The sequence below is a fragment of the Mycobacterium sp. genome, assembly GCF_044223235.1.
Lineage (GTDB): Bacteria > Actinomycetota > Actinomycetes > Mycobacteriales > Mycobacteriaceae > Mycobacterium.
In genome coordinates this window covers 461,374-517,580 of the sequence record NZ_JBGAME010000001.1, presented here as the reverse complement: position 1 = coordinate 517,580, position 56,207 = coordinate 461,374, and the positions used below count along the sequence as shown (strand labels likewise).

The window sequence follows — 56,207 nt, the reverse complement described above, 5'->3', positions numbered from 1 at the left end:
GCAGCACCTCCAGACCCGTCATGTCGGGCAGGTAGACGTCGAGCAGGATCAGGTCGGGCCGCAGGTCCTGGGCCGCGGTCAGCGCATCGGCGCCGGTGCGCGCGACGCCGACGGCGCGGAAGCCCTCGACGGCGTCGACGAATCGGCGGTGGATCTCGGCGACCATGAAATCGTCGTCGACGACGAGCACGTCACGCATGGGCGGCCGCCGTCCCGGCCGGGACCGCGCCCGGCCCGGTGTGTGGCAGCCGCACCACGAACAGGGCGCCGCCGGTCGGACCGTCGGTGATGTCGACGGTGCCGCCGTGTTGTGCGGTGACCAGCCGAACCAGCGCAAGGCCGATGCCGCGGCCGCCGGACACGTCGGGTTTGGAGGTCACCCCCCGCGCGAAGATCGCCTCCCGAAGGTGGTGCGGCACACCGGGACCGGAGTCGGCGACGGAAAGGACCAGTCCCGCGTCGTCGTTGATGCGCACGGTCACCCGGGCCTGGCCCGCGCCCACCGATACGTCCACGGCGTTGTCGATCAGGTTGCCGAGCACGGTGATCACGTCGGTCGCGACGGCCGGGCCGAGTGCGCTCAGCCGCGACTCGGGCGCGATCGCGAGGGTCACCCCGCTCTCGGCCGCCAGTGTCGTCTTGGCGATCAGCAGCGCCGATACCGCGGGATCGGAGATGCGTTGTGTCACAGCGTCACTGATCTCGGCGCGGCGGCGGGTCAGGGCGCCGATCAGATCGCGCACGGCGTCGAACTCGCCCAGCTGCACCAACCCGGAGATGGTGTGCAGCTGGTTGGCGAACTCGTGGGTCTGGGCGCGCAGGGTGTCGGTGACACTCTTGTGCGACGACAATTGGCCCTGCAGCGCCGCCAGTTCGGTGCTGTCGCGCATCGTGGTGACCGTACCGATGCGCTGGCCCTGACTCGTCGCCGGGCGACGGCTCAGCGCCAGCACCCGGGTGCGGGTCGCGATGACCACGTCGCGGCCGTCCTCGCCCGACAGCAGGAACTCCACGACCGCCGGGTCGAGGCCGACGCGGTCGGCCCGCCTGCCCACCGCGGCGGGGGAGACTTCGAGCAGTTCGTGGGCGCTGTCGTTGAGCAACGTGATGTCCCCTTCGTTGTTGACCGCGACGACGCCTTCACGGATGCTGTGCAGCAACGCTTCCCGGTGGTCGGCGAGGCTGGCGATCTCGGCGATCTCCAGGCCGCGGGTGTGGCGTTTGATCCGGCGCGACAGCAGCCAGGACGTGAGCAGACCCAGTGCGGCGCCAAGCCCGAGATAGAACAGCAGGCGTTCCCCCGCACCGGCGAGCAACTCCCACACCGACGGATAACCCTCGCCGACCGACACGATGGCCAGCGTGGCGCCATCGGTGCCCAGGATCGGTACCTGCCCGATCAGGCTGTGCTCCCCGTCGACGTCGCCGTCACCGAACCATGCGCGGCCCTCGTCGGCGGTGCTGGCGCGCAGATCGACGCGCTGGCCGATCCGGGAGGGGTCCGATGATGCGCGCACCACACCTTGCGGGTCGAGGATCTCCGCGAAGTCGGCGCCCGAGAGCGCGACCGCCCGGTCCACGTCGGGCGCGAGCACCCGCCAGGCGTAGGGGTCGGCGTAACGGTCGCGGATGATCGGGGTGGACGCCATGTTCTCCGCCACCGCGATCAGCCGCTGCCCGCGGACCTCGCGGAACTCGCGGGTGGACTGCGCCACTGAGACCGCCGCAACGGCGATCAGCACCACACCCACCACCAGCAGCTGGAACAGCAGGAACTGGCCGGCCAGGCTACGCAGCCGTAGCAGCCGTACCGCCGGTGACCACCACGAGGTCATTTTCGAGTCATGTCCGCATCGTGTTCAAAACGACCAATACTTCCTTTGCGTACTAATCAGTGACCTAGCTCACGCTCTGGGTTCAGTATTGCTGAGCATCACAAATCTGTGAGTGGGAGTGTGACGTGACAACGACAGTGACAAAACCTCTAATTCGACACCGACGATACAAACTGGTCAGCGGCTTGGTGATGGCCGTCATCGCGGCGCTGCTGCTGACCTCGTGCGGGGTGACTCGCAATGACAACACGGGGCTACACCGGCTGCGAATGATGGTGCCCAACAGCCCCGGCGGCGGATACGACCTCACCGCGCGTACCGCGATCAAGATCATGGAAGACGAGGGCATCACCGGCCGCGTCGAGGTCTTCAACGTCATCGGTGCCGGCGGCACGGTCGCCATGGCCCGGCTGATGAACGAGCGGGGCAACGGCGACCTGATGATGATGATGGGCCTCGGCGTGGTCGGGGCCACCTTCACCAACGGGTCCAAGGCGAGGGCGTCCGACGCCACCGCACTGGCCCGCATGGTGCAGGAGCAGGAAGGCATCCTGGTTCCCGGGGATTCCCCGTTCAAGACGGTCGACGACTTCGTGGCGGCATGGAAGGCCGATCCCTCGAAGGTGACCATCGGCGGCGGATCGTCACCGGGCGGCCCGGACCACCTGTTCCCGATGGAGACCGCACGAGCGGCCGGGGTCAACCCGTCCGAGGTCAACTACGTCTCCTACGACGGCGGCGGTGATCTGCTGACCGCGCTGCTCGGTAAGAAGATCGCGGCGGGCACCTCGGGGCTCGGCGAGTACGTCGACCAGATCGAGGCGGGCCAGGTCCGCGTGCTGGCCGTGTCCGGAGACGAGCGGGTGGAGGGCGTCGACGCGCCCACCCTGACCGAGGCCGGCATCGACCTGACGTTCACCAACTGGCGGGGCATCATCGCCCCGCCCGGCATTGCGGAGGAAGACCGCGCAGCGATGGTGCAGATCCTCGAGAAGCTCCACGCCACGGACGCCTGGAAGGAGGCGCTGGTGAAGAACGGCTGGACCGACGCGTTCATGACCGGACCGGAATTCGAGCAGTTCCTGAAAGAGCAGGACAACCGCGTCGAGACGACGCTGACCGATTTGGGCCTGGTGTGAGCGCCCCGGCCCCAACGGCCGAGGTGAAGGCTCGGCCCGACTACGCGCAATTCGTCGTCTGCGTCGTGATGGTGCTCGTCGGCGCTTTCGTGATCTTCGACGCGGTGACCATGCCCGGCGGCTATGCGAAGGTGGATCCCGTTGGGCCACGGATGTTCCCGATCGTCATCGGGGTCGGACTGCTGCTCATGTCGGTCGTGATGGCGGTGGCGATCCTGCGCGGGTCGCGGGGCGAACCCGAGGGCGGCGAGGACATCGACCTGGACGAACCGAGCGACTGGCGAACCGTCATGCTGCTCGTCGCGTTGTTCGTCGCCGTCATCATCGGTGTCCAGCCGCTCGGCTGGGCCATCATGGGGGCGGTGCTGTTCGCCGGTGCCGCGACGATTCTGGGTAGCAAGCACTACGTCCGCAACGTCGCGATCGGCGCGTTGCTGGCCGTGGGCAGCTTCTACGCGTTCTACTCCGGGCTCGGAATCCCGTTGCCCGCAGGCATTCTGGACGGGATTCTGTAATGGGTAACTTCGAATGGCTACTTCAGGGGTTCGCCGAAGCTGCCACCCCGATGAACCTGCTCTACGCGGTGATCGGTGTGCTGCTCGGCACCGCGGTGGGTGTGCTGCCCGGCATCGGGCCGGCGATGACGGTGGCGCTGCTGCTGCCGATCACCTACAACGTCAGCCCCAGCGCGGCGTTCATTATGTTCGCGGGCATCTTCTACGGCGGTATGTACGGTGGGTCGACGACGTCGATCCTGCTCAACACGCCGGGGGAATCGTCCTCGGTGATCACGGCCATCGAGGGCAACAGGATGGCCAAGGCGGGCCGAGCCGCACAGGCGTTGGCCACGGCGGCAATTGGGTCGTTCGTGGCAGGTGCCATCGGCACCATGCTGCTGGCGGCGTTCGCCCCCGCGGTGTCGCGGTTCGCGGTCACCCTGGGCGCGCCGTCCTACCTGGCGATCATGCTGTTCGCGCTGGTGGCCGTCACCGCGGTGCTCGGTGCTTCCAAGATGCGCGGGCTGACCTCACTGCTGCTCGGCCTGGCGATCGGCCTGGTCGGCATCGACTCGTTGACCGGTCAGCCGCGCGCCACCTTCGGGTTGCCGCAGCTGTCCGACGGCATCGACATCGTGGTGATCGCGGTCGCGATCTTCGCGCTCGGTGAGGCGCTGTGGGTCGCGGCCCATCTGCGCAGGCGTCCGACCGACGTCATTCCGGTCGGGCGGCCGTGGATGAGCAAGTCGGACTGGAGCCGGTCGTGGAAGCCGTGGCTGCGCGGCACCGCTTACGGCTTTCCGTTCGGGGCGCTGCCCGCCGGTGGCGCCGAGCTGCCGACGTTCCTGTCCTATGTGACCGAGCGCAAGCTGTCCAAGCATCCCGAGGAGTTCGGCAAGGGCGCCATCGAGGGTGTGGCGGGGCCAGAGGCCGCCAACAACGCCTCGGCGGCGGGCACCCTGGTGCCGATGCTGTCGCTGGGTCTGCCCACCAACGCCACCGCGGCGGTGATGCTGACCGCGTTCGTGTCCTATGGCATCCAGCCCGGCCCGACGCTGTTCGACAAGGAACCGCTGCTGATCTGGACGCTGATCGCGAGCCTGTTCATCGGCAACTTCCTGCTGCTGGTGCTCAACCTGCCGCTGGCGCCGCTGTGGGCCAAGCTGCTGCGCACCCCGCGGCCGTATCTCTACGCAGGCATCCTGTTCTTCGCGACACTGGGTGCGCTCGCCGTCAACATCGCCCCGCTGGATCTGGCACTGCTGTTGGTGTTCGGTCTGCTCGGCCTGATGATGCGCCGGTTCGGGCTGCCGATCCTGCCGCTGATCATCGGTGTGATCCTCGGCCCGCGTATCGAGCGTCAGCTGCGGCAGAGCCTGCAGCTCGGCGGCGGTGACTGGGGCAGCCTTTTCACCGAGCCGGTGGCGATCGTCACCTACATCGCCATGGCGCTGCTGATAGCGTTGCCGTTGATCCTGAAGCTCTTCCACCGGCCGGAGCCCGACATCATCCACGCGGCTCCGGAGGACTTCCCACCGCTCGACCACGAGGGACATGTCATCGGCGGCAACGGTGCCGCGCCGGCGGATGTCAGCGTTGGAGACAATGCGCCGGAAGAAACGAGAAAGCCATGATCGTCGTCGGATACACCGCCGACCGCTTTGGGCACGCCGCGCTCGATCACGCGATCGACGAGGCCAAGCTGCGGGAGACCAGCCTGCTGGTGATCAACTCCACCGAGGGCAATTCCTACGTCGACAACCGGTTCGCCGGTGCAGGCGAGGTCTACGACGTGGAGACCAGGCTGGCGGCGTGCGGGGTGGAGTTCGAACTCGCACAGCCCGTGGGTGTCGGCGCCGCCGACCAGCTGCTGGCGGCAATGGACCGCCCGGATGCCGATCTGCTGGTCATCGGCATCCGGCACCGCAACCCGGTGGGCAAGCTGCTGATGGGCAGCGTCGCTCAGCACGTGCTCCTGGAGTGCCCGAAGCCGGTGCTGGCGGTCAAACCCCCCGACTGATCCCACGCCACACACCGCGAAAGTGCGTCCAGATCGGGTTCTCGAACGAATTCACGATCTGGACGCACACTCGATTGCTGGGCGGCTCAGCGTGAGATCAGTTGCAGCCAGCGACGCATCACCAGATCCGCGAGGTTCCGGGTCTGCTGTTCGACGGCGTTGATCTCCTCGACGAGCGCATCGACGGCGTCCGCACCCAGCGTCGTCTCCAGGGCCGATCGGTATTCGTCGATCCGCAGCCACTGCAGGGCCAGCGCCGAGTCAGTCTCGGCGCGGCTCCGAAGCGAGCCTGGACGTACTCATCGGCCAACACGCTACCCGCGCGCACATTGCCGCCGAAGCGAGCGCTGCGCGGCGGCGGGCGTCAGCGCTTCACACCGATCCCGACCCGACTGGTCAGTCAATCGGGGCGCACGACCTCGTCCGCCGGAGTCGACCGCGCGGTTCACTGCCGCGTCCGGCGGGCACCGCGCACGGCGGTCGGCGTCGTGCCGAACCAGCGTTTGCAGGATCGGGTGAACACACTCTGTTCGGCGTACCCGAGCTGGCGGCTGACCTGGTCCAGGCTGAGGTCGGTGTCGAGCAGTAGGCGGTGGGCGGTGTCGCGTCGCGCCTGGTCGACCAGCTCGGCGAAGGTCGTGTGCTCGGCGGCCAGCCGGCGCTGCAGCGTCTTGGGATGAATGCCGAGGTGGAGGGCGATGTCGTCGCGGGTCACCACCCCGGCGGGCAACAGCTGGCGTACCAGGCTGCGCGCCAGATTGGTGGTGGACGGCGTGTGTTCGCCGACGGTGTCGGTGAGGTAGTCGACGGCGGTCCGGTGGGCGAGGCGGTCGGCGGGCAGGGGCCGTTGGAGATCCGCTGCGCGCAGGACGAATCCCGCGACGGGTTCGCAGAAGGTGGGCGCACAACCGAAATACTGCAGGTAGTCGTCGGCCGGGGTCGACGCCCGGTGCGGCAGATTCACGGAGACGGGTCGGTACGTGGTGCCGAGGAACAGGTGCAGCACCCGAAGGGTCACCCCCAGCGAGAGTTCGATCGCCTGGGTTTGCGGCGGAGCCGGGTCGAGCAGGTACTCGAATTCGAAGCGGCGCAGGTCGGGGTCGAGGTGCGGGGTCATCCGTGCGCTGATCGCCGGGCAGTACGCGGCCATGAACTTGTCGAAGATGACGAACGCATCGGCAACGGTGTCGGCGTTGCGTGCGGCCAGCCCGACCGCTCCGAGGATCTCGATGTCCTGCCGGCGCGCCAGCCGCCTGCCGAAGTCGGGCGCTTTCAGTGTGGCGGCGGCGGTTTCGAGCATGCGGGCCCCGCTGGGCAGCGAGATGAACCGATCGTGCCTGCCGACGTCGTCGTGCGGGATGCGGGCTTCCGATACCAGCGCGTCGCTGTCGCCGCCGAGTTCGGCGACGAGTTGGTGAAAGCCGGTCAACGCCGTTCCCCGGATGACCGACATGTCCCCGACTGTCAATTATCTCTCCCCGAATGTCAAGACGAACGGTGGTCGGTTGCTGCACAGTGAATGGCCGGGTCGGTTGTCTGCCGAGAAAGGGGCGGTGTTGTCTGACGGGCTGGGTGATCAGGTAGTCGCAGCGGTGCTGCCCGGTGGGGGCGTGTTGCCGTTCCCGCCGGTTCCCTCGGCCAGCATCGCGGGCCGCACGATGCAGGAATCGACGTACACGCCGCGCGCCATCCCGCGCAGGCTTCACGACGACACCCCGAACATCGTCATCGTGCTGATCGACGATGCCGGGCCGGGTCTGCCGTCGACGCTGGGCGGCGAGGTGACCACCGCGACGATGGACCGGATCCTTGCAGAAGGTGTGTCCTACAACCGCTTTCACACCACCGCCATGTGTTCGCCGACGCGGGCGTCGCTGCTGACGGGGCGCAACCACCATGAGATCGGCAACGGTCAGATCGCCGAACTCGCCAACGACTGGGACGGTTACGCGGGCAAGATCCCGCGCTCGAGCGCGACGGTGGCCGAGGTGCTCAAGCAGTACGGATACGCCACCTCGGCGTTCGGCAAGTGGCACAACACTCCGGCCGAGGAGACCACCGCCGCCGGGCCGTTCGAGAACTGGCCCACCGGTTTGGGTTTCGAATACTTCTACGGGTTCCTGGCCGGTGAGGCATCACAGTACGAGCCGCATCTGGTGCGCAACACCACCGTGGTCCGCCCACCCAAGACGCCGGAGCAGGGCTATCACCTCTCCGAGGACCTGGCGGACGACGCGATCTCGTGGCTGCGCCAGCACAAGGCGTTCAACGCCGACAAGCCCTTCTTCATGTACTGGGCCAGCGGCTGTCTGCACGGACCGCACCACATCATGAAGGAATGGGCCGACAAGTACGCCGGTAAGTTCGACGACGGCTGGGACGCCTACCGGGAGCGGGTGTTCGACCGTGCCAAGGAGAAGGGCTGGATTCCCGCCGACTGCGAACTCACCGAGCGTGACGAGTTGCTGGCCGCGTGGGACGACATCCCCGAGGACGAGAAGCCGTTCCAGCGCCGCCTGATGGAGGTCGCCGCCGGCTACGCCGAACACGTCGACGTGCAGGTGGGTCGCATCGCCGACGAACTGGACCGCCTCGGCTACGCCGACAACACCCTGTTCCTCTACATCTGGGGCGACAACGGGTCGTCGGGTGAGGGCCAGAACGGTACGATCGCCGAACTGTTGGCGCAGAACGGGATCCCCACCACCGTCCGCCAGCACATCGATGCGCTCGACGAACTCGGCGGCCTGGACGTGCTGGGGTCCCCGATGGTGGACAACCAGTACCACGCGGCCTGGGCGTGGGCCGGCTCCACCCCGTACAAGGGCATGAAGCTGCTGGCCTCGCACCTGGGCGGCACCCGAAACCCCATGGTGGTGCGGTGGCCGGCGAAGGTCGCCCCGGATCCGACACCGCGGTCGGTGTTTCTGCACTGCACCGACGTCGTACCGACGATCTACGAGATCGTCGGAATCGAGCCGCCGCGCACGGTCTACGGCGAGCAGCAGATCCCGATCGCCGGGGCGAGCTTCGCGCGCACCCTGGTCGACGCGAACGCGCCGGGCGGGAAGAAGACGCAGTACTTCGAGATCATGGGCAGCCGGTCGATCTATGACGACGGCTGGCTGGCCTGCGCCCGCGGGCCGCGTCTGCCGTGGGTGCCCGGCCTGCCCGGGGGTATCGCCACCTGGACGCCCGACGCCGACGTCTGGGAGCTGTACAACCTGGACGAGGACTGGTCGCAGGCCAACGATCTGGCGGCGCAGCTGCCCGAGAAGCTCGCCCAGCTGCGCGAGTTGTTCGCCATCGAGGCCGCCCGCAATTCGGTGCTGCCGATCGGCGGCGGCCTGTGGGTGCCGGCCCTTCACCCCGAACTGCGCATCGCGCCGCCGTACCGCGAGTGGGAGTTCTCCGGCGACATGGTGCGGATGCCCGAATTCTGCGCGCCGGCGCTGGGCAACAAGAACAACACCGTCACCATCGAGGCCGACATCCCCGCCGACGCCAATGGGGTGCTGTACGCGCTCGGCGGCGCGGCGGGCGGGCTGACGTGCTACTTCGACGACGGGCACCTGGTCTACGAGTACAACCTGTTCATCCTGTCGCGCACGGTGATCCGATCAGCGGACAAGGTCGCGCCGGGGGCGGCGACGATCACGGTGACCACGCAGTACGCCGAGCCGCGCCCGGCGGGGCCGCTGGACATCACGGTGACGCGCGACGGCGAGCCGATCGCATCCGGTCAGGTGCCGATCAGCGCGCCGCTGCTGTTCACCGCCAACGACTGCCTCGACATCGGCACCTGCCTGGGCTCGCCGGTATCGCGGGACTACTACCACCGCGCCCCGTTCCCGTTCGAGGGTCACATCCGCCGCGTCCACATGGCCTACACCTGACGGATCAGTCCGGCAGGCAGACGGTGCCGTCGACCTCGCAGACGGGGTAGCTGCGCACCGACATCCCCGTCCCGGACATCTCGGTGCCCGTGGTGAGGTCGAAGGCGTAGTTGTGCAGCGGGCACACCACCTGCGCGTCGTCGGTCAGCCCGTCGGCGAGCGGGCCGCCCTTGTGCGGGCAGATCGCGTCCAGTGCCCGCAGCGATCCGTCCCGCAGCCGGTACACGGCGATCTGGGTACCGTCGACGGCGTACGTGCGCCCCTCACCGACGGGGATGTCGCCGGCGGGGCCGAGTTCGACGCTCATCGGCGGCCAGCGATTTCGGCGCGCTTTCCGACGCTGCGCGCACGAATCCGCGCCCAAATCGCGGTCATCGCACAGGCACCTGGGGGAGCACCGTCAGCGGCAGCGACGTCCGGAACTGTCCCTCGCTCACCGGTTCACGTCCGTCCAGCCACGGATCCCGGTAGGCGTCAACGGATTTCTGCATCCGTTCGTCCAATCCCGCGGCCAGGCCCTCGACGTCGTCCACCACCACCGCGCGGATCTTGTCGATCCCCACCCGCGGCACCCACTTGTAGGTTCGCTCAAGCCAGTTCGCGTTCTCGCGGTAGTACTGCAGGAATCGCCCGGTCAACGTGATCACGGTCTGCGGATCGTCGACGGTGGCCAGCAGGTCACCCTTGCGGATGTGCGCACCGGCGGCCCCGCCCACGTAGATCTCCCAGCGGCCGCCGTCGACCGCGACCACCCCGAGGTCCTTGCACAGCGACTCGGCGCAGTTGCGCGGACAGCCCGTGACCGCGAGCTTCATCTTCGCCGGGCTGGCCAGGCCCTGGTAGCGCTCCTCCAGCGCGATGCCCAGTCCCGTCGAGTCGCCGACACCGAAGCGGCAGAAGTCGCTTCCCACACAGGTTTTCACCGTTCGGAAGCTCTTGCCGTAGGCATAGCCCGACGGCATGTCCAGATCCGCCCACACCCCGGGCAGGTCCTCCTTGCGCACCCCGAGCAGGTCGATGCGTTGGCCCCCGGTGCATTTGATCATCGGGATCTCATACTTCTCGGCGACGTCGGCGATCCTGCGCAGCTGCGCGACGCTGGTCACTCCGCCCTTCATCTGCGGCACCACCGAGAACGTGCCGTCGCGCTGAATGTTGGCGTGCACCCGGTCGTTGATGAATCGGGCGTCACGTTCGTCGACGAACTCGTCGGCCCACATCATCTCCAGCAGCGATGCCAGCCCCATCTTCGAACTCGCGTCCGGCTTGCCGTCCGGCGCCAGCGCCGCGAACACCGACGACACCGAATGCAGCTGCAGCTCACGGATTGTCGCCATGAGCGTGGGCTTGTCGTACGGGATGCCCGGAACGTACCAGGATGCCGACGGGTCCTCGGTCATCGCGCCGCCCGCGGCCCACTCCACCACCTGGGCCACCAACTCCTTGCACGACCCGCAGCCCTTACCGGCCTTGGTCTTCGCCATCACACCGCTCAGCGATGTCTCGCCGCCCTGAACACAGGCGACCAGCGCGCCCTTGGACACCCCGTTGCAGTTGCACACCTGCGCGTCGTCGGCGAGTTCGGAGACTCCGACACCGATGTCGGGGGTGCCGATGTCGAACATCAGTGACACCCGCTCGTCGGGCAGCGGCAGGCCGCTGTCGAATGCCTGGGTCAGGAACGACACCTTCGACACGTCACCCACCAGCGTGGCGCCGACCAGCTTGCCGTCGCGGATCACGATCGTCTTGTACACACCGTGTTTGGGCTCGCTGTACTGGACGAACTCGTCGTCCTCGTGTTCGGGCGCCTTGACGCCCATCGCCGCGACGTCGACACCGGCCACCTTGAGTTTGGTGGCGGTGCGCGAGCCGTGGTAGGCCGCCGAGCGGTCGGCGCCGGTGATGTGGTCGGCCAGCACGGCCGCCTGCTCCCACAGCGGGGCCACCAGCCCGTACACCTGGCCGCGGTGCTGGGCGCACTCGCCGACGACATAGACGCGGTCGTCGTCGACGGAGCGCATGTGGTCGTCGGTGACGATCGCGCGTTCGACGGTGAGTCCGGCGCGTTGCGCCAGACCGACATTGGGCCGGATACCGGTGGCGATCACCAGCATGTCGCAGTCGACGGTGGACCCGTCGGCGAACCCGATGCCGCGCAACCGCCCGTCGTCCTCGGTGAACACCTCCGTGGTCCGCTTGGACGTGAGCACCTCGATGCCGAGATCCTCGACGGAACGGCGCAGGATGGCTCCCGCGGTGTCGTCGAGCTGGGCGTTCATCAGCGTCGGACCGGAATGCACCACGGCCGCGGCCAGGCCGCGATTCTGTAGGCCCCGTGCGGCTTCCAGGCCGAGCAGACCGCCGCCGATGACGACGGCCTTGCTCCGGTTGTCGGCTTCGGCGATCATCGCGGCGGTGTCGTCAAGCGTGCGGAATCCGAACACCCCGTCGGCCAGCGTCTTGTTGTCGGCCCACAGCCCGGCCATCGGCGGGAAGAACGCGCGGCTTCCGGTGGCGATGATCAGGTAGTCGTAGCGCATCGTCGTGCCGTCGTCGGCGTGTACAAGCCGCGCGTAGCGGTCCAGCCGCACCACGCGCACACCGGCGCGCAGATCCACCCCGTTGTCGGCGTACCAGTCGAGTTCGTTGAGGTAGATGTCGGTCGTATCATCGATCCCGGCAAGCACATTCGACAACATGATGCGGTTGTAGTTGCCGTACGGCTCGTCCCCGAACACGGTGATTTGGAAAAGCTCAGCATTACTTCGGCGGTCTTGTCGCGCCAGGATCTCCTCCACGGCGCGCATACCTGCCATGCCGTTGCCGATGACGACCAGTTGCGGTCGGCTCATTCGACCTCCACCAGGCCCAGGTCGACGATCACGGTGCCCTTGCTGCCGTCCGGTGCGGCGATGAACATTTCGAGCACGGTGTCGGCAAGCAGGTCCTCGACCACCCGCAGCGAAACGTGGGTGGCACCCCTGGCGGCAATAGGGAAGTAGCGCATGGGTTTTCCGTCACGATAGAGCACCACCGTGACCATCTGCTTGGCCGAGTTGCCACCGCGGAAGTACACCGGCTGGGCGATCGACCCGGCGGGCACCACATAGCGCAGCGAATCGTCGAGCAGGACGGGTTTGTCATAACCGCTGCCTTCGAAATCGAAGGCACCTTGGAGAAATGTGGGGCTACTTCCGTCCGTCATGCAATTGCTCGCCTTCTGAAGCGCTCGATGAGCGGGGCTGGTTTGCACGAAGCTAGAAGCCTTCTGTTTCCAGCGCATTTCGGGCGTGCTTCGGCAATGGGTCCCAGTTCTCACCTGGAATTCTTCTCACGGTGGCGTGACCTGCGATGTGAGGCGCTTTTGACAATGCGGTCACGAAGGGGCAATCGAAGCGGAATCCCCTGGTCGTAAACCTGTTGTCACGTACTTCGCCGATCGATACCGGAGGCCGCCCATGCCCACCTTGTCCTTGTCCCGTAACCGGGACACCGAACGATCCCGCAGCCGGGATATCGAACACTCCCGCAGGCGGGATATCGAGCACTGGGACGCCGAGGACGTCGCGGCCTGGGAGGCAGGTGGCAAGCAGATCGCCAAGCGCAACCTGATCTGGTCCATCGTCGCCGAGCACGTCGGGTTCTCGGTGTGGTCGATCTGGTCGGTGATGGTGCTGTTCATGCCGCAGGACGTCTACCACATCGACGCCGCGGGCAAGTTCTTCCTGGTCGCGGTGCCGACGCTGGTCGGTGCGTTCATGCGCATCCCTTACACCATCGCCCCCGCCCGGTTCGGTGGCCGCAACTGGACCATCGTCAGCGCACTGCTGCTGCTGATCCCGCTGGTGCTGACGCTGATCTTCATGAACCGGCCGAGTACGTCGTACACCACGTTCATGGTGATCGCGGCGTTCGCCGGCCTCGGCGGCGGCAACTTCGCCTCGTCGATGACCAACATCAATGCCTTCTACCCCCAGCGTCTCAAGGGCTGGGCGCTTGGCCTCAACGCCGGCGGCGGCAACATCGGCGTGCCGGTGATCCAGCTGATCGGCCTGCTGGTGATCGCCACCGTCGGCAACACCCGGCCCGAGATCGTCTGCGCCATCTACCTGGTCGCCGTCGCCCTGGCCGCGCTGGGCGCCGCGCTGTACATGGACAACCTGCGTAACCAGAAGTCCAACCTCGGCGCGCTCGGTGAGGCACTGCGCTTCCGGCACTCCTGGGTGATGAGCTTCCTCTACATCGGCACCTTCGGTTCGTTCATCGGCTTCTCGTTCGCCTTCGGCCAGGTGCTGCAGATCAACTTCCTCGCGGGCGGCGACACCCCGGCGCAGGCCTCGCTGCACGCCGCGCAGATCGCGTTCATCGGCCCGCTGCTCGGATCGCTGGCGCGCCCGGTGGGCGGCAAGCTGGCCGACCGGATCGGCGGCGGCAAGCTCACGCTGTACACCTTTGTGGCGATGATCTTCGCTGCCGGAATCCTGGTCACTGCCGGCACGATCGACGACGGCACGGCGGGTGCGGCCACCGGCAGCCAGATGGTGGCCTTTGTGGCCGGCTTCATCCTGCTGTTCATCCTGTCCGGCATCGGCAACGGCTCCACCTACAAGATGATCCCGTCGATCTTCGAGGCCAAGGCCCAGAGTCGCGACGAGCTGTCCGCCCAGGAGAAGTCGCAGTGGTCGCGCAGCATGTCGGGTGCGCTGATCGGCTTCGCCGGTGCGGTCGGGGCCCTGGGCGGAGTGTTCATCAACATCGTGCTGCGGGCCTCCTACGTCAGCGACGCGAAGTCGGCCACCATGGCGTTCTGGGTGTTCCTCGGCTTCTACGTGGTGTGCGCGTTCGTCACCTGGTTCGTGTTCCTGCGGCTGCACGAGCACCGCGCACACACCGGTGAGCACATCGGCCGGATGTCTGCGCCCGTGGGGGCAGCGGCGAGTTGACGAGTCGGCCCGCCACAGCCCGCACCGCATGCTCCTACTGCGGTGTGGGCTGTGGCATCACGGTGCAGACGACGGACGGCCCGTCCGGACGTCCGGTCATCGCGCGAGTCAGCGGAGATAAGCTGCACCCCACCAACTTTGGCAGGCTGTGTACCAAAGGCGCGACGCACGCTGAGATGATGCGTGCCGTCGACGGCCGGCTCGCGACGGCTCTGGTGCGTCCGGGTCGCGACGACGAACTCACGCCCGTCCCCGTCGACGACGCGATCGCCGAGGCGGTCGGCCGGTTGCGGGCCATCATCGACGAGCACGGGCCGGATGCGGTCGCGCTCTACGTGTCGGGCCAGATGTCCATCGAGGCCCAGTATCTGGCCACCAAACTGGCCAAGGGCTACCTGCGCACCGTGCACATCGAGTCGAACTCGCGGCTGTGCATGGCCAGTGCGGGCACCGGCTTCAAGCAGTCGCTCGGCGCCGACGGCCCGCCCGGCTCCTACACCGACTTCGACTGCACCGACCTGTTCTTCGTCATCGGCTCGAATATGGCCGACTGCCACCCCATCCTGTATCTGCGGATGGTGGACCGGCTCAAGGCCGGCGCCAAACTGATCGTCGTCGACCCGCGCCGCACCACCACCGCCGACCGGGCCGACCTGTACCTGCCGATCAGGCCGGGGACCGATCTCGCGCTGCTCAACGGGATCCTGCACCTGCTGGTCCAAAGCGGCGACATCGACGCCGAGTTCATCGCCGAACACACCGATGGCTGGGACGCGATGCCCGCGTTCCTCGCCGAATACCCACCCGAGCGAGTCGCCGAGATCACGGGCCTGCCCGAGGCCGACATCCGCACCGCCGCACGGATGATCGCCGAGGCGGGGGAGTGGATGAGCTGCTGGACCATGGGACTCAACCAGAGCACCCACGGCACCTGGAACACCAACGCCCTCTGCAATCTGCACCTGGCCACCGGCGCGATCTGCCGGCCTGGCAGCGGCCCGATGTCGCTGACCGGCCAGCCCAACGCCATGGGTGGGCGCGAAATGGGTTACATGGGGCCGGGACTGCCCGGCCAGCGTGCGGTGCTTTCGGCGTCCGACCGTGACTTCGTCGAGACGCAATGGGGGCTGGAGCCGGGCACCATCCGCTCCGACGTCGGCCCTGGCACCATCGAGATGTTCCGGCAGATGGCCGACGGGGCGGTCAAGGCATGCTGGATCATCTGCACCAATCCCGTTGCCACCGTGGCCAACCGCAAGACCGTCATCACCGGGCTGGAGGCCGCCGAACTCGTCATCACCCAGGACGCCTACCGCGACACCGCCACCAACCGCTACGCCGACATCGTGCTTCCGGCCACCCTGTGGTCGGAATCCGATGCGGTGATGGTGAATTCGGAGCGGAACCTCACGCTGCTGAACGCGACGACCCCGCCCGTGGGCGACGCGCGTCCGGACTGGGAGCTGATCTGCCAGGTCGCCGAACACCTCGGATTCGGTGCAGCCTTCAGCTACAAGTCCAGCGAGGAGATCTTCGACGAGATCCGCATGTTCTGGAACCCCCAGACGGGCTATGACCTGCGCGGGGCCAGCTACGACCGGCTGCGGCAGACGCCGCTGCAGTGGCCATGCCCGCCCGAGGACGCACCCGGCGGAGCCGCCGATCGCCACCCGATCCGCTACCTCAACGACGGCGTCAGCCAGACGCTGTTCGTCGACGACGACGGTCACCGTCCGCGGCTGGCCTTTGCCACCCCGTCGAGGCGGGCGGTGTTTCACCCGCGTCCGCACATGGAGCCCGCCGAGCTGCCCGACGACGACTTCCCGATGGTCCTCAACACCGGCCGCCTGCAGCACCAGTGGCACACCATGACCAAGACGGGCAAGGTGGACAAGCTCAACAAGCTCAACAGTGGCCCGTTCGTCGAGGTCCACCCCGTCGACGCCGCCGGGCTAGAGATCGGCGACGGCCAGCCGATCGAGCTGACCTCCCGGCGGGGGCGGGCCGTGCTACCGGCAGTGGTGACCGACCGGATTCGGCCAGGCAGTGTGTGGGTACCGTTCCACTGGAATGACGAACATGGCGAATACGTCACGATCAACGCGCTGACCAGCGACGCGGTCGACGCCGCATCGCTGCAACCGGAGTTCAAGGTGTGCGCGGTGCACCTTCGCCCGATCGGCCCGGCTCCGACGTCGGCGCATCCGCTCGCCGCGGAACTCGGGCTGGCCCAGACTCGCCGGCCCGAGCTGACCGGTGACGAAAAGCTCTATATCGCGGCGTTTCTCAGTTCACTGACCGACACTCCCGCCGGTGTTCCTGTGCTGCCGGATTCCGCGCCGGTGACGGCGGCGGTGCGGCTGTGGGTGAACGGTTCACTGGCGGGACGCTATTCGCGGGCGCCCGCGGAGACACCGGACCCGGACGGGCCGCAGCCGCTGGTGATGTGGGCCTCCCAGACCGGCAACGCCGAGGATTTCGCGGGCAGGCTCGCGGGTCAGCTCGGCGGTGCCCGGCTGATGAACATGGACGATGTCGAGCTGACGGACCTGGCGGCGTCTCAGGAAGTGCTGGTGGTGACGAGCACGTTCGGCGACGGCGGGCCACCGGACAACGGCGCGGACTTCTGGAGCCGCCTGGAATCCTCCGACGCACCCGCGCTGGACGGGGTGCGGTATGCGGTGCTCGGTATCGGCGACCGGTCCTACGACAACTTCTGCGGCCACGCCAAATCGCTCGACGGCCGGCTGGCGGCCCTCGGCGCCACCAAGCTGCTCGACCGCACCGAATGCGAGGCGTACGACGACGAGCCGATGTCGCAGTGGGCGCAGAAAGTCGCCGGGCTGCTGAGCAGTCCGGCGGAGGCGTCGCCGAACGGTGGCATCGTCACCGCAGAACCGAAGCCGTCGGCCGCGCCCGAACTGTTCACCCGCGCCGCGCCCGTCGCCGCGCCGCTGAGCCGCAACACGGCGCTGACCCCGGCGGGATCGGCAAAAGAGGTGCGCCAGTTCGGTTTCGACATCTCGCAGTACGACGTCACGTACTCCGCGGGTGACTCGTTGGGGGTGTATGCCGCCAACGATCCGGCGGCGGTCGAGGCGTGGCTGGCCGCGACCGGCCTGAGCGCGGAACGCGTCGTGGGCCTCGACGGGGCCGAGGGCACGCTGGGGGAGGCGTTGCGCAGCCACTACGACTTCTGCCGCGTCACACCGACCCTGCTGAACTTCATTGCGGAGCGTTCTCCCGCGGCCGCATCGATCCTCAAGGGCCCCAAGGACCGGCTGCAGAAGTGGCTGGTCAATCGCAACGGGCTGGATCTGGTTCGGGAGTTCGGGGTGCGCGCGAACCCCGAGCAGTGGCAGGAGGCTCTGGTCCGGCTGACCCCGCGCAACTACTCGATCTCGTCGAGCCCGCTGGTCAGCCCGCACGAGGTGCAGCTGACGGTGTCGGTGGTGCGTTACCGCGGGTCCGACGGTGGTGCCCGCGGAGGGGTGTGCTCGACGTTCCTGGCCGACCGCGCCGCCGCACCGGTGCGGGTGTTCCTGCAGCGCTCACCGCATTTCCGCCCGCCGCAGGACTCGTCCACGCCGATGATCATGGTGGGGCCCGGCACCGGGGTGGCCCCGTTCCGCGGGTTCCTGCAGGAGCGTCGCGCGCTGGGCCACACCGGACGCAACTGGCTGTTCTTCGGCGACCAGCACCGTGCCGAGAATTTCTACTACCGCGACGATCTGACGGACATGGTCGACGACGGCTTCCTCAACCGCCTCGATCTGGCCTTCTCCCGCGATCAACCGCAGCGGGTGTACGTCCAGCACAAGATGCTCGACTATGGGGCCGACGTGTGGCGCTGGCTGGAGGACGGGGCGCACTTCTACGTGTGCGGCGACGCGTCGCGGATGGCCAAGGACGTCGACGCCGCACTCGGGACGATCATCAAGACCCACGGCGGGATGTCCGATGACGCCGCCAACGACTACAAGCGCGCGCTCATCGCCGACAAGCGCTACGTCCGCGACGTCTACTAGCACCCCGTTTCACCCGCGAGTGTCCCCCGCTTGCCGAGAATCGGGACGGTGACAGGAACCCCCGGCATCGCAGACTCCACACTGCGCCACCGTGAGTTGGACCGCTTTGTCCAGCAGCGGCCGCGCGGCGCCGCGGCGCTCGCCCGCGCCCGCACCCGGATGCCCAACGGAGTCCCGATGGCGTGGATGTCCCAGTTGTACACGCATCCACCGGTTTTCGTGACATCCGGGTCGCGGGTCGCGCTTTACCGACGTCGACACGAACACCTACATCGACTTCAACCTCGCCGATACCAGCATGTTCACCGGGTACGGCGTCACCGTCCTGACCGACAATGTGGCCAAACGCATGGCAGACGGCCTCGACAACCGGGGGATCTGGGACGCGATCGACTCGGCGGGGCCCGCGGTGGGGATCCAGACCTCCACCGCGGAGGTCGAGCGCTATCTCGAGGCGCTCAACGACTTCCCGAGCGAGCTGACGGCGTAGCCGGTCTCACAGGACGTAGCGCGGATCCGACGGTGTATCCGTAGGGCGGTGCACCCGTCCGTCGGTGTTGTACGTCAGGAAACCGCGTTCACCGTCCTCGCGATTCGGGGGGAGACCGAGGTTGAACAGGGTTTCCTTCGGGGAGTCGTACCACTCGCCGAGCTTCAGAATCCGCTTGGTCTCTTCGGCGGTGGCGATCGGTCGGCCGAGTTCGTCTGCGATGCTGACCATCTTGCGGACCATCTCAACGGTGGTGAACCGCTGTCCCTTGACCGGTCCCCAGAGGTTGTCCTCGATGCCCGCCCGCACGTGCTGGCCCAGCGCGATACACATCGTCGAAATGGGCCAGACCAGACGGAAGACCGACTGATAGGTGAACGACGACCCCTGGGGTGCGCGACGGATCAGCTCCATCAGGTCGAACGGGTTGGACCCGGCCGTCCCGCCGCCGACCATGCTGTAGAACCCGTTGACCGGACCCATGTACAGACCTTTGCGGATCAGGCGCTCGACGATCTCGAGGGAGTGCACATGGGCCATCGCGAAATAGGCCTGAATCTTCCTCTCGCGCAGGCGCTTCAGATGCTCGATGTAGAACTCGGGAGTTGCATCGGCGACCATCTGGGAGTACTGCCACATGACGTGGGGGTCGGCCATGTGCGTGCCCGCGACATCGTCGAGCGTCGCCAGTGCGGTGATGTCGAAGAGCGACGAGCCGATCGCGACGGTGATCTGGTCGGGTTTGGGGTCGATCTCGGCCAGCATGTGGCGGGTGTCGTAACTCTGCCATTTCGCCACCGAATCCCCTTCGGGGGAAAAGGAGATCGAACCGCCGACCTGTAACACCATGTCGGGCACCGCTTCCCGCAGCCGGCCGATCTGGGCGCCATACTCCTCGATGTTCTTCGAGATCTTGCCCGTCTTGGGATCGCGGACATGCACGTGCAGCATCCGGGCCCCGGCCTCGTAACAGTCGACGGCCTTCTGCACCTGCTCGTCCCAGGTGACGGGTATCTCGCCGGGGAAATCCGAGGGAATCCACGCCGGTCCGTACGGCGCGGCGGTGATGATCAGCGGCGGCTGGTTCTCGGGCAGCAGCGATCGGTCGGTGAAGTACATCGGGTCTCCTCGGTGGTGGGGGCGTGGACGGGGTTATCGGATCTGGGCGAGTTCGTCGGCGATGATCGGGATTGCCAGGTTGCAGCAGGCCTGGACCACACCGTCGCGCCAGGACCGCACACTCATCGGATGGCACGCTCGGGCCCAGGACGGATCCCATTGCTCGAGAACCGGCAGGGCCGGACCCACAACCCCGGCCGATGAGGCGATCCAGCATCGAGTGAAGCCACGGTTGGCGATTCTGCGGCCCGGCACCGTCGACCGCTTGACATTTCGCGACGCATGATCGAGATTTCCCGCCGTGCACGCCATCCGGGCGACCTGCCTGCTGCAGTTCCGCGACCTGGTCACCGAACTCGGCGCGGATCCCGACTATGTCCTGACGGCTGCGGGACTGCGGCCCGAGGATGCCGGGCGATACGACCGTTTCATTCCGCTGCGCGGTGCCGTGCGAGCCGTCGAACTCGCCGCCGACCTCACCGCGGCGCGCGACTTCGGTCGGCGCCTGGCCGCCCGGCGTGGGATCGAGACGATCGGTCCGGTGGGTGTGGCCGCGCAGACTGCGCCGTCCCTCGCCGACGCGTTCACGATCTTCGCCACGTACATCAGCGCCCACAGCCCAGGACTGCAGGTGCGCCTGAACCCATCCGCCGACGGCGCCACCGAATTCTTCGAGTTCAAGATTCTCCTCGACCCGCCGCCGCGCCAGCGCCAGGCGATCGAGCAGTCGCTCGGTGCCTCTTTGCAGATCCTGCGTGAAATCCTCGGCGCCGACTACACGCCCATCGCCGTCCACGTGCCGCACTCGGCATTGACGTCGTCGGCTGACTACATCCGTGATTTCGGCTGCACGCCACACTTTGCGCAACCAAGGGCCGGGTTCGTACTACGCGGGGCGGATCTGCGCCGTCGGCTCCGCGGGCACGCACCAGCACACGACACCGCGGTATCGGTGCTGTCGGAGATGGTCGTCCAGTCGGCGCCCACGCTTACACAGACCGTGACTGACCTGGCCAACCTGCTGCTGCCGACCGGGGCGCTGCGGATCGAACTCGTCGCAACGCGCGTGCGGCTGCATCCCCGCGCATTACAGCGCAGGCTGGCCACGGAAGGCACCAGCTACGGTGCGCTCGTCGACAAGGTCCGCCGCCAAACCGCCGAACGGTACCTGCGCGACACCGACATCAGCCTGGACCATCTCACTCGGCTGCTCGGGTATGCCGAACAAAGCGTCCTCACCCGGTCGTGCCGGCGGTGGTTCGGGAGTTCGCCCAGTGCCTACCGTCGTCGTATCGCTGAGAAGGTGTCCGACGGGGGACTTGTCCACCTGCGACACGGGTCCTGGCCTGGCGAATTCGGTACCTGATCGTCGTCCGTGCTGGATTGACCCACTCTGATGTTGATCGGTCGGATTAGTGGTCGAGTTGGGCGGGGGCGACGCGGCACCCGGCGGCGTGGGCTCCCGCGTGCAGGCGTCGGTCCCAAACGGCGACGATCAGGCCGGGGTCGCTGACTGCCAACGCGCTGGCCAGATGGACCGCGTCGGCTCCGCGTAAGGCATGGGCTCGGGCGAGGCGGCCGGCGTGCCGTTCAATCGACGCGGTGAGTTCGACTGGGCGGGTGGCGGCCCAGAAGTCCTCCCAGTCACGCTCGGCACCGGCGAGCTCGGATTCGGTTAGGTCGTGATTGCGGGCTGCTGCAGCGAGTGCGGCGCGGACTTCGGGGTAGGCCAGACGGCTGGACAATGCGGCGTCGCAGCCATCCCATAGCGCGGACGCCAGCGAGCTCCCTGTCTCGGCGGTGAGAAGTTTGACGAAGGCGCTGGCGTCGAAGTAGACGAGCGGCACCGGTCAGCGCCGCTGGTCGCTGACCCGCTCAGACACCGGCCGCCGCGGTTGGGGTCGGGACCGACCCGCAGCGACGGGCCGCTGCGCGGTGGCCTTGCCAATCACGCCTTCGGCCGTGAGACGCTCCAAGGTGCCTGCGCTGTCCAGCGAAGTGAGTCGCGCGACCGGAATCCCGCGGTCGGTGATGACGACATCACCACCAGCCCGAGCTCGATCGAGCCAATCGCTGAGGTGCGCGCGCAACTCGGTCACGGATACCTCCACACCGTGAAATGTACACTTACCCAACCATCATTTGTACATGTCACTGCTGAGGCAGAAGGGCGACATAAGCCCGCGGTCGCAGCGTGGGACCCTGCGACTCGGGTAACAGGCCGCTTACCGCGACGGGGATGCCGCGCCGATCGTGCAACGGTTCAGCGAAGCGTCGTTTCGCGTCGTGATCAATGGCCGGCGCCTGGTGAGCGATCTGCGCAGCATCCGCAGCGGGTGGGCGGACCGGATCAACGCGCGATCCGGGACGGTGGTGCAGCGCTTGGCCGACCTGCTGCTCAAACGCCCTGTGGTGAATGCCGCGCTGCTCGAAACCGAGCTCGGCATCCGCATCGTGCACGTCTACCGCAATCTGGACCCGCTCATCGAAGCCGGGATCATCACAGAGACCACCAGCTACTCCCGCAACCGCATCTGGCGCGTGCTCGAGGTGCTGGCAGCACGCGACGCTTTCGCCGAACGAGCAGGACGGCGCGGACTGGCGGCTGAGCCGGGTGCAAGCCCATGATTGGCGTCGGGGTTCCCGGTGGGCAACTGGGTCGTCTGGGGTTGGGGGCGGCTCATTGCGCTTCGTTCCAAGCGACGCCATCCGGCGCTGTCGTTTCCTGACGGGGTCCTGGTGGCGGGTCGGGGATGCCGCTAGCAGTCGGACAGAATGAGGACATCAACGCGATGCCCAATCGACATCAGCAAATACAGAGAACCCGCCCTGACCGAGTTAGGAGCGGGTTTTCTATCTGTGTAGCCAGGAAATGTGTCCGAGGGGGGACTTGAACCCCCACGCCCGTTAATAGGGCACTAGCACCTCAAGCTAGCGCGTCTGCCATTCCGCCACTCGGACTCGTTGTGGGCAGCTAAGGCTATCGGATGGACCCGCCCTCACCCAAACCCGGCACCCGCGTCGAACGCGGAGGTCGATGGCCCGCGTCGAACGCGGAGGTCGATGGTAGGAAAGGTGACTGTGACTGGTTCCGCGGATGAAGTCGTCGATCTCGTCAGCGCGCTGATCCAATTCGACACCTCCAACACTGGCGACCTGTCCACCACCAGGGGTGAGGCGGAGTGTGCGCGGTGGGTGGCCGCTCAACTCGAAGAGGTCGGCTACCAGACCGAATACGTCGAATCCGGGGCGCCGGGGCGCGGCAACGTCTTCGCGCGGCTCCCGGGCGCGGATCGGTCACGCGGTGCGCTGCTGGTGCACGGGCACCTCGACGTGGTGCCCGCCGAGGCCGCCGACTGGAGCGTGCATCCGTTCTCCGGCGCGGTCGAGGACGGTTACGTCTGGGGTCGCGGTGCGATCGACATGAAGAACATGATCGGGATGATGATCGCCGTCGCGCGGCACTTCAAACGCGCGGGGATCGTGCCGCCGCGCGATCTGGTCTTCGCCTTCTTCGCGGACGAGGAGGCCGGCGGTAGATACGGCGCGAAATGGCTGGTGGAGAACCGCCCGGATCTGTTCGACGGCGTCACGGAGGCGGTCGGTGAGGTGGGTGGCTACTCGCTGACCGTCCCGCGCCGCGACGGCGGGGAGCGCCGGCTCTATCTCATCGAGACGGCGGAGAAGGGGATGTTGTGGATGCGCCTGACCGCGCGCGGGCGCGCCGGGCATGGATCGATGGTGCACGACGACAACGCCGTCACCGCCGTCGCCGAGGCGGTGGCCAGACTGGGGCGACATCGGTTCCCGCTGGTCCTGCACCCGGCGGTCGCCGAGTTCCTGGCCGCCGTCGCCGAGGAGACCGGATACAGCTTCGACCCGGATTCGCCCGACATCGAGGGCGCCGTCGCCAAGCTGGGTTCCATCTCCCGCATCATCAACGCCACCCTGCGCGACATCGCCAACCCGACGATGTTGCAGGCCGGCTACAAGGCCAACGTGATTCCGGCGACGGCGGAGGCGGTACTGGATTGCCGGGTGCTGCCCGGGCGGCAGGCCGCGTTCGAAGCCGAGGTCGACGAGCTGATCGGCCCCGACGTCAGCCGCGAGTGGGTGACCGAGCTGCCGTCCTACGAGACGTCGTTCGACGGGGATCTGGTCGACGCGATGAACGCGGCGCTGCTGGCCGTCGACCCCGAGGCGCGTACCGTGCCATATCTGCTTTCTGCGGGCACCGACGCGAAACACCTTGCGCGCCTGGGTATCCGATGCTTCGGGTTCATCCCGCTGCGGCTGCCGCCGGAACTCGATTTCACGGCGCTGTTCCACGGCGTCGACGAACGGGTGCCGGTCGATTCACTGCTGTTCGGCACCGACGTCCTCGAACGCTTCCTGACCGACTGCTGACCCACCACCGAGAAAGGGATTATCCGCCATGGCTTTTCCGTACAACCCCTACGACTTCCTGCCCCAGCTGCCGGGTTTCACGCTCACCTCGGAGTCGGTCACCGATGGCGCACCGCTGGCCAACGCTCAGGTCAGCGGCCTGATGGGGGCCGGGGGCGAGGATGTGTCGCCGCAGCTGAGCTGGTCGGGATTCCCCGAGGAGACCCGCAGCTTCGCCGTCACCATGTATGACCCCGACGCGCCGACGGCATCGGGATTCTGGCACTGGGCGGTGGCCAACCTGCCCGCCACCGTGACGGACCTGCCCGCCGGCGTCGGTGACGGCAGCGAACTGCCCGGTGACGCACTGACATTGAGCAACGATGCGGGCCTGCGGCGGTTTGTCGGTGCCGCGCCGCCCGCCGGACACGGAGCCCACCGGTACTTCATCGCCGTGCACGCGCTGCCGGTGGAAAAGCTCGAGCTGCCCGAGACGGCGACGCCGGCCTACCTGGGCTTCAACCTGTTCGCCCATGCGATCGCCAGGGCGCTCATCCACGGCACCTACGAGCAGAACTGAACAGGACTGAACGGCACCGGGAAAGAACTACCGTGCCGCGGAGCCGACGGCATCGGCCAGCGAGCTGAAACCGCCGTCGTGCAGGCGGCGGGCGATGCCGTCGTGGATGTGCTTGGCCCACAGACCGCCGCCATAGACGAAGCCGGTGTAGCCCTCGAGCAGCGAGGCACCCGACACGATGCGTTCCCAGGCGTCGTCGGCGGTTTCGATGCCGCCGACGCTGATCAGCACCAGCCGGTCACCGACGCGGCCGTAGAGCCGGCGCAGCACCTCCAGCGACCGGTGGGCCACCGGCGGGCCGGAGATCCCGCCCGAGCCGAGGTCGGCCACCTCCGGCGTGGCAATGCCGTCCCTGGACACCGTGGTGTTGGTCGCCACGATGCCTGCGAGGCCCAGTTCGACGGCCAGGTCGGCAATGTCGTCGACGTCGGAATCGGACAGATCGGGGGCGATCTTGACCAGCACGGGGGTGGTGGTCTCCGCCGCGACGGCGGCAAGGATCGGCCGCAGCGACTCCACCGCCTGCAGGTCACGCAGCCCGGGGGTGTTCGGCGAGCTGACGTTGACCACCACGAACGCCGCCAGCGAGCCGACCAGCCTGGCGCTGCGCTGGTAGTCGTCGACCGCCCCGTGCGGCGGGGTCACCTTGGTCTTGCCGATGTTCACCCCGATCGGGACGTCGGGCGTGTGTTCGGTCAGCCGCAGCGCCAACTCGCCCGCGCCGTGGTTGTTGAAGCCCATCCGGTTGAGCAACGCGCGATCGTCGGGCAGCCGGAACAGCCGCGGCTCCGGATTGCCTGGTTGCGCCTGCGCGGTCACGGTCCCCACCTCGGCGAAACCGAAGCCCAGCGCGCCCCACGCCGCCAGCCCGCGACCGTCCTTGTCGAAGCCGGCGGCCAAGCCGAGTGGCCCGGGAAACCGCACCCCGAAAACCGTGCTGGCCAGCACCGGGTCGTGCGGTGCCAGCCAGCGGGCCAGCGCCCGGCGCAGCGGTGCAGGCAGCGTCACACCGCGCAGCACCGCGAACACCCAGGTGTGGATGCGTTCGGGGGGCACGACGAAGAACGCCCGACGTAGCAGCGCGTACATGCGTCTAGAGCTCCGGCTGATCGGCGACGCCTAAGACGCCTGAGACGCCTGAGACGCCTGAGACGCCTGAGACGCCTGAGCCGCCCGTGGAATCGGCCGTCTTCCTGCGCCGTAGCAGGACTCGCCTGCTGCCGTCGGTGTAGGCGCGCACCCGGGTCAGTTCCCACCCCCGGTACTCGGCTTCGATTGACAGCCGGGTCGACGCGCTCAGCCGGGTCACGTCGGGCGGCAGCCGCAGGGGCACCCACTCGTACTCGTCAGACAGGTCGCTCTCCCATCCGGCTGGAATGCGGCCGCGGTGTGCCGTCATGGGTGGCTTGCCGCACACATCATGGGCGGCTCGCCGCCGCGTTGGAGATCACCTGCACACCCGCTCCCGATCCGGACACCACATACAGCGTGCCAGAACTGTCGTCGAAGGCCAGGAGGTCGGGTTGCCGCACGGTTCGATATCGCACCTTCTCCACGGGGATGCCGGTGGCCAGATCGTAACCAATCACCGTGTTGGCGGCTGTCTGCGACACCCAGGCCAGCTCTGAGGATCCGGCCAGCCCGTACGGGGCGTCACCTACGGGGTAGCGCTGGCGAAGGATCAGCGGATCGGTGCCGAAGACCAGCAGCGAATCGCCCCTGGTGTCGGCGACCAGCACCCTGCCCTGCGGGTCGACGGCGATGGTGGTGGCGCCCTCCCCGGCCCGCAGCGCCTGACCGACCTTGGTTCCGCTGGGGTCGATGGTCGTCACCGACGTCTGCGCGCGGTCCAGCACGACGGCGATGTCGCCCTGGGTGACAACGGAATCCACGTGCGCGAAGACGGCGAGTTCGGCGCCGACCGCGGTGTCGGAGCTCAGCGTGTAGACCGCGCCGTCGGCGCTGCCGAGGACGAGTCGGCCGTCGGCGCGCCGGGCGATCGCCGTGAAGTCGGCATCCTGCCCGCCTTCGATGTCGAACCGGGTCGTCTCGGCGTGGGCGACGTCGAAGCGTAGGTAGCCGCCGCGGATGGACAGATACAGCGTGCCGTGGCCGTCGCCGGTGATCGCGGTGGCCGGCGCGGGTAGCGGCACGGTCCGCGGCGGATCCGTTCCCGCCAGGACCGCCAGCGTCGACCGCCCGTCGGTCCCGGATCCGAGCACCGCCAGCGTCCGTGTCGCCGAGTCGAACACCGCGCCCCGGGCCGAAACGTCCAGCGCAACGACGGACCCCGCCGGGTTGCCGGTCACCGGAGGCGACGCCGCGGCCTCGGCGGGCACGATGGTGGGCGGCGGGGCGTCGACCGGGTTAGCCGAACAGGCCGCCAGCGCCGCGATCACCGCGAAGGCCGCGCCGCCGCGGCGGAGCCGACCTGCGAGGTAGGGACGATGGGGCACGGGGACTTTCGGGTCGGGGAGCAACGAACGGTGGCGTGAACCGGCACGGCAGATCCCCGCCAGGTCGCCACGCAAGTCTAGGCAGGACTGTCTGCGCAATTTCGCCATGTCTGGACCACGCTATGCCCGCGGCGGCCGTATAGTGCCGGTATGACGCTCGCCGCCGATCGGGAAACGGACACGGGGGAGTTTGCTATCGAGGACATTTCCACTGGTGTCCACGCCAGTGGTTTTGGCCGAGTAGGCGACGGACGCAGCTTCTCCTTCCACATCGAGCGCCAGTTGCTGGTCGTCGAGGTGTACCGCCCGCGGGTGATCGGTCCGGTGCCGCAGGCCGAGGACGTGGTCGCGGTCGCCACCCGCAAGCTCACCGACATCGACCTGTCCGACGAGCGCAGCGTCGCCGCAGCGGTGCGTGACGCGGTCGCCGCCGCGCAGCCGGTGTCGCGTAGCACACGCTGACCCCTCGCTGACCTGCCGTCCACCGCGGCCCACGGTACGGTCAGTCGTCGTGACTGTTGTGCCGGAAATGTCGTGGCTGCAGGTCGTCGTGCTTGCCGTGGTGCAGGGACTTACCGAATTCCTGCCGATTTCGTCCTCGGGGCACCTGGCGATCGTGTCCCGGCTGTTCTTTGCCGAGGATGCCGGGGCGTCGTTCACCGCGGTCACCCAGCTGGGCACCGAGGTCGCCGTCCTGGTCTACTTCGCCCGCGACATCGGACGAATCGTCAAGGCGTGGTTCGCCGGGCTGTTCAACTCCGCGCAGCGGGGAGTCGACTACCGGCTCGGTTGGTATGTGATCATCGGCACGATTCCGATCGCGGTGTTCGGGCTGTTGTTCAAGGACGAGATCCGCACTGTGGCACGCAATCTTTGGCTGGTCGCGACCGCGCTTGTGGTGTTCTCGGCGGTCATCGCCGCCGCCGAGTATTTCGGCAGGCAGACCCGCGATGCCGCCAAGCTGACCTGGCGCGACGGCGTGATCGTTGGCCTGGCCCAATGCCTGGCGCTGGTTCCCGGTGTCTCCCGGTCCGGCGCCACCATCAGCGCGGGGTTGTTCCTGGGGCTCGAGCGCGAGCTGGCCGCCCGCTTCGGCTTCCTGCTGGCCATCCCCGCCGTGTTCGCCTCCGGCCTGTTCTCGCTTCCCGACGCGTTCCACCCGGTCGGGGAGGGGATGAGCGCCACCGGCCCGCAGTTGCTGGTGGCCACGCTGGTCGCGTTCGTCGTCGGGTTCGCCGCGGTGGCCTGGTTCCTGCGATTCCTGGTCCGCCATAGCATGTACTGGTTCGTCGGCTACCGCGTCATTGCCGGGGCAGTGGTCCTGGTGCTGCTCGGCACCGGGGTGCTGGCCGCGACATAGCCACCCGATAGCCACCCGAATACCGACCGATAACGACCGGAGAGGCCTGCTTGACCGTCATCCTGTTGCGGCACGGGCGGTCGACCTCGAACACCGCTCAGACGCTGGCCGGCCGCAGTGAAGGCGTCGGCCTCGACGACAAGGGTCTGGAACAGGCTGCGGCCGTGGTGGACCGGATCGGCGCGCTGCCGCTGCGCGCGATTGTGCGCTCACCGCTGCTGCGGTGCGCCCAGACGGTGGAGCCGCTGGCCGCCGCCCTCGGGCTGGAACCCGTCGTCGACGAGCGGCTCGCCGAGGTGGACTACGGCAGCTGGACGGGTCGCAAGATCGTCGAGCTGGTGAAGGAACCGCTGTGGGCCGTGGTGCAACAGCAGCCCAGTGCGGCGGTGTTTCCCGGCGGGGAGGGGCTGGCGCAGGTGCAGGCCCGCGCGGTCGCGGCGGTGCGTGAACACGACCGCGTCCTGGCCGAGCGGCACGAAGGGGACGTGCTGTGGCTGGCGTGCACCCACGGTGACGTCATCAAGGCGGTGGTTGCCGACGCACTGGGCACCCACCTGGACAGCTTCCAGCGCATCACCGCCGACACCGCCTCGATGAGCGTCATCCGCTACACCCCGCTTCGTCCGTTCGTCATGCACGTCAACCACACGGGTTCCCAGCTGACGTCGGCTCTGCTCGCCAAGCCGCCCGCCGTGGAGGGTCAGGTGCCGCGGGAAGACGCGACCGTCGGCGGCTCCACCGACTGATGACCGTTCGCGGCGCGCTCACCCGGTGATTACTCCAGCGGTGCTCGTACCGGTATTTTGGAGGGTGCCATGGCCCGCGCAATTCATGTGTTCCGTATGCCCGACCGTTTTGTGGCCGGGACCGTCGGGCAACCCGGAAACCGCACCTTCTACCTGCAGGCGGTTCACGACAAGCGGGTGGTGTCGGTGATCCTGGAGAAGCAGCAGGTCGCGGTTCTCGCGGAGCGGATCGCGGCGCTGCTGCTTGAGGTCAACCGCCGGTTCGGCACACCGATCCCGCCCGATACCGGGGAGGTCGAGGATCTCAGTCCGCTCGTCACGCCGGTGGACGCGGAGTTCCGGGTGGGCACGATGGGGCTGGGCTGGGATTCGGAGGCGCAGACCATCGTCGTCGAGCTGCTCGCGGTGTCGGACACCGAGTTCGACGCTTCTGTGGTGCTCGACGACGCCGAGGAGGGGCCGGACGCGGTCCGGGTGTTCTTGACGCCGGAATCGGCGCGCCAGTTCGCCACCCGGTCCAACCGGGTGATCTCGGCGGGCCGTCCGCCCTGCCCGCTGTGCGACGAACCCCTGGATCCGGAAGGTCACATCTGCGTGCGCACCAACGGTTACCGCCGCGGAGCCCTCGCCGGATCCGACGATGACGCCGACGGCTGAGCGCGCATCCGGCGACTGTGAGGCCTTGCGACGCGGCGAGCTGACCGTCATCGGACGAATCCGCTCCGCCAGCAACGGCACCTTCCTGTGCCAGGCCCATCTGGACCACACGGTGGTGCACTGCGTGTACAAGCCCATCGCCGGGGAGGCACCGCTGTGGGATTTCCCGGACGGCACCCTGGCAGGCCGGGAGATGGCGGCATATCTCGTTTCGGCGGCGCTGGGCTGGGACATCGTGCCCTACACCATCATTCGTGACGGACCGGCAGGGCTGGGCATGCTGCAGCGGTGGGTCCACCAACCCGCGGACGCGAGGAGCGAAAGTGGATCCGCTGACGACGAACCGCAGCCCGGTCCCGACCTGGTCGACCTGATGCCCGCGGGCCACATCCCGCCGGGGTACCTACCCGTCCTGCAGGCCTACGACTATTCGGGCCAGGAGGTGACGTTGGTGCACGCCGACGACGCCCGCCTGCGCCGGATGGCGGTGTTCGACGTGCTCATCAACAACGCCGACCGCAAGGGCGGCCACATCCTTTCCGGCGTCGACGGCGGGGTGTACGGCGTGGATCACGGCGTCAGCATGCACGTCGAGGACAAGCTGCGCACCGTGCTTTGGGGATGGGCGGGCAAACCGATCGACGACGAGACGCTGCAGAGGGTCGCGTCGCTGCGCGAGCAGCTGCACGACGAGCTCGCCGACCGGCTCTGCGCCCACATCACCAATCGCGAACTCGATGCGCTGGACGCCAGAATCGTTGCCCTGCTCAACAATCCGGTGATGCCGTCGCCGGATCGGCGCAGGCCGATCCCGTGGCCGGCGTTCTGACTCAGGCGGATCGCCAGGACAGGATGCCGCCGTCGGCGTACAGCGACAGGTGCAGCTGACCGTCCTTGAACAGATATCCGCGCACATTGGACAGCGCCGTGCCCACCTGCTGGTCGACGGTCGGCGGCGGGCACATCAGCAACGTGGTGGCGATGGGGCCGAAGATCAGGCTGCCGGACTCCCCGGCATCGGAGGACTCGGCCTGCCACGACGCGCTGCCGCGGTTGCAGTCGATGCGGAATGCCGCCTGCCCGTCGTCGCCGAAACTGACGGTGTACCGGCCCGGTTCGGGAATCGGTGTGGCGCCCTGGCTGTCGTCCATCGACTGGATCTGCACCAGCTCCCACGTCGTCCCGGCCAGGGTGGGCGCCTCCTGCGACGCGGCGCAGGCGGACGCCGTCAGCACGACCCAGACCGCAGGCAGACCTGCCATCAGTCGACGGATGCGCACGCCGGCGAATGTACCCGCGGCGAACCAGGCCGAGCGGCGGGATTGCCCGACCCCGATACTGAATCGGTGACCCTGACCGATGCGGCGCTGGCGGCCGAGGTGGCTCGGGAGGCCGGGGAGATGCTCCTTGCGATGCGCTCGGAGGCCGGCTTCCGCGATCCCTACGAACTCGGCGACGCAGGCGACAAGCGGGCCAATGACCTCATCCTCGAGCGGCTCTACCGCGAACGCCCGGGCGATTCGGTGCTGTCGGAAGAGGCCGCGGACGACCCGTCCAGGGTGGATGCCGACCGGGTGTGGATCGTCGACCCGGTCGACGGCACTTGGGAGTTCTCCCGGCCGGGCAGGCAGGACTGGGCGGTGCACATCGCCCTGTGGCAGCGGACGGGCCCAACTGGAGGCCTGACCGACGCCGTGGTCGCGCTGCCCGCCCGCGGCGAGGTATACCGCTCGGACACCGTGGTCGGGCCGCCACCGCGCGCCGCCGGACCGATCCGCGTCACCGCCAGTTCGCACCGCCCGCCTGCCGTGCTGTGGCGGCTGCGTGACCGGCTCGACATCCAGACCGTGCGCATCGGATCGGCGGGTGCCAAGGCCATGGCGGTGGTCCGCGGTGACGTCGACGCCTACATTCACGCCGGTGGGCAGTGGGAGTGGGATTCGGCCGCGCCCGCCGGGGTGGTGCTGGCTGCGGGACTGCACGCCTCGCGGCTGGACGGTTCGCCGCTCATCTACAACCGGCGCGACCCCTACCTGCCGGATCTGCTGATGTGCCGCGCCGAGCTGGCGGGTCCGCTGCTCACCGAGATCGCGGCGGCGAGCTGAGCCGATACCGGCGCATCCGAGCCGACGCCCTAGAGTCGACATCATGCGATCGTGGCCGGCGCCCAGCGTCCCGGTAGTGCCGGGGCGGGGACCTCAGTTACGGCTCTATGACACCGCCGACCGGCAGGTCCGCCCGGTCGCCCCCGGCGCGGACGCCACCATGTACGTGTGCGGCATCACCCCCTACGACGCCACCCATCTGGGTCACGCCGCCACCTACCTGACCTTCGACCTCGTGCACCGGCTGTGGCTGGACGCCGGGCTGGGGGTGCGTTACGTCCAGAACGTCACCGACGTCGACGATCCGCTGTTCGAGCGGGCCGCCCGCGACGGCGTGGATTGGCGCGCGCTGGGCGACCGCGAGACCGAGCTGTTCCGCGAGGACATGGCCGCACTGCGGGTGTTGCCGCCGCGCGACTATGTCGGCGCCACCGAGGCCATCGCGGAAGTGGTGGAGCTGGTGGAGAAGATGCTGGCCTCCGGGGCCGCCTACACCGTCGACGACCCCGTCTATCCCGACGTGTACTTCCGCGCCGACGCAACGGCACAGTTCGGCTACGAGTCGGGTTATGACAGGGACACCATGCTGCGGTTGTTCTCCGAACGCGGCGGCGATCCCACCCGTGTCGGCAAGGCCGACGAACTCGATGCGCTGATGTGGCGGGCCGCGCGGCCGGGGGAGCCCAGCTGGCCGTCGCCCTTCGGGCCCGGCAGACCGGGCTGGCACGTGGAGTGCACGGCGATCGCCCTCAGCCGGATCGGCATGGGCGTCGACATCCAGGGCGGCGGCAGCGACCTGATCTTCCCGCATCACGAGTTCTCCGCCGCCCATGCCGAATCCGTAACGGGGGATCGGCGATTCGCCAGGCACTACGTACACGCGGGGATGATCGGCTGGGATGGGCACAAGATGTCCAAGAGCCGGGGCAACCTCGTGCTGGTGTCCGGGCTGCGCGCCGACGGCGTCGAACCCGCGGCCATCCGCCTCGGCCTGCTCGCCGGGCACTACCGTGCCGACCGGTCCTGGAGCTCCCAGGTGCTCGCCGAGGCGCAGGACCGCCTGCAGCGCTGGCGTTCTGCCGCCACGCTGCCAGCGGGACCCGATCCCACCGATGTCATCGCGCGGCTGCGCGCGTATCTCGCCGATGACCTCGATACGCCGAAAGCCCTTGCTGCACTTGATGGTTGGTCCACCGATGCGCTCGAGTACGGGGGTCGCGACAGTGCCGCGCCCGCTGCGGTCGCCGTTGCCGTCGATGCGTTGTTGGGTGTGCCCTTGTGCTAGGCGGGACATAGCGGTCTATAGGCGTGCCGTCCACCGGATTCCGGTGGCGGTGGAGTACGTTTCGGGCTATGGGTGCTGTTTCCGGGAAGGTCGTTCTCATCACCGGCGCAGCCAACGGTATCGGGGCGAACGTCACGCGGCGCCTGCTGACGCTGCTCGCCGCGCTGCTGCTGCTGGCCGGGTGCGCCGGCCAGACCACCGAATCCCAGACCGAGCAGACGACCACGTCGTCACCGCCCCCGGGCGAGACGGCGGTCACGCCCGAGCAGGCCAGGGCGATCGCCAAGGATGCCTACATCTACGGCTTCCCGATCGTCGACAACTACCGGGTGCTGTACTCCTACTTCGTCGACAAGCAGGATCCGGAGTACAAGGGCGGCTGGAACGAGATCCACAACACCGCTCGGGTCTATACGCCCGAGGACAAGACGATCCAGACACCCAACTCCGACACGCCCTACTCCGCGGTCGGCGCCGACCTGCGCGCCGAACCGCTGGTGCTCACCGTCCCGCCGATCGAACAGGACCGCTACTACTCGCTGCAGTTCGTCGACGGCTACACCTACAACATCGCCTATGCAGGCAGCAGGACGACCGGCAACGGCGGTGGCAACTATCTGCTGGCGGGCCCGGGTTGGAAGGGGGAGAAGCCGGAGGGGATCGACGAGGTCATCCGGTCCGACACCGACCTGGCCTTCGTGCTGTACCGCACCCAGCTGTTCGGGCCGTCGGATCTGGAAACCGTCGAGAAGATCCAGGCCGGCTACCAGGTGGCGCCGCTGTCGGTCTTCCTCAAACGGCCGGCTCCGCCGCCCGCGCCGCCGATCGACTTCGTCCCGCCGCTGACTCCCGACCAGCAGAAGACTTCCCCGCAGTTCTTCGAGATCCTCAACTTCGCGCTGCGGTTCGCCCCGGCCCCGCCATCCGAGCAGGGCCTTCGGAACCGGTTCGCCACCATCGGTATCGGCCCCGACGGTGACTTCGACGCCGACGCACTGTCCCAGGAGATGCGCTCGGCGATCGAGGGCGGGATGGCCGACGCGTGGGCGGAGTTCGACACCTTCAAGAAGGACAAGGTGGACACCGGGCAGGTCGGTTCGGCGCAGTTCTTCGGCACCGCCGAGGACCTGAAGGGCAATTACCTGTATCGGATGGCAGGCGCGGTGCTGGGAATCTACGGGAACACCGCCGCCGAGGCGCTGTACCCAAGCTTCACCGCCGATGCCGACGGCGCACCCCTGACCGGCGCCAACGACTACACGTACCGGTTCGCACCGGGTCAGCTGCCCCCGGTGAACGCGTTCTGGTCGCTGACCATGTATGAGCTGCCGTCCAGCCTGCTGGTGGCCAACCCGATCAACCGGTACCTCATCAACTCCGAGATGCTGACCAGCCTGGTGGCCGACCCGGACGGCGGCTACACCTTCGACATCCGAAACGCCTCGCCGGGACGCGACGCGGAGTCCAACTGGCTGCCCGCGCCGAAGGGTCCGTTCGTGCTGGTGCTGCGGCTGTACTGGCCGAAACCCGACGCGCTCAACGGCACCTGGCAGGCACCCAAGCCGTCGCGGGACTAGCGGTGCCCCCCGCCAAGCGGGCCGACCTGGTGCTGTCCGGCGGCGGTGTGAAGGGCATCGGCCTGGTCGGTGCCGTCGCCGCCCTGGTGGCCGCCGGTTACAAGCCGCAGCGCATCTCCGGCACCTCGGCGGGCGCCCTGGTGGGTGCGGTGCTGGCCGCGGCGGTGCAGAGCGGGCGCGTCAATGCCGCGGACCTCCGCAAGCTCGCCATCGAGATCGACTACCGCCGCTTCCTCGACCCCGGCCTGATCGAACGCATACCAATCCTCGGACCGGCCTGGGGCATCGTCACCGGCGACGGCGTGTACCGCGGGGACGCCCTGCGCACGTGGGTGGCCGACCGCCTGGCCGAGTACGGGGTGTCGACCTTCGCCGACCTCAAGATCTCCAATCCGTCGCTGCCGCCCGAACAGCGCTATCGCCTGGTGGTGACGGTCGCGGACGTCTCACTGGGGCAGTTGATCCGGCTGCCCTGGGACTACCGGCGGGTGTACGGGCTGAATCCCGACGTCCAGTCGGTGGCCGCAGCGGTGCGGGCGTCGACCGCGATCCCGTTCTTCTACCACCCCGCGACCCTGACCAGCGCCGAAGGTCGCAGGTCCACGCTGGTCGACGGCGGGTTGCTGTCGAACTTCCCCATCGACTCGCTGGACCGTACCGATGGCAGGCCGCCGCGCTGGCCCACCTTCGGGGTCACGCTGTTGCCCGAACTGCCCGCCGAAAGCCAGCAGCTGATCCCGGCGCTTCGCCCGTTGCGCCTGCTCGGCCCGCCAACCCTGCTCGAACAGGTGGTGACCACGATCCTCGTCGGACACGACCAGGCGTACCTGAGCCAGCCGTGGGTCAGCGCGCGCACCATCCGGGTGGACACCACCGACGTCGGGGTTCTGGACTTCGACCTGTCCGAGCAACAGAAGCTCGCGCTCTACGACAAGGGCTTCGTTGCGGCCACGGAGTTCCTCGAGACGTGGGACTTCGCGGGCTATGTGGCACGGTTCCGGGATTAGCCCCGCTAGCGCCCGAAACCCGGCCCGCGTCTGCGCAGATACCGTTCGAACTCGGCCGCCAGCGCGTCGCCGTCAATCTTGCCGATCACCTCGTTCATGTCGACCTCTGCGTCGCCGCGCTGCTCCAGAGAGCTCACATACTCGGCGATCTCGTCGTCCTCGGCGGTCATCTCGGTGACCGCGTCCTCCCACTCCTCGGCCTGGGCCGGCAGGTCGGCGAGCGGGACCTCGATGTCGAGGACATCCTCGACCCGGCGCAGCAGCGCCACGGTGGCCTTCGGGTTGGGGGGTTGAGACACGTAGTGGGGGACGGCCGCCCAGAACGTGACGGCGGGGATCCCGGCTTGCACGCAGGCGTCCTGGAACACCCCCGCGATCCCCGTTGGCCCCTCGTAGCGGGTTTGTTCGAGCCCGAAGAACTTCGCCGACTCCGGTGAGTAGGCGGCGCCGGAGACGGGCACCGGACGGGTGTGCGGCGTGTCGGCCAACAGCGCACCCAGGATGACCACGGTGTGCACGTTGAGTTTGTCGGCGATCGCGAGCAGTTCCGCGCAGAACGTCCGCCACCGCATATTCGGCTCAACGCCATGCATCAGCACGATGTCGCGATCGCTGCCGGGGGGTCTGCAGTGCGAGATCCGCATCGACGGCCACACCAGTTCGCGTGTCACCCCGTCGACCTGGCGTATCACCGGCCGGTTGACCTGGTAGTCGTAGTAGGACTCGTCGTCGATCTCGACGATCGACTCCGCCTCCCAGATGGCATCCAGGTGCTCGAGCGCATCGCTGGCCGCGTCACCGGCGTCATTCCAGCCCTCGAACGCTGCGACGACGATGGTGTCGCGCAGGTCGGGCAGGTCGGATCGCTTCGGACCGCTGAAATCCGAGGGGGTCACGAGGCCAGCGTAAGCCCTGTCAGGGCGAGATGACGGGCATCGGCCCGCACCCGGGTTCGCGCGATGACGGCGATGATGTGGTCGTCCAGACGTCCATCGGGTGACGACGTAGACTTTTCTGGTCGAGAGGCGTTGCAACGGTTATTTTGGGGGGCTCGGGTCCCGCCGGGTAGCCGCCACGCTCGGCAGATTCAAGGACGCCTTCCGATTGCGGAAGGAACGTACGTGCACGCCCCCGGGTTGGATACTTCTGAGTTGAATACGTCTTTTGTGCCGAACATTCGCCCCGACTGCACCGACGAGCTGATCGCAGCGCTGCGCCAGCGGATCATGGTGATCGACGGCGCGATGGGCACGGCGATCCAGCGGGACCGGCCGGACGAGGCCGGTTACCGCGGTGAGCGGTTCAAGGATTGGCCGACCGATCTCGTGGGCAACAATGACCTGCTCACCCTCACGCAGCCGCACATCATCGAGGACATCCACCGCGAGTACCTCGAAGCGGGCGCCGACATCCTGGAGACCAACACGTTCAACGCGAACGCGGTCTCGCTGTCCGACTACGGGATGGAGGAGCTGAGCTACGAGCTGAACTACGCAGGCGCCGCGCTGGCCCGCACAGCCTGCGACGAGTTCAGCACCCCCGACAAACCCCGCTATGTCGCCGGGGCGCTCGGGCCGACGACGCGGACCGCGTCGATCTCGCCGGACGTCAACGATCCCGGAGCCCGCAACGTCTCCTACGACCAGTTGGTCGCCGCCTATCTGGAAGCTGCCAACGGCCTCGTCGACGGCGGTGCCGACATCCTCATCGTCGAGACGATCTTCGACTCGCTGAACGCCAAGGCGGCGGTGTTCGCCATCGAGACGCTGTTCGAGCAGCGCGGGCGCCGCTGGCCGGTGATCATCTCGGGCACCATCACCGATGCCTCCGGGCGGACGTTGTCCGGTCAGGTCACCGAAGCTTTCTGGAACTCGATCAGGCATGCCAAGCCGCTCGCGGTGGGCCTCAACTGCGCCCTGGGCGCGCCGGAGATGAGGCCCTACATCGCCGAGATGGCCCGGATCGCCGAGACCTTCGTCTCCTGCTACCCGAACGCCGGCCTGCCCAACGCATTCGGCGAGTACGACGAGTCGCCGGAGCGTCAGGCCGGCTACATCGCCGAGTTCGCCGAGGCCGGCCTGGTCAACCTGGTCGGTGGGTGCTGCGGAACGGCGCCGCCACACATTGCCGAAATTGCCAAGGTCGTCGAGGGCAAGCCGCCGCGCGAGCTGCCGCAGATCGCAGAGAGTCAAACGGCCACTCGCCTGGCCGGCCTGGAGCCGCTCAACATCACCGAGGACTCGCTGTTCGTCAACATCGGGGAGCGCACCAACATCACGGGCTCCGCCCGGTTCCGCAACCTGATCAAGGCCGAGGACTACGACACCGCCCTGTCGGTCGCCCTGCAGCAGGTCGAGGTCGGTGCGCAGATCATCGACATCAACATGGACGAGGGCATGATCGACGGCGTCGCCGCGATGGATCGGTTCACCAAGTTGATCGCGGCCGAACCGGACATCAGCCGCATCCCTGTGATGATCGACTCCTCCAAGTGGGAGGTCATCGAGGCGGGCCTGAAGAACGTGCAGGGCAAGCCGATCGTCAACTCGATCTCCATGAAGGAGGGCGAGGAGAAGTTCATCCGCGAGGCGCGGCTGTGCCGCAAGTACGGCGCCGCCGTCGTCGTGATGGCCTTCGACGAGTCGGGCCAGGCCGACAATCTGGAGCGCCGCATCCAGATCTGCGGACGCGCCTACCGGATCCTCACCGACGAGGTCGGCTTCCCGCCCGAGGACATCATCTTCGACCCGAACTGCTTCGCGCTGGCGACCGGTATCGAGGAGCACGCGACCTACGGGATCGACTTCATCGAGGCCTGCGCCTGGATCAAGGAGAACCTGCCAGGGGTGCACATCTCCGGCGGTATCTCCAACGTGTCGTTCTCGTTCCGCGGCAACAACCCGGTCCGCGAGGCGATCCACGCGGTGTTCCTGTTCCACGCCATCAAGGCCGGCCTGGACATGGGCATCGTCAACGCCGGCGCGCTGGTGCCCTACGACTCGATCGACCCCGAGTTGCGGGACCGGATCGAAGACGTCGTCCTGAACCGCCGCGAGGATGCGGCCGAGCGCCTCCTGGAGATCGCGGAACGCTTCAACACCAAGAACGCGGGCGACGGCGACGATCGCGCGGCCGCCGAATGGCGCAACCTGCCGGTCCGCGAACGTATTACGCACGCCCTGGTCAAGGGCATCGACGCCCACGTCGACGACGACACCGAGGAATTGCGGGCCGAGATTGCCGCCGCCGGAGGTCGCCCGATCGAGGTGATCGAGGGCCCGCTGATGGACGGGATGAACGTCGTCGGTGACCTCTTCGGCGCGGGCAAGATGTTCCTGCCCCAGGTGGTGAAGTCGGCCCGGGTCATGAAGAAGGCCGTTGCCTATCTGCTTCCGTTCATCGAGGCGGAGAAACAGCCAGCCGGGGCGAGCGACGCGACGGGGAATGGTCGAGCCGCCGAGACCACCAACGGCACCATCATCATGGCGACGGTCAAGGGCGACGTCCACGACATCGGCAAGAACATCGTCGGCGTCGTCCTGCAATGCAACAACTACACCGTGATCGACCTCGGTGTGATGGTGCCCGCCCAGAAGATCCTTGACGCGGCCAAGGAGCACAACGCCGACATCATCGGGCTGTCCGGCCTGATCACCCCGTCCCTGGACGAGATGGTCAACTTCGCGGTCGAGATGGAACGCGAGGGCCTGCAGATCCCGCTGCTGATCGGCGGCGCGACCACCTCGCGCGCGCACACCGCCGTGAAGGTGGCGCCGCGTCGCAGCGGTCCGGTGGTGTGGGTCAAGGATGCGTCACGCTCGGTTCCGGTCGCTGCGGCGCTGCTCGACGACAAGCAGCGCCCGGGCCTGCTGGAGGCCACCGAAAAGGACTACGCAGCACTTCGTGAACGGCACGCCCAGAAGCAAGAGCGGCCGATGCTGACGCTCCAGATGGCCCGCGCCAACCGGACGCCGATCGAATGGGACGGCTACACCCCGCCGGTGCCTGCGCAAGGCGTCGGCGCCCGGGAGTTTCTCGACTACGACCTGGCCGAGCTGCGCGAGTACATCGACTGGCAGCCGTTCTTCAACGCCTGGGAGATGAAGGGCCGCTTCCCCGACATCCTCAACAACCCGGCGTCCGGCGAGGCCGCCCGCAAGTTGTACGACGATGCCCAGGTGATCGGCTTCTTCCCGGCGAACTCCGTCGGTGACGACATCGAGGTCTACACCGACGACACCCGCACCGAGGTACTCACTACGCTGCACAACCTGCGTCAGCAGGGCCAGCATCGCGACGGCATCCCGAACCGGTCGCTGGGCGACTTCATCGCCCCCAAAGAAACCGGGGTCACCGATTACGTCGGCGCCTTCGCTGTCACCGCCGGGCTGGGCAGCCAGGACAAGATCGCGGAGTTCAAGACGGCGCTCGACGACTACAGCGCGATCCTGCTGGAGTCGCTCGCCGATCGCCTGGCGGAGGCGTTCGCCGAACGGATGCACCAACGGGTCCGCGAGGAGTTCTGGGGATATCGGCCCGACGAGGACCTGGATAACGAGGCACTCATCGGGGAGAAGTATGTGGGCATCCGCCCTGCGCCGGGCTACCCGGCCTGCCCGGAGCACACCGAGAAGGCGACGCTGTTCGAGTTGATGGACGTCACGGCGCGCACCGGCATCGAATTGACCGAGTCGATGGCGATGTGGCCCGGTGCCGCTGTCAGCGGCTGGTACTTCTCGCACCCGCAGTCGCAGTACTTCGTGGTCGGCCGGCTGGCCCAGGACCAGGTCGCCGACTACGCGAAGCGCAAGGGCTGGACCCTACAGGAGGCCGAGCGCTGGCTGGCGCCCAACCTCGGCTACAACCCGGAGGACTGAGCGCCGCCCGTCACCGTCTGAAGTACAGGTCGCCGCGGAACTGCAGTAGCAGGGCGATCGTCGCGGTCCAGCCGGTCTGGTGGCTGGCGCCCAGACCGCGGCCGGTGTCGCCGTCGAAGTACTCGTAGAACGGCACCAGGTCGCGCCAGTGCGGGTCGGTCTGGAAGTACTCGTTGTCGCCGAACACCGCGCGCCGGCCGGCCTCGTCGCGAACCAGCAGACCGGTCAGTTGCCGGGCCAGCCGGTCGGCGACGACGCCGAGCGTGACGTCCTCCTCGGATCCCGCTGGATCGGGGACGCGGTAGGTGTCGCCGAGGAATCGGGCGTAGGAGTTGAGCGCCTGCACCAGCATGAAGTTCGTCGGCAGCCACACCGGGCCGCGCCAGTTCGAATTTCCGCCGAACATCCTGCTGCGGGACTCGGCCGGTTGATAGTCGACGACGTAATCGGTGTCGTCGATGTGGAACCGGTACGGATGGTCGCGGTGATAGCGGGATAGTGAACGGATTCCGTTGGGGGACATGAACTGTTCGGGGTCCAGCAGCCGGCGCAGGATCGCTGACAGCCGGTCGGAATGCACGACGCCCACCATGAAATGCGAGCCGTCGCCGCCGGACATCCCAAGGCGCACATCGTCATCGGTGTGTTCGTAGATGCGGGCCAGTTCGTCGAGTTGGTGGTCGACGGTGGCCCGCACGTCGGTGGCGCGGGCCGGGATCGCGATCGCCGCGAACAGCGGGACGATCGCCTGCATGGAGAACACCTGCAGCGATTTACTTGAGCCGTCCGGCATTTCGATGACGTCGTGGTAGAACTCGGTGTCCTCGCACCAGAAGCTGACCCGGTAGGTGCCTTTCTCCAACGCGTTGGCCACCAGCCAGGCGTCCCACACCCAGCGGCTGAACATGTAGGTGTAGCTCGGATCGTTGTGCGACAACTCGATGGCCATCTCCAGCAGGTGGAAGATCAGCGCCGCCATCCATGCGGTGCCGTCGATCTGGGCGAGTTCGCCGCCGGTCGGCAACGGCTTGTCGCGGTCGAAAACCCCGATGTTGTCCATGCCGAGGAAGCCGCCGCCGAACACCCCGCGGTTGGCGTCGTCCTTCTGGTTGAGCCACCACATGGCGTTCAGCGTGGACGCCCGATAAGCGCTGGCCAGGAAGTCCCAGTCGCCGACACCGGTGCGCAGCCGGTCGAGTTGATAGACCTGCCAGGCCGCCCAGGCGTGCACCGGCGGGTTGGTGTCGCCGAATTTCCATTCGTACGCCGGGATCTGGCCGTGCGGATGCTGGGACGTCGCCTGCTGCAGGACCAGCGCCTGTGCCTTGGCGAACTCCGGGTCGATCAGCGCCATCGTGACGCAGTGAAAGGCCAGATCCCAGGCCGCGAACCAGGGATACTCCCAGGCGTCCGGCATCAGGATGACCTGGCTGACCGAGAAGTGCTGCCAGTCGACATTGCGCCCGGACCAGCGCTGCTCCGGCGGTGCCGGTTGGCCCGGGTCGCCCTTGAGCCAGCGCCGCACCGAGTAGCTGTAGAACTGCTTGCACCACAACAGTCCGGCCAGCGCCTGCCGCTGCACCAGCCGTTCGTCGTCGGTCAGATCCGGTGCCGCCACACTCGCGTAGAACTCGTCGGCCTCGCCCTGGCGGGCGGCCAGTATCGCATCCGGTTCTCCACCGTGGTCGGAGTCGGCGAAATGCACTGTCACGGTGCAGGTTTTACCGGGCTCCAGCACGGTGGACACATGTGCGGCCACCTTGCTGCCCTCGTCCGCGGCGACGGCGCCGGACACTGAGTGCACGACGTGATCGTTGACGCCGTCCTTGGTGGTGGCCGACGCGTTCGCCGCCCCGAACAGCAGGCGCTCGTTGGTCTCGTTCTCGCAGAACAACATTCGCGGCGCAGCGCAGGTGGAACTGGTGACCGTGAACCACCGGTGTCCCAGCTTCGGATGCCAGGTGGTTGCGGCGCCCTCGCCGCAGGCCGTGATCCGCGGCCGCTGCTGGCCGGGGTGCTGGCCTCCGTTCCAAGACCAGGTGTTGCGGTACCACAGCTGGGGCAGCACGTGGATGGGTGCTGCCTGCGCGCCGCGGTTGGTCACGGTGATCCGGCAGTAGACGTCCTCCGGGCCATCCTTGGCGTACTCGACGTTGACATCGAAATAGCGCTGCTGCAACCACTGTGCACGCAATGCATCGAACAGTTCGTACTCGTCGTCGGCGGGGCCGCGCTGCTGGTTGGTGTGCAGCAGATCGGCATAGGGGAACTCGGCCTGCGGATACTTGTAGACCATCGACGCGTAGGCGTGGGTGGGCAGGTTGTCCGTGTAGAACCAGTAATCCTTGACGTCCTCGCCGTGGTTGCCCTCCTCGTTGGCCACCCCGTAGGGACGTTCCTTGAGGATCGGATCGTGGCCGTTCCACAACGCGACGCCCAGGCAGATGGTCTGGTCCAGATCGCACCAGCCCGCCAGGCCGTCCTCGTTCCACCGGTAGGCCCGGCTGCGGGCCTGGTCGAACGGGAAATACGCCCAGGCGTCGCCGTCGGCGCTGTAGTCCTCCCGGACCGTGCCCCAGGCGCGCTCAGCGAGGTAGGTGCCCCAGCGGCGCCACTGGGCACGTCCGCCTTTCACTTCGTCGAGACGGTCCTGCTCGGCGGTGCTCAACGGCCGCTCCCCCCACGAGCCGGGCAGGTACACCGGCCCTCGCCGGAGTCCGACACCCGCCCGGAGTGCTGGTCGAGTCCGGGGGAGGCGGCGTCGACTTCCTGGTCGGCGCGGTCCGGTTGTCCGGCGTCGGCCTGCTTGACGATGCTGAGTCCATCGGAGATGGCCGCCATCATCCCGTACTCGACAGCGTTGTGGACCATCTTCACGAAGTGTCCGGCACCATTCGGGCCGCAGTGCAGATATCCCTCGGTGCGGTGCCGACGGCGTCCGTCGGCTCGGCTCGGGCGGCGCTGTGACGTGGGGATGCTCACATCGCAGGGCGCGCAGGCGAACGCGTTTGTGCAGGTCGAGCCGATTTCGCCGGTGCGGGGCCGCGGCGGCGGGCCGCTGGGGGTCTGCGTCGGCGCGCGCCCTGATGAGACAATGGCAACCATGCATGCGGTGCTCTGGGATATGGACGGCACCCTCGTGGACTCCGAAAAACTGTGGGACGTGTCGATGCACGCGCTGTACGCGCGGTTCGGCGGAACGCTGACACCGGAGGTCCGCATCGCGACAGTCGGCGGTTCCGCGGAGGACGTGATGCGCATCGTGTTCGACGACCTCGGCTTGGATCCCGATCCCGCCGCGGTTGCCGAATGCACCGACTGGCTCCACGACCACACGGGGGAACTGTTCGAACAGCGGGGGCTGCCCTGGCTCGCAGGTGCACGAGAATTGCTCGACGCGCTGCTCGCCGCGGGCGTCCCGATGGCGCTGGTCACCAACACCCGCCGCAGCCTGGCTGAGAAGGCGCTGAACAGCATTGGGCGACACTACTTTTCGGTGACCGTGTGCGGCGACGAGGTGCCTTACGGCAAACCAGCCCCCGACCCCTACCTGCGCGCCGCAAAACTACTCGAACTTGCGCCGGGTGCGTGCCTGGCCATCGAGGACTCCGCGACCGGCACCGCTGCCGCCGAGGGGGCGGGATGCCCGGTGGTGGTGGTGCCCAACGATATTGCCGTCCCGACCGGTCCGGGTCGCAGGCACATCGCCTCGCTCACCGAACTCGACCTCAGTGGATTGCGCAGCATCCATGCGGAACTGAACCGCGAGATCGGCGACTGACCGCCCGCCGATAACGATGTAGCAGCCGCCGCGCCACAGTTCGGGGAACCCAGCGTGCGGCGCCCGGCAGGGTGCTTCAATAGATCCGCCGGGGGTTTCCGGGCAGTATTCGGGATCTTTCGGGTTATCTCACCCTCGCAACGTTGCGGAAAGGTCGTCACATGGCCGGACACGGACCCGTCGGCGGAAGCTCTGGCATCGACTACGAGGAATCTGAGCACAGCGGCAAGGTCGTTCGGATCGCGTCGGTCGCGGCGCTGGGCGGCCTGCTGTTCGGTTATGACAGCGCTGTGATCAACGGCGCGGTTGCCGCGCTGCAGGACGAGTTCCAGATCGACAACTACACGTTGGGCTTCGCCGTCGCCTCGGCACTGCTCGGCGCCGCTCTCGGCGCGATGACCGGCGGACGGCTGGCCGACAAGATCGGCCGCCTTTCGGTGATGAAGATCGCCGCGGTGCTGTTCTTCATCAGCGCCATCGGCACCGGCCTGGCCACCAACATCTGGCTGGTGGTGATCTTCCGGATCGTTGGCGGCGTCGGCGTCGGCGTGGCTTCGGTGATCGCGCCGATGTACATCGCCGAGACCTCCCCGCCCCGTATCCGGGGCCGGCTGGGCTCCCTGCAGCAACTGGCCATCGTCACCGGCATCTTCCTGTCCTTGGCGATCGATTACCTGTTGGCGCACTTGGCCGGCGGATCGCGCGAGGACCTGTGGTTCGGCATGGCCGCATGGCGATGGATGTTCATCGTGATGGCGGTGCCCGCCGTCGTCTATGGCACCCTCGCCTACACGATCCCGGAGTCGCCGCGCTATCTCGTTGCGAACTACCGCATTCCGGAGGCGCGCAAGGTCCTGACCCTGTTGCTCGGTGAGAAGAGCCTGGACATCACGATCTCCCGGATCCAGGATTCGCTGAAGGCGGACAAGCCGCCGTCCTGGGCCGATCTGCGCAAGCCCACCGGAGGTATCTACGGGATCGTATGGGTCGGCCTGGGCCTGTCCATCTTCCAGCAGTTCGTCGGCATCAACGTCATCTTCTATTACAGCAACGTGCTGTGGGAGGCAGTGGGATTCGACGAGAGCCAGGCGTTCCTGATCACCGTCATCACGTCGATCATCAACATCCTGACCACGCTGATCGCGATCGCGCTGATCGACAAGGTCGGACGCAAGCCGCTGCTGCTCATCGGATCGGCCGGGATGGCCGTGACCCTTGGCACGATGGCGATCATCTTCGGCAGCGCGCCGCAGGTCGACGGCACGCCACAACTGGGCGACGTGGCCGGGCCGGTCGCGCTCGTCGCGGCCAACCTGTTCGTGGTGGCGTTCGGAATGTCATGGGGCCCGGTGGTGTGGGTGCTGCTCGGCGAGATGTTCCCCAACCGAATCCGGGCCGCGGCACTCGGACTGGCCGCGGCCGGCCAGTGGGTCGCGAACTGGCTGATCACCGTCACGTTCCCGGAGCTGCGCAACTTGCTCGGTGCGGCGTACGGGTTCTACGCCGTCTGCGCGGTGCTGTCCCTGCTGTTCGTGTGGCGGTGGGTTGAGGAGACCAAGGGCAAGCATCTCGAGGACATGCACCGCGAGGCCTGGCACCACGAATCGCATCCCGCCGCGCACTGAGCGGTCGGGTCCGCACACCAGCGGCCGGTCGCGGCTCGCCGCGGTGCCCTCTTCGCGGCTCGCCGCGGGCGCGTGACACAATCGCCTGCCGTGAAGACCTTCGACGCCCTATTCGCCGAACTCAGCGAAAAGGCCCGTACCCGGCCGTCCGGTAGCGGCACCGTCGCCGCGCTCGACGCCGGAATCCACGGGCTGGGGAAGAAGATCATCGAAGAGGCCGGCGAGGTGTGGCTGGCCGCTGAGCACGAGAGCGACGATGCACTGGCAGACGAGATCAGCCAGCTCCTGTACTGGACCCAGGTGCTGATGATCTCGCGCGGTATCACCCTCGACAGCGTCTACGAGAAGCTGTGATGGCGCCGCGACTGCTGCGGGTGGCCGTGCCCAACAAGGGCACGCTCAGCGAGCCCGCCGCCGAGATCCTCTCCGAGGCCGGCTACCGCCGGCGCACCGACGCGAAGGATCTCACCGTCGTCGACCCTGTCAACGGCGTCGAATTCTTCTTCCTGCGCCCCAAGGACATTGCGATCTATGTCGGCTCCGGGCAGCTGGACTTCGGCATCACCGGGCGTGACCTGGCCGCCGAATCCGACGCCCCGGTACGGGAACGCCTGGCGCTGGGCTTCGGCTCGTCCACGTTCCGCTACGCCGCGCCTGCGGGCCGGCCGTGGACACCCGCCGATCTGGCGGGCAAGCGCATCGCGACCGCGTTTCCCAACCTGGTGCGCAAGGACCTCGCCGCCAGGGGCATCGAGGCCACCGTGATCCGGCTCGACGGCGCGGTGGAGATATCGGTCGCCCTAGGGGTGGCCGACGCGATCGCCGACGTCGTCGGATCGGGTCGCACGCTGGGCCTGCACGATCTGGTGGCGTTCGGCGAGCCGCTGTGCGACTCGGAAGCGGTCCTGCTCGAACGTGACGGCCCCGCCGACAACAACGATGCCGCGGCGCGCGATCAGCTGGCCGGGCGGGTGCAGGGTGTGGTGTTCGGGCAGCAGTACCTGATGCTCGACTACGACTGCCCGCGCACCGTGCTCGAGGAGGCCACCGCCGTCACCCCCGGGCTGGAATCGCCGACGATCGCCCCGCTGGCCGATCCGGCGTGGGTGGCGGTGCGCGCCCTGGTGCCGCGGCGCGACGTGAACCCGATCATGGACCAGCTCGCCGTGATCGGCGCCAAGGCGATCCTGGCCTCCGACATCCGGTTCTGCCGCTTCTGACAACTGCCGCGCGGCAACATGCGTGTTAGCGTCCCGTTGTCGATTCCAACGGGCCGGAGGTCTGTATGTCGCTTGTCCTCGTTCTGATACTCGCCCTCTTGGTCGGTGTGGTGGCTGGTCTCCGGGCGCTCACCGCTCCCGCGGTCGTGGCCTGGGGTGCCGCGCTGGGCTGGATCGACGTCGAAGGAAAGTGGTCGGAATGGATTGGTCATCCGATTACCGTTGCGGTGCTTAGCATCCTGCTGCTCGTTGAGCTGGTCACCGACCAGCTGCCCAAGACGCCGAGCCGCAAGACACCGGCTCAGTTCGGGGCGCGTCTGCTGACTGGCGCCTTCGCGGGTGCGGTCATCGGCAGTGCGTCATTTCACACGTTCAGTGCGATCGGCGCCGGCGTGATCGGTGCGGTGCTGGGCACTTTGGGCGGCTACGAGGCACGCAGGCGGCTGGTCGCCGCCAACGGTGGCCGTGATCTGCCCGTCGCCCTGGCCGAGGACGCGGTCGCCGTGGGTGGCGGATTCCTCGTCGCCTACCTGGTTGGTCTGGTCTGAATCGGGTGAGTGTGGCAGAAAGATTCGACGCCATCGTCATTGGCGCCGGGCAGGCCGGGCCGCCGCTGGCGGGTCGGCTGACCGCCGCGGGGCAGACCGTCGCCGTGATCGAACGCAAGCTGATCGGCGGCACCTGCGTCAACTCCGGCTGCATCCCGACCAAGACTCTGGTGGCCAGTGCGCACGCCGCCCACGTCGCCCGCCGCGGCGCCGAATACGGCATCGGCACAGGCGATGTCACCGTCGACATGGGTAAGGTCAAGGCGCGCAAGGACGCGATCATGCTCGGCGACCGGCACGGGGTGGAGTCCTGGCTGGACGGGATGGCCGGCTGCACGGTGATCCGCGGGCATGCCCGCTTCGAGGACCCACACTCCGTGCGAGTCGGCGACCGGCTGCTGGAGGCGGACAAGATATTCCTCAACGTCGGTGGTCGCGCGGTCGTCCCCGACCTGCCCGGGCTGTCCGACATCGACTACCTGACCAACGTCGGGATCCTCGAAATCGACACCGTGCCAGAGCATCTCGTGATCATCGGCGGCAGCTACATCGCGCTGGAATTCGCCCAGATGTACCGCCGCTTCGGCGCCCGGGTCACCGTGATCGAGAAGGGACCCCGGCTGACGTCCCGTGAGGACGAGGACGTGTCCGCGGCCGTCAGGAAGATCCTGGAGGCCGAGGGCGTCGAGGTCATCGTCGGCGCGAACGATATCCGTTTTACCAAGAGAGACAACGGTTTTGACGTCACGCCGGGTGAGGGTGCGGCGCCGGTGGGCGGCACGCACCTGCTGGTGGCGGTCGGGCGCAGGCCCAACACCGATGACCTCGGCCTCGAGCACGCCGGGGTGCAGACCGACGGGCGCGGCTACGTGGTGGTCGACGATCAGCTGCGCACCACCGCCCAACACATCTGGGCGATGGGTGACTGCAACGGTCGTGGTGCGTTCACCCACACCTCGTACAACGATTTCGAGATCGTGGCGGCCAATCTGCTGGACGACGACCCCCGCCGGGTCAGCGACCGGGTGCCGACCTACGCGCTGTACATCGACCCGCCGCTGGGGCGGGCGGGCATGACCGCCGATCAGGTCCGCGCGTCGGGCCGCAGGGCGTTGGTGGGGAAGCGCCCGATGACGCGGGTGGGGCGCGCGGTGGAGAAGGGTGAGACGCAGGGGTTCATGAAGGTGGTGGTGGACGCCGACACCAAGGAGATCCTCGGCGCGGCGATCCTCGGCGTCGGCGGCGACGAGGTGGTCCACGCCATCCTCGACATCATGAGCGCCGGTGATCCCTACACCGCGATCTCGCGCACGATGCACATCCACCCCACGGTCAGCGAGCTGGTGCCGACGATGCTTCAGGAGATGAAGCCGCTGACATAGCGGCACCGATCTGGCGGCCGGCCCGTGACGTTAGCTGGCGCGCAGCACCGCCTCGTCACGGGCTTCGTCGGCGGCATCGTCCGTCGGGATCTGCGGCCAGCCCGGATAGGGCGGCGGGGTGCCGCCGAACACCGGGCAGTGCGCGTGGTGTGTGCACCAGTCGCACAGCCGCGACGGGTTGGGCCGGAAGTCGCCGGTGGCCCCCGCGGTCTGGATGGCCCGCCAGATGGCCGTCAGGGTGCGCTCGAATCGCAGCATCTCGTCGAGTTCGGGCGAGTAGTCCAGCACCTGTCCGTCGGCCAGATACAGCAGCCGTAGCCGCGTGGGCAGCACACCGCGCGAGCGCAGCAGCGCTACCGCGTAGAACTTCATCTGGAACATCGCCTTGAACTCGGCCAACGCCCTGGCCTCGGGCGGGGCCTTTCCGGTCTTGTAGTCCACCACCCGCACCTCACCGGTCGGGGCGACATCGATGCGGTCGACGAAGCCGCGGAGCAACGTCCCGTCGGCCAATTCGACTTCGACGCGCTGTTCGCAGCTCTGCGGATCGAACCGGGTCGGGTCCTCCAGCCGGTAGTAACCCGACAGCAGCTTGGCGGCCTCCGCGAGCAGTTCGTCGCGTACGGCGGGGTCGACGTCATCGGCCAGATCCGGCCTGGCGGCCACCACCCGCTCCCAGGCCGGTGCCAGCAGCGTCAGCGCGGTGTCGTGGCGGCGTTGGGCCGCGGGCAGCGCGTAAAGCTGCTCGAGCGCGGCGTGCACCACCGAACCCCGCAGCTGGGCCGTCGACGGCGGCTCCGGCAGCCGGTCGATGGCGCGGAAGCGGTACAGCAGCGGGCACTGTTTGAAGTCGCTGGCCCGCGACGGCGACAGTGCGGGGCGCCGGGCCGGGGCGGCCGACTCCTGCGCTGTGCCGTTCATACTTCGCAGCCTAAGGGCGGGGCCCGACAACCCCCCGCACCGGCGGCGGCGCGTCGACTGGCAGGCTGAACAGCTGTGTCAGGACCCGCAGAACACGTGCGCGACGGCGTGGACCAACCAACTGGACGCCCGACCGGGCCGTTCGTCATCGGCGATCGTGTGCAGCTCACCGACGCCAAGGGGCGGCACTACACGATGCTGCTGTCACCGGGCGGCGAGTTCCACACGCACCGCGGGATCATCTCGCTGGACACCGTGGTCGGGCTGCCGGAGGGCAGCGTGGTCAAGTCGACCAGCGGTGACCAGTTCCTGGTGCTGCGGCCGCTGCTGGTCGACTACGTGATGTCGATGCCGCGCGGCGCGCAGGTGATCTACCCCAAGGACGCGGCGCAGATCGTGCACGAGGGTGACATCTTCCCGGGTGCCCGGGTGCTGGAGGCCGGCGCCGGATCCGGGGCGCTGACGTGCTCGCTGCTGCGCGCCGTCGGCCCCGGTGGCGTGGTGACGTCCTATGACGTCCGTGAGGACCACGCCGTCCACGCCGAGCGCAACGTGACGACGTTCTTCGGGGAGCGGCCTGCCAACTGGGACCTGGTGATCGGCGACCTCGCCGACTACCCGGGACCCGAGGTCGATCGCGTCGTGCTGGACATGCTGGCGCCGTGGGAGGTGCTCGGCGCCGTGGCGGGCGCACTGGTGCCAGGCGGCGTGTTGATGATCTACGTCGCCACGGTCACCCAGTTGTCCCGGGTGGTCGAGGCGCTGCGCGAACAGCAGTGCTGGACCGAGCCGCGCGCCTGGGAGAGCATGCAGCGCGGCTGGTACGTCGTCGGCCTGGCGGTGCGTCCCCAGCACACCATGCGTGGGCATACGGCATTCCTCGTCAGCGCCCGCAGACTGGCCCCTGGCGCCGTCGCGCCGATGCCGCTGCGGCGCAAACGTCAGCTGGGGCTCACGGGGGAGTGAGCGGTTCAGTCGTCGTCGGTGCTGCGGCGTAGTCCCCGCCTCGTCGACAAGAGCTCCATGTCCGGGCGGGCGGCCACCAGCCGCTCGGCGGCGTCGAGGACGTCGACGACGTGGCGGCTGTCGGCCGACACCGCGGCGATGCCGATCTGGGCGCGGCGATGCAGGTCCTGGGCACCGGTCTCGGCCGCCGACACGGTGAACCGGCGTTGCAATTCGGCGATCACCGGCCGGATAGCCGACCGCTTCTGCTTGAGCGAGTGCACGTCACCGAGCAGCAGGTCGAACTCAAGCCAGCCGATCCACATCCGGGCTCAGGGTGTGGGTTGGGCGGGAGCAGGCGGCGACGCGGGTGCGGGGGCGGGTGCCGGCGCTGACGACGCTGACGACGCTGACGACGCTGACGGTGTGGGGGCGCCCAGTTCCAGCAGCTGGTCGGCGGTATCCCGGCTCAGCTGCCAGCCACCGTCGTGTGGGGTGAACTCCATCGGGAAGGTGAAGCCGCCTCGCGCAGGGGCGTCGGGAGTGCTGTCGGCGCGCTTGACGACGACCGTCGCGACGACATTGTCCGGGTGTGCGTCCGACCACGCCAGATCACGGGCTTCGAAGTTCGGTGGCGCGAACCCGTTGTCGGCCAGCGCGCGGCCGAACTGGTCGATCGCCTGGGCGTCGGCGGGGCCCGCCTGTTCGACCAGGCCCACCTTGTCGGCGCCGGGTACCGCGGTGTCGGTCAACCGGTACAGCACATCGGTGAGCGCCTCCGGCGGGGGCAGTGCCGCCGGGGGCGGAACCGTCGGCACGGATGTGATAGTTGTCACGGTCGGCGAGCTGGTTGCCGCGGGCGGCGCCTCGCCACGACAGCCACCAAGCCCGAACGCCGCCACGACCGTGGCGGCGCTCATGATGGCGGCGACGAAGCCTCGCACCCGCGGGCTGACCCCGCTAGGCGAGCGCTGACTGGAGCAGCGCCAGTCCCGATGCGCGCGAGAGCTTCCAGCCGCCCGCATTGACGAAGGTGACGGTCTGGGTGACCGGCGCGAGCGCCGGACCGGTGGCGGTCACCACCGCCGTCGCCGCTCCGGGGGCTACCGGCGTGATGTTTGCCACGCTGAAGCTCAGCGGGAAGTAACCCTCCTGCACGGCATTGGCGACCAGCCGGTCGGCGGTGCGTCCCTCGACGATCCCCACGCCACCCTCGATGAGACCGGCCTTGCTGCGGAACGGAATGCTCGGGTTACCCAGGCCGTTGAGCACCGCCATCACCTGGTCGAGGGTCGGCGCGGCCGCGGGCGCCGGCTGCTGCGGCATCGGTACGCCGAACACGACCGGCTGCACCGCGGGGGCGGCCGACAAGTCGCCCGATGCAGCGGAAGTCACACCCGCTGCAGCGGCGCAGATCACACCCGCGGCCGTCACACCGGTAACGAGGGTTTTCACAGCCACGGCTGTCCTTTCGATCGGCCTGAGTCTTACGTGAGGCTAACAGTGTTGCTGGTGTGTCGAATTCCTACACCGCACGCAATGGCTGAATCGCCGGTAGCGTTGAAGTTGTTACCGCACCAACTTGCGGTGTGGGAGAGGAGCGCACCATGAGTGAGTCAGAGCGTTCTGAAGCGTTCGGAACCCCCTACGAGTCGGGCTTGTCCAGCGACGATGCTGCCGAGTTGGAAGAACTGCGTCGCGAGGCGGCCATTCTCCGAGAGCAACTGGAAAACGCGGTAGGTCCGCACAGCGGTTTGCGCAGCGCGCGCGATGTGCACCAGCTCGAGGCGCGCATCGATTCGCTTGCCGCAAGGAACGCCAAGCTGATGGAAACCCTCAAAGAGGCTCGCCAGCAACTGCTGGCGCTGCGCGAAGAGGTTGACAGGCTCGGGCAGCCCCCGAGTGGATATGGCGTGCTGCTCGGCACCCACGACGACGACACCGTCGACGTGTTCACCTCGGGCCGCAAGATGCGGCTCACCTGCTCGCCCAACATCGACGGCAAGACGCTGAAGAAGGGCCAGACGGTCCGGCTGAACGAGGCGCTGACCGTCGTCGAGGCGGGCAACTTCGAGTCGGTGGGTGAGATCTCCACCCTGCGTGAGATTCTCGCCGACGGTCACCGCGCACTGGTGGTCGGTCACGCGGACGAGGAGCGCATCGTCTGGCTGGCCGAACCGCTGATCGCCGGGGAGGATCTGCCCGCGGAGGTCCTCGAGGCCTTGCCAGAGGACGAGCGGCCCCGCAAGCTGCGTCCCGGCGATTCGCTGCTGGTCGACACCAAGGCCGGGTACGCCTTCGAGCGCATCCCCAAGGCCGAGGTCGAGGACCTGGTGCTCGAAGAGGTGCCCGACGTCAGCTACCACGACATCGGTGGCCTCACCCGCCAGATCGAGCAGATCCGAGACGCGGTCGAGCTGCCGTTCCTGCACAAGGAGCTCTACCGCGAGTACTCGCTGCGTCCGCCGAAGGGCGTCCTGCTCTACGGGCCGCCCGGTTGCGGAAAGACGCTCATCGCCAAGGCGGTCGCCAACTCGCTGGCCAAGAAGATGGCCGAGCTGCGGGGCGAGGACTCCCGCGAGGCCAAGTCGTACTTCCTGAACATCAAAGGCCCCGAGCTGCTGAACAAGTTCGTCGGTGAGACCGAGCGGCACATCCGGCTGATCTTCCAGCGGGCCCGCGAGAAGGCCTCCGAGGGCACCCCGGTGATCGTGTTCTTCGATGAGATGGATTCGATTTTCCGCACCCGCGGCACTGGCGTGAGTTCGGATGTGGAGACCACGGTCGTCCCGCAGCTGCTCAGCGAGATCGACGGTGTGGAAGGCCTGGAGAACGTCATCGTCATCGGCGCCTCCAACCGCGAGGACATGATCGACCCGGCGATCCTGCGGCCCGGCCGCCTGGACGTCAAGATCAAGATCGAGCGGCCCGACGCCGAGTCGGCGCAGGACATCTTCAGCAAGTACCTCACCGAGGAACTGCCGATCCACACCGACGATCTCGCCGAATTCTCCGGCGATCGCGGGCAGACCATCAAGGCGATGATCGAGAAGGTCGTCGACCGGATGTACGCCGAGATCGACGACAACCGGTTCCTGGAGGTCACCTACGCCAACGGTGACAAGGAAGTCATGTACTTCAAGGACTTCAACTCCGGCGCCATGATCCAGAACGTCGTCGACCGGGCGAAGAAGAACGCGATCAAGAGCGTGCTGGAGACCGGTCAGCCGGGTCTGCGCATCCAGCACCTGCTCGACTCGATCGTCGACGAGTTCGCCGAGAACGAGGACCTGCCCAACACCACCAATCCGGATGACTGGGCGCGGATCTCGGGTAAGAAGGGCGAGCGGATCGTCTACATCCGCACGCTGGTCACCGGCAAGAGTTCGTCGGCCAGCCGTGCCATCGACACCGAGTCCAACCTCGGCCAATACCTGTAGCCATTGTCCCGCCGCGGCGCCTACCTCTCCATTTCAAGGTAGGCATCGCGGCCGGCCAGGCTGACGGCGACGTCGGCGATCAGCGGTTCGAAGAACCGCTCCCGGTACATCGGGTCGACGCTCGTGCTGACGGTGAAGTACAACCCTGACAGCACCGCCACGAACAACGACGTGTGCACCACCGTCTGCGGAATCGGGATGTGGATGCCGAACCATGTTCCCGCGCAAGGGGGTACACCCACCGCGCAGGTCTCCTCCGATGACCACAGCACCGTGACGTCGTCGGGGATCGCGATGATGCCCAGCGCGAGGAAGAACGCGAAGAGTCCGGCGGTGAACAGCACCACCTGAATCGCCTGCGACACCACCATCACCGCGACGACGTTGATCTGCTCGGCCATCGACAGCGGGGAGCGGGCCGGCTGCAGGTCGCGGTCGATGGCGAGGGGTGTGTCGGCGAGCAATCGCGCCGGGTCGGTCTGCCCCGCGCGGTCCTCACGCAGCGCGCGCACCTCGTCGCGGATCGTGGTGACCATGAAGGCGATCGCCACCACCGACAGGAATCCGATTGTCTGCCAGAGTCTTTCGCGCGTCATCCGGGCAGACAGCTGCCACAGTTCGCCGGTGAAGTACACCACGACGGTCAGCATCAGCAACGGCAGCGCCCGGCTCATCAGAGTGCCCAGCGCGCCGAGCTGTAGCCACGCGAACCGGAACGCCCACAACGCGATCGATCCGAAACCCACGTAGGTCAGCCAGATCGCCAGCAGCGACACCGAGAGGAAGACGGGGACCTCGGCCAGCGCCGTGGCCGTCCACCCGCTGGCCGTCACCGGCATCGCCACGACGAAGATCGCCATCACCAACAGTGCCGCCGAACGCCTGCCCGCCTCCGAGGCGGCGGTGCCGGCGCGGTGCAACAGGTAGAGGACGAACGGTGCGGCGATCAGCGCGGCGGCGATGAGGGCCAGCCGTGCGATGTAGCCGGCATCGGGTCGGTCCCCGGTGAGGTCGGCAAGCAGCATGGTCACCGCGGTCAGTGCGCCGACGCCGCTGACCATCGGGGCGGAGCGTTCGAGCAGCGCCCTGGAGCGCACGCGCCGGGTGAGTACCAACGGCAGTCCGCGGTGCAGAAACCATTCGTGCACCCTCCGCATCTCCGACACGTCAACCGCCCACGGTGTAGGTGCGGTACCGGTCGCGCGCGACCAGCGTCAGCCGCAGATCGTCGACCAGGGGATCGAGGAAGCGGGTGCGCTGCTCGGTGTCGGTGAAGGTGCGGGCGCTGAGGTACATGAAGGTCAGTGCCGCCAGGAACATGGTGATCTGGATCAACGCC

51 protein-coding genes, 1 tRNA gene and 1 pseudogene (2 of these 53 only partly in view) are annotated in these 56,207 nt (G+C 67.8%); 30 read left to right on the top strand and 23 right to left on the bottom strand.

Translation table 11 applies throughout. The annotated features are described in order from the left end of the window. Both ADBZ6K_RS02275 and ADBZ6K_RS02270 read right to left on the bottom strand, forming a co-directional pair. Positions 1 to 199 carry the start of a response regulator gene (locus tag ADBZ6K_RS02275; RefSeq protein ID WP_526344181.1) on the bottom strand. The gene continues 473 nt to the left of window position 1, outside the view, so only the first 199 of its 672 coding nucleotides appear in the window; its start codon is at positions 197 to 199; its stop codon lies off the left edge, out of view. After that, positions 192 to 1,835, bottom strand: a complete 1,644-nt coding sequence (locus tag ADBZ6K_RS02270) for a sensor histidine kinase (RefSeq protein WP_526344180.1) — start codon at positions 1,833 to 1,835, stop codon at positions 192 to 194. The genes ADBZ6K_RS02275 and ADBZ6K_RS02270 overlap by 8 nt, the downstream gene beginning before the upstream one ends. A 191-nt stretch (positions 1,836 to 2,026) precedes the next feature. On the opposite strand from ADBZ6K_RS02270, the gene ADBZ6K_RS02265 reads away from it, so the two are divergent. The 4 genes from ADBZ6K_RS02265 to ADBZ6K_RS02250 are packed head-to-tail and all read left to right on the top strand — an operon-like array spanning position 2,027 to position 5,491. After that, positions 2,027 to 2,974 (top strand): Bug family tripartite tricarboxylate transporter substrate binding protein, encoded by a 948-nt coding sequence (locus ADBZ6K_RS02265; RefSeq protein ID WP_526344179.1) that lies wholly within the window; start codon positions 2,027 to 2,029, stop codon positions 2,972 to 2,974. Further along, positions 2,971 to 3,489, top strand: coding sequence for a tripartite tricarboxylate transporter TctB family protein (locus ADBZ6K_RS02260; RefSeq protein ID WP_526344178.1), 519 nt, complete (start codon positions 2,971 to 2,973; stop codon positions 3,487 to 3,489). Before ADBZ6K_RS02265 ends, ADBZ6K_RS02260 begins: the two co-directional genes overlap by 4 nt. After that, the gene (locus ADBZ6K_RS02255; protein WP_526344177.1) at positions 3,489 to 5,105 is read left to right on the top strand and encodes a tripartite tricarboxylate transporter permease; all 1,617 of its coding nucleotides are present in this window, start codon (positions 3,489 to 3,491) and stop codon (positions 5,103 to 5,105) included. The genes ADBZ6K_RS02260 and ADBZ6K_RS02255 overlap by 1 nt, the downstream gene beginning before the upstream one ends. Continuing rightward, positions 5,102 to 5,491, top strand: a complete 390-nt coding sequence (locus tag ADBZ6K_RS02250) for a universal stress protein (RefSeq protein ID WP_526344176.1) — start codon at positions 5,102 to 5,104, stop codon at positions 5,489 to 5,491. The genes ADBZ6K_RS02255 and ADBZ6K_RS02250 overlap by 4 nt, the downstream gene beginning before the upstream one ends. A 445-nt stretch (positions 5,492 to 5,936) precedes the next feature. Here ADBZ6K_RS02250 and ADBZ6K_RS02245 read toward each other — a convergent pair whose 3' ends face one another. Next, positions 5,937 to 6,944 carry a helix-turn-helix transcriptional regulator gene (locus tag ADBZ6K_RS02245; protein ID WP_526344175.1) on the bottom strand — a complete coding sequence of 336 codons (1,008 nt, stop codon included), beginning with the start codon at positions 6,942 to 6,944 and terminating at the stop codon, positions 5,937 to 5,939. A gap of 103 nt (positions 6,945 to 7,047) precedes the next feature. Here ADBZ6K_RS02245 and ADBZ6K_RS02240 point away from each other — a divergent pair, with 103 nt between their 5' ends. Further along, positions 7,048 to 9,387 (top strand): arylsulfatase, encoded by a 2,340-nt coding sequence (locus ADBZ6K_RS02240; protein ID WP_526344174.1) that lies wholly within the window; start codon positions 7,048 to 7,050, stop codon positions 9,385 to 9,387. A 4-nt stretch (positions 9,388 to 9,391) separates the two neighbouring features. On the opposite strand, the gene ADBZ6K_RS02235 is transcribed toward ADBZ6K_RS02240, so the two are convergent. From ADBZ6K_RS02235 to ADBZ6K_RS02225, 3 genes are all read right to left on the bottom strand, one after another. Further along, a complete protein-coding gene (locus ADBZ6K_RS02235; protein WP_526344173.1) occupies positions 9,392 to 9,694 on the bottom strand; it encodes a Rieske 2Fe-2S domain-containing protein in 303 nt (100 codons plus the stop codon). A 64-nt stretch (positions 9,695 to 9,758) separates the two neighbouring features. Next, complete coding sequence (gene nirB / locus ADBZ6K_RS02230; RefSeq protein WP_526344172.1) at positions 9,759 to 12,242, bottom strand: nitrite reductase large subunit NirB; 2,484 nt, start codon at positions 12,240 to 12,242, stop codon at positions 9,759 to 9,761. After that, positions 12,239 to 12,595, bottom strand: coding sequence for a molybdopterin oxidoreductase (locus ADBZ6K_RS02225; protein ID WP_526344171.1), 357 nt, complete (start codon positions 12,593 to 12,595; stop codon positions 12,239 to 12,241). The genes nirB and ADBZ6K_RS02225 overlap by 4 nt, the downstream gene beginning before the upstream one ends. Before the next feature lie 253 nt (positions 12,596 to 12,848). On the opposite strand from ADBZ6K_RS02225, the gene ADBZ6K_RS02220 reads away from it, so the two are divergent. The 3 genes from ADBZ6K_RS02220 to ADBZ6K_RS02210 all read left to right on the top strand — a co-directional run bounded on the left by ADBZ6K_RS02220 (position 12,849) and on the right by ADBZ6K_RS02210 (position 18,851). Further along, positions 12,849 to 14,333 carry a nitrate/nitrite transporter gene (locus tag ADBZ6K_RS02220; protein WP_526344170.1) on the top strand — a complete coding sequence of 495 codons (1,485 nt, stop codon included), beginning with the start codon at positions 12,849 to 12,851 and terminating at the stop codon, positions 14,331 to 14,333. Continuing rightward, positions 14,330 to 18,361 (top strand): bifunctional nitrate reductase/sulfite reductase flavoprotein subunit alpha, encoded by a 4,032-nt coding sequence (locus ADBZ6K_RS02215; RefSeq protein ID WP_526344169.1) that lies wholly within the window; start codon positions 14,330 to 14,332, stop codon positions 18,359 to 18,361. Before ADBZ6K_RS02220 ends, ADBZ6K_RS02215 begins: the two co-directional genes overlap by 4 nt. Positions 18,362 to 18,659: 298 nt before the next feature. Further along, positions 18,660 to 18,851 carry a hypothetical protein gene (locus tag ADBZ6K_RS02210; RefSeq protein WP_526344168.1) on the top strand — a complete coding sequence of 64 codons (192 nt, stop codon included), beginning with the start codon at positions 18,660 to 18,662 and terminating at the stop codon, positions 18,849 to 18,851. A 6-nt stretch (positions 18,852 to 18,857) separates the two neighbouring features. On the opposite strand, the gene ADBZ6K_RS02205 is transcribed toward ADBZ6K_RS02210, so the two are convergent. Continuing rightward, positions 18,858 to 19,970 carry a beta-keto acid cleavage family enzyme gene (locus ADBZ6K_RS02205; RefSeq protein WP_526344167.1) on the bottom strand — a complete coding sequence of 371 codons (1,113 nt, stop codon included), beginning with the start codon at positions 19,968 to 19,970 and terminating at the stop codon, positions 18,858 to 18,860. A 301-nt stretch (positions 19,971 to 20,271) separates the two neighbouring features. Between ADBZ6K_RS02205 and ADBZ6K_RS02200 the strand changes: the two genes are divergently transcribed. Further along, entirely contained in the window at positions 20,272 to 21,336 is a 1,065-nt protein-coding gene (locus ADBZ6K_RS02200; RefSeq protein ID WP_526344166.1) for a helix-turn-helix transcriptional regulator, read from the top strand. A 46-nt stretch (positions 21,337 to 21,382) separates the two neighbouring features. Here the strand turns inward: ADBZ6K_RS02200 and ADBZ6K_RS02195 are convergent, their stop codons facing one another. Both ADBZ6K_RS02195 and ADBZ6K_RS02190 read right to left on the bottom strand, forming a co-directional pair. Further along, the gene (locus ADBZ6K_RS02195) at positions 21,383 to 21,817 is read right to left on the bottom strand and encodes a type II toxin-antitoxin system VapC family toxin (protein ID WP_526344165.1); all 435 of its coding nucleotides are present in this window, start codon (positions 21,815 to 21,817) and stop codon (positions 21,383 to 21,385) included. 3 nt (positions 21,818 to 21,820) lie between these two features. Then, positions 21,821 to 22,126, bottom strand: a pseudogene (locus tag ADBZ6K_RS02190) (type II toxin-antitoxin system Phd/YefM family antitoxin); the annotation flags it as partial. 97 nt (positions 22,127 to 22,223) lie between these two features. On the opposite strand from ADBZ6K_RS02190, the gene ADBZ6K_RS02185 reads away from it, so the two are divergent. Then, positions 22,224 to 22,598, top strand: a complete 375-nt coding sequence (locus tag ADBZ6K_RS02185; RefSeq protein ID WP_526344164.1) for a hypothetical protein — start codon at positions 22,224 to 22,226, stop codon at positions 22,596 to 22,598. A 247-nt stretch (positions 22,599 to 22,845) separates the two neighbouring features. Here the strand turns inward: ADBZ6K_RS02185 and ADBZ6K_RS02180 are convergent. After that, positions 22,846 to 22,931 (bottom strand) — tRNA-Leu (locus tag ADBZ6K_RS02180). Between the two features lie 102 nt (positions 22,932 to 23,033). Here ADBZ6K_RS02180 and ADBZ6K_RS02175 point away from each other — a divergent pair. Next, positions 23,034 to 24,377 carry a M20/M25/M40 family metallo-hydrolase gene (locus ADBZ6K_RS02175; protein WP_526344163.1) on the top strand — a complete coding sequence of 448 codons (1,344 nt, stop codon included), beginning with the start codon at positions 23,034 to 23,036 and terminating at the stop codon, positions 24,375 to 24,377. Positions 24,378 to 24,405: 28 nt separating this feature from the next. Next, a complete protein-coding gene (locus ADBZ6K_RS02170) occupies positions 24,406 to 24,936 on the top strand; it encodes a YbhB/YbcL family Raf kinase inhibitor-like protein (protein WP_526344162.1) in 531 nt (176 codons plus the stop codon). A gap of 27 nt (positions 24,937 to 24,963) precedes the next feature. Here ADBZ6K_RS02170 and ADBZ6K_RS02165 read toward each other — a convergent pair whose 3' ends face one another. The 3 genes from ADBZ6K_RS02165 to ADBZ6K_RS02155 are packed head-to-tail and all read right to left on the bottom strand — an operon-like array spanning position 24,964 to position 27,392. Beyond that, entirely contained in the window at positions 24,964 to 26,025 is a 1,062-nt protein-coding gene (locus ADBZ6K_RS02165) for a quinone-dependent dihydroorotate dehydrogenase (protein ID WP_526344161.1), read from the bottom strand. A 4-nt stretch (positions 26,026 to 26,029) separates the two neighbouring features. After that, positions 26,030 to 26,335: a DUF5703 family protein gene (locus ADBZ6K_RS02160; protein ID WP_526344160.1), complete on the bottom strand. Its 306-nt coding sequence runs from the start codon at positions 26,333 to 26,335 to the stop codon at positions 26,030 to 26,032. A 19-nt stretch (positions 26,336 to 26,354) separates the two neighbouring features. After that, positions 26,355 to 27,392, bottom strand: a complete 1,038-nt coding sequence (locus ADBZ6K_RS02155; RefSeq protein WP_526344159.1) for a YncE family protein — start codon at positions 27,390 to 27,392, stop codon at positions 26,355 to 26,357. 150 nt (positions 27,393 to 27,542) lie between these two features. Here ADBZ6K_RS02155 and ADBZ6K_RS02150 point away from each other — a divergent pair, with 150 nt between their 5' ends. From ADBZ6K_RS02150 to ADBZ6K_RS02130, 5 genes are all read left to right on the top strand, one after another. Beyond that, on the top strand, positions 27,543 to 27,854 hold the full coding sequence (locus ADBZ6K_RS02150; protein ID WP_526344158.1) for a hypothetical protein: 312 nt from the start codon (positions 27,543 to 27,545) through the stop codon (positions 27,852 to 27,854). A 67-nt stretch (positions 27,855 to 27,921) separates the two neighbouring features. Continuing rightward, the gene (locus tag ADBZ6K_RS02145; protein WP_526344358.1) at positions 27,922 to 28,752 is read left to right on the top strand and encodes an undecaprenyl-diphosphate phosphatase; all 831 of its coding nucleotides are present in this window, start codon (positions 27,922 to 27,924) and stop codon (positions 28,750 to 28,752) included. A 50-nt stretch (positions 28,753 to 28,802) separates the two neighbouring features. Further along, the gene (locus tag ADBZ6K_RS02140) at positions 28,803 to 29,498 is read left to right on the top strand and encodes a histidine phosphatase family protein (protein WP_526344157.1); all 696 of its coding nucleotides are present in this window, start codon (positions 28,803 to 28,805) and stop codon (positions 29,496 to 29,498) included. A 69-nt stretch (positions 29,499 to 29,567) separates the two neighbouring features. Next, positions 29,568 to 30,155 carry an Rv2134c family protein gene (locus ADBZ6K_RS02135; protein ID WP_526344156.1) on the top strand — a complete coding sequence of 196 codons (588 nt, stop codon included), beginning with the start codon at positions 29,568 to 29,570 and terminating at the stop codon, positions 30,153 to 30,155. After that, complete coding sequence (locus ADBZ6K_RS02130) at positions 30,139 to 30,984, top strand: Rv2133c family protein (RefSeq protein WP_526344155.1); 846 nt, start codon at positions 30,139 to 30,141, stop codon at positions 30,982 to 30,984. The genes ADBZ6K_RS02135 and ADBZ6K_RS02130 overlap by 17 nt, the downstream gene beginning before the upstream one ends. A 1-nt stretch (position 30,985) precedes the next feature. Here the strand turns inward: ADBZ6K_RS02130 and ADBZ6K_RS02125 are convergent, their stop codons facing one another. Further along, complete coding sequence (locus tag ADBZ6K_RS02125; RefSeq protein ID WP_526344154.1) at positions 30,986 to 31,435, bottom strand: META domain-containing protein; 450 nt, start codon at positions 31,433 to 31,435, stop codon at positions 30,986 to 30,988. A gap of 66 nt (positions 31,436 to 31,501) precedes the next feature. On the opposite strand from ADBZ6K_RS02125, the gene ADBZ6K_RS02120 reads away from it, so the two are divergent. The 4 genes from ADBZ6K_RS02120 (at position 31,502) to ADBZ6K_RS02105 (ending at position 36,129) form a co-directional block, all read left to right on the top strand. Next, positions 31,502 to 32,260 carry a 3'(2'),5'-bisphosphate nucleotidase CysQ gene (locus ADBZ6K_RS02120; RefSeq protein ID WP_526344153.1) on the top strand — a complete coding sequence of 253 codons (759 nt, stop codon included), beginning with the start codon at positions 31,502 to 31,504 and terminating at the stop codon, positions 32,258 to 32,260. Positions 32,261 to 32,303: 43 nt separating this feature from the next. After that, positions 32,304 to 33,545: a cysteine--1-D-myo-inosityl 2-amino-2-deoxy-alpha-D-glucopyranoside ligase gene (gene mshC / locus ADBZ6K_RS02115; RefSeq protein ID WP_526344152.1), complete on the top strand. Its 1,242-nt coding sequence runs from the start codon at positions 32,304 to 32,306 to the stop codon at positions 33,543 to 33,545. A 68-nt stretch (positions 33,546 to 33,613) separates the two neighbouring features. Further along, positions 33,614 to 35,122, top strand: a complete 1,509-nt coding sequence (locus ADBZ6K_RS02110; RefSeq protein ID WP_526344151.1) for a DUF1254 domain-containing protein — start codon at positions 33,614 to 33,616, stop codon at positions 35,120 to 35,122. Positions 35,123 to 35,124: 2 nt separating this feature from the next. Continuing rightward, on the top strand, positions 35,125 to 36,129 hold the full coding sequence (locus ADBZ6K_RS02105; RefSeq protein WP_526344150.1) for a patatin-like phospholipase family protein: 1,005 nt from the start codon (positions 35,125 to 35,127) through the stop codon (positions 36,127 to 36,129). 5 nt (positions 36,130 to 36,134) lie between these two features. Here ADBZ6K_RS02105 and ADBZ6K_RS02100 read toward each other — a convergent pair whose 3' ends face one another. Continuing rightward, positions 36,135 to 37,025, bottom strand: a complete 891-nt coding sequence (locus ADBZ6K_RS02100; protein WP_526344149.1) for a PAC2 family protein — start codon at positions 37,023 to 37,025, stop codon at positions 36,135 to 36,137. A 255-nt stretch (positions 37,026 to 37,280) separates the two neighbouring features. Here ADBZ6K_RS02100 and metH point away from each other — a divergent pair, with 255 nt between their 5' ends. Continuing rightward, positions 37,281 to 41,006: a methionine synthase gene (gene metH / locus ADBZ6K_RS02095; protein ID WP_526344148.1), complete on the top strand. Its 3,726-nt coding sequence runs from the start codon at positions 37,281 to 37,283 to the stop codon at positions 41,004 to 41,006. A 10-nt stretch (positions 41,007 to 41,016) separates the two neighbouring features. Here the strand turns inward: metH and ADBZ6K_RS02090 are convergent, their stop codons facing one another. Continuing rightward, the gene (locus ADBZ6K_RS02090) at positions 41,017 to 43,674 is read right to left on the bottom strand and encodes an MGH1-like glycoside hydrolase domain-containing protein (protein ID WP_526344147.1); all 2,658 of its coding nucleotides are present in this window, start codon (positions 43,672 to 43,674) and stop codon (positions 41,017 to 41,019) included. Next, the gene (locus tag ADBZ6K_RS02085) at positions 43,671 to 43,877 is read right to left on the bottom strand and encodes a hypothetical protein (RefSeq protein ID WP_526344146.1); all 207 of its coding nucleotides are present in this window, start codon (positions 43,875 to 43,877) and stop codon (positions 43,671 to 43,673) included. Before ADBZ6K_RS02085 ends, ADBZ6K_RS02090 begins: the two co-directional genes overlap by 4 nt. A gap of 232 nt (positions 43,878 to 44,109) precedes the next feature. On the opposite strand from ADBZ6K_RS02085, the gene ADBZ6K_RS02080 reads away from it, so the two are divergent. The 6 genes from ADBZ6K_RS02080 to ADBZ6K_RS02055 all read left to right on the top strand — a co-directional run bounded on the left by ADBZ6K_RS02080 (position 44,110) and on the right by ADBZ6K_RS02055 (position 49,562). Then, a complete protein-coding gene (locus tag ADBZ6K_RS02080) occupies positions 44,110 to 44,787 on the top strand; it encodes an HAD family hydrolase (RefSeq protein WP_526344357.1) in 678 nt (225 codons plus the stop codon). Positions 44,788 to 44,948: 161 nt separating this feature from the next. Next, on the top strand, positions 44,949 to 46,412 hold the full coding sequence (locus ADBZ6K_RS02075; RefSeq protein WP_526344145.1) for a sugar porter family MFS transporter: 1,464 nt from the start codon (positions 44,949 to 44,951) through the stop codon (positions 46,410 to 46,412). Between the two features lie 72 nt (positions 46,413 to 46,484). After that, positions 46,485 to 46,766 (top strand): phosphoribosyl-ATP diphosphatase, encoded by a 282-nt coding sequence (locus ADBZ6K_RS02070; RefSeq protein ID WP_526344144.1) that lies wholly within the window; start codon positions 46,485 to 46,487, stop codon positions 46,764 to 46,766. An 11-nt stretch (positions 46,767 to 46,777) separates the two neighbouring features. Next, on the top strand, positions 46,778 to 47,632 hold the full coding sequence (hisG, locus tag ADBZ6K_RS02065; RefSeq protein WP_526344356.1) for an ATP phosphoribosyltransferase: 855 nt from the start codon (positions 46,778 to 46,780) through the stop codon (positions 47,630 to 47,632). 65 nt (positions 47,633 to 47,697) lie between these two features. Beyond that, positions 47,698 to 48,180 (top strand): DUF4126 family protein, encoded by a 483-nt coding sequence (locus ADBZ6K_RS02060; protein WP_526344143.1) that lies wholly within the window; start codon positions 47,698 to 47,700, stop codon positions 48,178 to 48,180. Between the two features lie 11 nt (positions 48,181 to 48,191). After that, entirely contained in the window at positions 48,192 to 49,562 is a 1,371-nt protein-coding gene (locus ADBZ6K_RS02055) for an FAD-containing oxidoreductase (protein WP_526344355.1), read from the top strand. Between the two features lie 30 nt (positions 49,563 to 49,592). Here ADBZ6K_RS02055 and ADBZ6K_RS02050 read toward each other — a convergent pair whose 3' ends face one another. Next, on the bottom strand, positions 49,593 to 50,483 hold the full coding sequence (locus ADBZ6K_RS02050; RefSeq protein WP_526344142.1) for a RecB family exonuclease: 891 nt from the start codon (positions 50,481 to 50,483) through the stop codon (positions 49,593 to 49,595). A 108-nt stretch (positions 50,484 to 50,591) separates the two neighbouring features. On the opposite strand from ADBZ6K_RS02050, the gene ADBZ6K_RS02045 reads away from it, so the two are divergent. Then, complete coding sequence (locus tag ADBZ6K_RS02045; RefSeq protein WP_526344354.1) at positions 50,592 to 51,449, top strand: class I SAM-dependent methyltransferase; 858 nt, start codon at positions 50,592 to 50,594, stop codon at positions 51,447 to 51,449. Positions 51,450 to 51,454: 5 nt separating this feature from the next. Here ADBZ6K_RS02045 and ADBZ6K_RS02040 read toward each other — a convergent pair whose 3' ends face one another. From ADBZ6K_RS02040 to ADBZ6K_RS02030, 3 genes are read right to left on the bottom strand one after another with little or no spacing between them, the layout of a single operon-like run. After that, a complete protein-coding gene (locus ADBZ6K_RS02040) occupies positions 51,455 to 51,754 on the bottom strand; it encodes a DUF503 domain-containing protein (RefSeq protein WP_526344141.1) in 300 nt (99 codons plus the stop codon). 6 nt (positions 51,755 to 51,760) lie between these two features. Continuing rightward, positions 51,761 to 52,348, bottom strand: a complete 588-nt coding sequence (gene lppK, locus ADBZ6K_RS02035) for a lipoprotein LppK (protein ID WP_526344140.1) — start codon at positions 52,346 to 52,348, stop codon at positions 51,761 to 51,763. A gap of 40 nt (positions 52,349 to 52,388) precedes the next feature. Continuing rightward, positions 52,389 to 52,883, bottom strand: a complete 495-nt coding sequence (locus tag ADBZ6K_RS02030; protein ID WP_526344353.1) for an MTB12 family secreted protein — start codon at positions 52,881 to 52,883, stop codon at positions 52,389 to 52,391. A gap of 152 nt (positions 52,884 to 53,035) precedes the next feature. Between ADBZ6K_RS02030 and arc the strand changes: the two genes are divergently transcribed. Continuing rightward, a complete protein-coding gene (gene arc / locus ADBZ6K_RS02025; protein WP_526344139.1) occupies positions 53,036 to 54,868 on the top strand; it encodes a proteasome ATPase in 1,833 nt (610 codons plus the stop codon). Between the two features lie 20 nt (positions 54,869 to 54,888). On the opposite strand, the gene ADBZ6K_RS02020 is transcribed toward arc, so the two are convergent. Further along, on the bottom strand, positions 54,889 to 56,025 hold the full coding sequence (locus ADBZ6K_RS02020; protein ID WP_526344352.1) for a hypothetical protein: 1,137 nt from the start codon (positions 56,023 to 56,025) through the stop codon (positions 54,889 to 54,891). Positions 56,026 to 56,035: 10 nt separating this feature from the next. Continuing rightward, positions 56,036 to 56,207, bottom strand: the 3' portion of a protein-coding gene (locus tag ADBZ6K_RS02015) for a hypothetical protein (protein WP_526344138.1). 971 nt of this gene lie beyond the right edge of the window; the window shows 172 of its 1,143 coding nt (coding positions 972-1,143); its start codon lies off the right edge, out of view; it ends in the stop codon at positions 56,036 to 56,038.

What these genes read in the sequence shown, in the direction of transcription:
- ADBZ6K_RS02270 (WP_526344180.1), bottom strand. Translation starts at nt 1,835, where the DNA reads ATGACCTCGTGGTGGTCACCGGCGGTACGGCTGCTACGGCTGCGTAGC.
- ADBZ6K_RS02265 (WP_526344179.1), top strand. Translation starts at nt 2,027, where the DNA reads ATGGCCGTCATCGCGGCGCTGCTGCTGACCTCGTGCGGGGTGACTCGC.
- ADBZ6K_RS02255 (WP_526344177.1), top strand. Translation starts at nt 3,489, where the DNA reads ATGGGTAACTTCGAATGGCTACTTCAGGGGTTCGCCGAAGCTGCCACC.
- ADBZ6K_RS02250 (WP_526344176.1), top strand. Translation starts at nt 5,102, where the DNA reads ATGATCGTCGTCGGATACACCGCCGACCGCTTTGGGCACGCCGCGCTC.
- ADBZ6K_RS02245 (WP_526344175.1), bottom strand. Translation starts at nt 6,944, where the DNA reads ATGTCGGTCATCCGGGGAACGGCGTTGACCGGCTTTCACCAACTCGTC.
- ADBZ6K_RS02235 (WP_526344173.1), bottom strand. Translation starts at nt 9,694, where the DNA reads ATGAGCGTCGAACTCGGCCCCGCCGGCGACATCCCCGTCGGTGAGGGG.
- nirB (WP_526344172.1), bottom strand. Translation starts at nt 12,242, where the DNA reads ATGAGCCGACCGCAACTGGTCGTCATCGGCAACGGCATGGCAGGTATG.
- ADBZ6K_RS02225 (WP_526344171.1), bottom strand. Translation starts at nt 12,595, where the DNA reads ATGACGGACGGAAGTAGCCCCACATTTCTCCAAGGTGCCTTCGATTTC.
- ADBZ6K_RS02220 (WP_526344170.1), top strand. Translation starts at nt 12,849, where the DNA reads ATGCCCACCTTGTCCTTGTCCCGTAACCGGGACACCGAACGATCCCGC.
- ADBZ6K_RS02210 (WP_526344168.1), top strand. Translation starts at nt 18,660, where the DNA reads ATGTTCACCGGGTACGGCGTCACCGTCCTGACCGACAATGTGGCCAAA.
- ADBZ6K_RS02205 (WP_526344167.1), bottom strand. Translation starts at nt 19,970, where the DNA reads ATGTACTTCACCGACCGATCGCTGCTGCCCGAGAACCAGCCGCCGCTG.
- ADBZ6K_RS02175 (WP_526344163.1), top strand. Translation starts at nt 23,034, where the DNA reads ATGGTAGGAAAGGTGACTGTGACTGGTTCCGCGGATGAAGTCGTCGAT.
- ADBZ6K_RS02170 (WP_526344162.1), top strand. Translation starts at nt 24,406, where the DNA reads ATGGCTTTTCCGTACAACCCCTACGACTTCCTGCCCCAGCTGCCGGGT.
- ADBZ6K_RS02165 (WP_526344161.1), bottom strand. Translation starts at nt 26,025, where the DNA reads ATGTACGCGCTGCTACGTCGGGCGTTCTTCGTCGTGCCCCCCGAACGC.
- ADBZ6K_RS02160 (WP_526344160.1), bottom strand. Translation starts at nt 26,335, where the DNA reads ATGACGGCACACCGCGGCCGCATTCCAGCCGGATGGGAGAGCGACCTG.
- ADBZ6K_RS02150 (WP_526344158.1), top strand. Translation starts at nt 27,543, where the DNA reads ATGACGCTCGCCGCCGATCGGGAAACGGACACGGGGGAGTTTGCTATC.
- ADBZ6K_RS02145 (WP_526344358.1), top strand. Translation starts at nt 27,922, where the DNA reads ATGTCGTGGCTGCAGGTCGTCGTGCTTGCCGTGGTGCAGGGACTTACC.
- ADBZ6K_RS02135 (WP_526344156.1), top strand. Translation starts at nt 29,568, where the DNA reads ATGGCCCGCGCAATTCATGTGTTCCGTATGCCCGACCGTTTTGTGGCC.
- ADBZ6K_RS02130 (WP_526344155.1), top strand. Translation starts at nt 30,139, where the DNA reads ATGACGCCGACGGCTGAGCGCGCATCCGGCGACTGTGAGGCCTTGCGA.
- mshC (WP_526344152.1), top strand. Translation starts at nt 32,304, where the DNA reads ATGCGATCGTGGCCGGCGCCCAGCGTCCCGGTAGTGCCGGGGCGGGGA.
- ADBZ6K_RS02110 (WP_526344151.1), top strand. Translation starts at nt 33,614, where the DNA reads ATGGGTGCTGTTTCCGGGAAGGTCGTTCTCATCACCGGCGCAGCCAAC.
- ADBZ6K_RS02085 (WP_526344146.1), bottom strand. Translation starts at nt 43,877, where the DNA reads ATGGTCCACAACGCTGTCGAGTACGGGATGATGGCGGCCATCTCCGAT.
- ADBZ6K_RS02080 (WP_526344357.1), top strand. Translation starts at nt 44,110, where the DNA reads ATGCATGCGGTGCTCTGGGATATGGACGGCACCCTCGTGGACTCCGAA.
- ADBZ6K_RS02075 (WP_526344145.1), top strand. Translation starts at nt 44,949, where the DNA reads ATGGCCGGACACGGACCCGTCGGCGGAAGCTCTGGCATCGACTACGAG.
- ADBZ6K_RS02060 (WP_526344143.1), top strand. Translation starts at nt 47,698, where the DNA reads ATGTCGCTTGTCCTCGTTCTGATACTCGCCCTCTTGGTCGGTGTGGTG.
- ADBZ6K_RS02050 (WP_526344142.1), bottom strand. Translation starts at nt 50,483, where the DNA reads ATGAACGGCACAGCGCAGGAGTCGGCCGCCCCGGCCCGGCGCCCCGCA.
- ADBZ6K_RS02040 (WP_526344141.1), bottom strand. Translation starts at nt 51,754, where the DNA reads ATGTGGATCGGCTGGCTTGAGTTCGACCTGCTGCTCGGTGACGTGCAC.
- lppK (WP_526344140.1), bottom strand. Translation starts at nt 52,348, where the DNA reads ATGAGCGCCGCCACGGTCGTGGCGGCGTTCGGGCTTGGTGGCTGTCGT.
- arc (WP_526344139.1), top strand. Translation starts at nt 53,036, where the DNA reads ATGAGTGAGTCAGAGCGTTCTGAAGCGTTCGGAACCCCCTACGAGTCG.
- ADBZ6K_RS02020 (WP_526344352.1), bottom strand. Translation starts at nt 56,025, where the DNA reads ATGCGGAGGGTGCACGAATGGTTTCTGCACCGCGGACTGCCGTTGGTA.